This window comes from Antiquaquibacter oligotrophicus, assembly GCF_020535405.1.
GTDB lineage: Bacteria > Actinomycetota > Actinomycetes > Actinomycetales > Microbacteriaceae > Rhodoglobus > Rhodoglobus oligotrophicus.
The window spans coordinates 2,447,619-2,503,899 of the sequence record NZ_CP085036.1; the positions used below are offsets into that span (position 1 = coordinate 2,447,619).

Annotated in this window: 62 protein-coding genes and 1 pseudogene (2 of these 63 only partly in view); 45 read left to right on the forward strand and 18 right to left on the reverse strand. The window is 65.8% G+C overall.

The features are described from left to right. The 7 genes from LH407_RS11900 to smc all read left to right on the forward strand — a co-directional run. Nucleotides 1–730, forward strand: partial view of an ABC transporter substrate-binding protein gene (locus tag LH407_RS11900; RefSeq protein WP_322133772.1) — the 3' portion only. The gene continues 437 nt to the left of window position 1, outside the view; 730 of the gene's 1,167 nt are visible here — the last part of the coding sequence; its start codon lies off the left edge, out of view; the stop codon is at nt 728–730. A gap of 65 nt (nt 731–795) precedes the next feature. Next, on the forward strand, nt 796–2,130 hold the full coding sequence (locus tag LH407_RS11905; protein ID WP_322133771.1) for an aspartate aminotransferase family protein: 1,335 nt from the start codon (nt 796–798) through the stop codon (nt 2,128–2,130). Between the two features lie 57 nt (nt 2,131–2,187). Continuing rightward, nucleotides 2,188–2,739, forward strand: a complete 552-nt coding sequence (locus LH407_RS11910; RefSeq protein WP_322133770.1) for a YceD family protein — start codon at nt 2,188–2,190, stop codon at nt 2,737–2,739. Between the two features lie 21 nt (nt 2,740–2,760). Then, complete coding sequence (rpmF, locus tag LH407_RS11915) at nt 2,761–2,964, forward strand: 50S ribosomal protein L32 (RefSeq protein ID WP_275757281.1); 204 nt, start codon at nt 2,761–2,763, stop codon at nt 2,962–2,964. Nucleotides 2,965–2,968: 4 nt separating this feature from the next. Beyond that, a complete protein-coding gene (rnc, locus tag LH407_RS11920) occupies nt 2,969–3,715 on the forward strand; it encodes a ribonuclease III (protein WP_322133769.1) in 747 nt (248 codons plus the stop codon). A gap of 1 nt (nt 3,716) precedes the next feature. Further along, nucleotides 3,717–4,592, forward strand: a complete 876-nt coding sequence (mutM, locus tag LH407_RS11925) for a bifunctional DNA-formamidopyrimidine glycosylase/DNA-(apurinic or apyrimidinic site) lyase (protein ID WP_322133768.1) — start codon at nt 3,717–3,719, stop codon at nt 4,590–4,592. Nucleotides 4,593–5,048: 456 nt separating this feature from the next. After that, a complete protein-coding gene (gene smc, locus LH407_RS11930; protein ID WP_322133767.1) occupies nt 5,049–8,666 on the forward strand; it encodes a chromosome segregation protein SMC in 3,618 nt (1,205 codons plus the stop codon). Here smc and LH407_RS11935 read toward each other — a convergent pair. Genes LH407_RS11935 through LH407_RS11945 form a run of 3 tightly spaced genes read right to left on the reverse strand, consistent with a single transcriptional unit; the run spans nt 8,663 to nt 12,995 of the window. Next, complete coding sequence (locus tag LH407_RS11935; RefSeq protein ID WP_322133766.1) at nt 8,663–10,339, reverse strand: alpha-amylase family protein; 1,677 nt, start codon at nt 10,337–10,339, stop codon at nt 8,663–8,665. The two genes, smc and LH407_RS11935, sit on opposite strands and share 4 nt — an antisense overlap. A gap of 26 nt (nt 10,340–10,365) precedes the next feature. After that, nucleotides 10,366–12,042 (reverse strand): alpha-amylase family protein, encoded by a 1,677-nt coding sequence (locus LH407_RS11940; protein ID WP_322133765.1) that lies wholly within the window; start codon nt 12,040–12,042, stop codon nt 10,366–10,368. After that, entirely contained in the window at nt 12,039–12,995 is a 957-nt protein-coding gene (locus LH407_RS11945) for a TIGR03885 family FMN-dependent LLM class oxidoreductase (protein WP_322133764.1), read from the reverse strand. Before LH407_RS11945 ends, LH407_RS11940 begins: the two co-directional genes overlap by 4 nt. A 78-nt stretch (nt 12,996–13,073) precedes the next feature. Here LH407_RS11945 and ftsY point away from each other — a divergent pair, with 78 nt between their 5' ends. The 3 genes from ftsY to LH407_RS11960 all read left to right on the forward strand — a co-directional run bounded on the left by ftsY (nt 13,074) and on the right by LH407_RS11960 (nt 15,803). Beyond that, nucleotides 13,074–13,940 carry a signal recognition particle-docking protein FtsY gene (ftsY, locus tag LH407_RS11950; RefSeq protein WP_322133763.1) on the forward strand — a complete coding sequence of 289 codons (867 nt, stop codon included), beginning with the start codon at nt 13,074–13,076 and terminating at the stop codon, nt 13,938–13,940. 4 nt (nt 13,941–13,944) lie between these two features. Then, on the forward strand, nt 13,945–14,931 hold the full coding sequence (locus LH407_RS11955; protein WP_322133762.1) for a hypothetical protein: 987 nt from the start codon (nt 13,945–13,947) through the stop codon (nt 14,929–14,931). 320 nt (nt 14,932–15,251) lie between these two features. Next, nucleotides 15,252–15,803: a hypothetical protein gene (locus LH407_RS11960; protein ID WP_322135022.1), complete on the forward strand. Its 552-nt coding sequence runs from the start codon at nt 15,252–15,254 to the stop codon at nt 15,801–15,803. Between the two features lie 12 nt (nt 15,804–15,815). Here LH407_RS11960 and LH407_RS11965 read toward each other — a convergent pair whose 3' ends face one another. Beyond that, nucleotides 15,816–16,127 carry a hypothetical protein gene (locus tag LH407_RS11965; RefSeq protein ID WP_322133760.1) on the reverse strand — a complete coding sequence of 104 codons (312 nt, stop codon included), beginning with the start codon at nt 16,125–16,127 and terminating at the stop codon, nt 15,816–15,818. Between the two features lie 48 nt (nt 16,128–16,175). Next, a complete protein-coding gene (locus tag LH407_RS11970) occupies nt 16,176–16,688 on the reverse strand; it encodes a gamma carbonic anhydrase family protein (RefSeq protein ID WP_322133759.1) in 513 nt (170 codons plus the stop codon). Nucleotides 16,689–16,725: 37 nt separating this feature from the next. Here LH407_RS11970 and LH407_RS11975 point away from each other — a divergent pair, with 37 nt between their 5' ends. Continuing rightward, entirely contained in the window at nt 16,726–18,114 is a 1,389-nt protein-coding gene (locus tag LH407_RS11975) for a dihydrolipoyl dehydrogenase family protein (protein ID WP_322133758.1), read from the forward strand. Nucleotides 18,115–18,117: 3 nt separating this feature from the next. Here LH407_RS11975 and LH407_RS11980 read toward each other — a convergent pair whose 3' ends face one another. Together LH407_RS11980 and LH407_RS11985 are read right to left on the reverse strand one after the other, a co-directional pair. Further along, complete coding sequence (locus LH407_RS11980; protein ID WP_322133757.1) at nt 18,118–18,777, reverse strand: hypothetical protein; 660 nt, start codon at nt 18,775–18,777, stop codon at nt 18,118–18,120. A gap of 97 nt (nt 18,778–18,874) precedes the next feature. Further along, entirely contained in the window at nt 18,875–20,089 is a 1,215-nt protein-coding gene (locus LH407_RS11985) for a helix-turn-helix transcriptional regulator (protein WP_322133756.1), read from the reverse strand. 46 nt (nt 20,090–20,135) lie between these two features. On the opposite strand from LH407_RS11985, the gene ffh reads away from it, so the two are divergent. The 7 genes from ffh to rimM all read left to right on the forward strand — a co-directional run bounded on the left by ffh (nt 20,136) and on the right by rimM (nt 25,760). Continuing rightward, nucleotides 20,136–21,686 (forward strand): signal recognition particle protein, encoded by a 1,551-nt coding sequence (gene ffh / locus LH407_RS11990; protein ID WP_322133755.1) that lies wholly within the window; start codon nt 20,136–20,138, stop codon nt 21,684–21,686. Next, a complete protein-coding gene (locus LH407_RS11995; protein ID WP_322133754.1) occupies nt 21,683–22,477 on the forward strand; it encodes an LLM class F420-dependent oxidoreductase in 795 nt (264 codons plus the stop codon). Before ffh ends, LH407_RS11995 begins: the two co-directional genes overlap by 4 nt. Before the next feature lie 28 nt (nt 22,478–22,505). Continuing rightward, entirely contained in the window at nt 22,506–23,300 is a 795-nt protein-coding gene (locus tag LH407_RS12000; protein WP_322133753.1) for an LLM class F420-dependent oxidoreductase, read from the forward strand. Between the two features lie 78 nt (nt 23,301–23,378). Then, a complete protein-coding gene (locus tag LH407_RS12005) occupies nt 23,379–24,314 on the forward strand; it encodes a DMT family transporter (RefSeq protein WP_322133752.1) in 936 nt (311 codons plus the stop codon). A gap of 125 nt (nt 24,315–24,439) precedes the next feature. Beyond that, nucleotides 24,440–24,967, forward strand: a complete 528-nt coding sequence (rpsP, locus tag LH407_RS12010; protein ID WP_322133751.1) for a 30S ribosomal protein S16 — start codon at nt 24,440–24,442, stop codon at nt 24,965–24,967. A 2-nt stretch (nt 24,968–24,969) separates the two neighbouring features. Further along, nucleotides 24,970–25,206 carry an RNA-binding protein gene (locus tag LH407_RS12015; RefSeq protein WP_322133750.1) on the forward strand — a complete coding sequence of 79 codons (237 nt, stop codon included), beginning with the start codon at nt 24,970–24,972 and terminating at the stop codon, nt 25,204–25,206. A gap of 2 nt (nt 25,207–25,208) precedes the next feature. After that, nucleotides 25,209–25,760 (forward strand): ribosome maturation factor RimM, encoded by a 552-nt coding sequence (rimM, locus tag LH407_RS12020; protein WP_322133749.1) that lies wholly within the window; start codon nt 25,209–25,211, stop codon nt 25,758–25,760. A gap of 168 nt (nt 25,761–25,928) precedes the next feature. On the opposite strand, the gene LH407_RS12025 is transcribed toward rimM, so the two are convergent. Together LH407_RS12025 and LH407_RS14225 are read right to left on the reverse strand one after the other, a co-directional pair. Further along, the gene (locus LH407_RS12025; protein ID WP_322133748.1) at nt 25,929–26,492 is read right to left on the reverse strand and encodes a DUF559 domain-containing protein; all 564 of its coding nucleotides are present in this window, start codon (nt 26,490–26,492) and stop codon (nt 25,929–25,931) included. Between the two features lie 186 nt (nt 26,493–26,678). Further along, nucleotides 26,679–26,933 (reverse strand): annotated as a pseudogene (locus tag LH407_RS14225) (type IV toxin-antitoxin system AbiEi family antitoxin domain-containing protein); the annotation flags it as partial. Nucleotides 26,934–27,022: 89 nt separating this feature from the next. On the opposite strand from LH407_RS14225, the gene trmD reads away from it, so the two are divergent. Next, entirely contained in the window at nt 27,023–27,706 is a 684-nt protein-coding gene (trmD, locus tag LH407_RS12030; protein WP_322133747.1) for a tRNA (guanosine(37)-N1)-methyltransferase TrmD, read from the forward strand. Beyond that, a complete protein-coding gene (locus tag LH407_RS12035; protein ID WP_322133746.1) occupies nt 27,703–28,179 on the forward strand; it encodes a hypothetical protein in 477 nt (158 codons plus the stop codon). The genes trmD and LH407_RS12035 overlap by 4 nt, the downstream gene beginning before the upstream one ends. Here LH407_RS12035 and map read toward each other — a convergent pair. Both map and LH407_RS12045 read right to left on the reverse strand, forming a co-directional pair. Next, on the reverse strand, nt 28,160–28,924 hold the full coding sequence (gene map, locus LH407_RS12040; protein ID WP_322133745.1) for a type I methionyl aminopeptidase: 765 nt from the start codon (nt 28,922–28,924) through the stop codon (nt 28,160–28,162). The two genes, LH407_RS12035 and map, sit on opposite strands and share 20 nt — an antisense overlap. Further along, complete coding sequence (locus tag LH407_RS12045; protein WP_322133744.1) at nt 28,921–29,556, reverse strand: TetR/AcrR family transcriptional regulator; 636 nt, start codon at nt 29,554–29,556, stop codon at nt 28,921–28,923. The genes map and LH407_RS12045 overlap by 4 nt, the downstream gene beginning before the upstream one ends. Before the next feature lie 218 nt (nt 29,557–29,774). Here LH407_RS12045 and rplS point away from each other — a divergent pair, with 218 nt between their 5' ends. From rplS to LH407_RS12070, 5 genes are all read left to right on the forward strand, one after another. Continuing rightward, nucleotides 29,775–30,122, forward strand: coding sequence for a 50S ribosomal protein L19 (gene rplS / locus LH407_RS12050; RefSeq protein WP_322133743.1), 348 nt, complete (start codon nt 29,775–29,777; stop codon nt 30,120–30,122). 69 nt (nt 30,123–30,191) lie between these two features. Beyond that, on the forward strand, nt 30,192–30,971 hold the full coding sequence (gene lepB, locus LH407_RS12055) for a signal peptidase I (RefSeq protein WP_322133742.1): 780 nt from the start codon (nt 30,192–30,194) through the stop codon (nt 30,969–30,971). Further along, nucleotides 30,971–31,621 (forward strand): ribonuclease HII, encoded by a 651-nt coding sequence (locus tag LH407_RS12060; RefSeq protein WP_322133741.1) that lies wholly within the window; start codon nt 30,971–30,973, stop codon nt 31,619–31,621. The genes lepB and LH407_RS12060 overlap by 1 nt, the downstream gene beginning before the upstream one ends. Before the next feature lie 29 nt (nt 31,622–31,650). Then, the gene (locus tag LH407_RS12065) at nt 31,651–31,974 is read left to right on the forward strand and encodes a DUF2469 family protein (RefSeq protein WP_179497896.1); all 324 of its coding nucleotides are present in this window, start codon (nt 31,651–31,653) and stop codon (nt 31,972–31,974) included. Between the two features lie 151 nt (nt 31,975–32,125). Further along, nucleotides 32,126–32,377 carry a hypothetical protein gene (locus tag LH407_RS12070; RefSeq protein ID WP_322133740.1) on the forward strand — a complete coding sequence of 84 codons (252 nt, stop codon included), beginning with the start codon at nt 32,126–32,128 and terminating at the stop codon, nt 32,375–32,377. Here the strand turns inward: LH407_RS12070 and LH407_RS12075 are convergent. Further along, nucleotides 32,368–33,234, reverse strand: coding sequence for a LysR family transcriptional regulator ArgP (locus LH407_RS12075; protein ID WP_322133739.1), 867 nt, complete (start codon nt 33,232–33,234; stop codon nt 32,368–32,370). The genes LH407_RS12070 and LH407_RS12075 overlap by 10 nt on opposite strands. Before the next feature lie 71 nt (nt 33,235–33,305). Between LH407_RS12075 and LH407_RS12080 the strand changes: the two genes are divergently transcribed. The 3 genes from LH407_RS12080 to LH407_RS12090 are packed head-to-tail and all read left to right on the forward strand — an operon-like array spanning nt 33,306 to nt 35,476. Continuing rightward, the gene (locus tag LH407_RS12080; RefSeq protein ID WP_322133738.1) at nt 33,306–33,920 is read left to right on the forward strand and encodes a LysE/ArgO family amino acid transporter; all 615 of its coding nucleotides are present in this window, start codon (nt 33,306–33,308) and stop codon (nt 33,918–33,920) included. A gap of 42 nt (nt 33,921–33,962) precedes the next feature. After that, the gene (locus tag LH407_RS12085) at nt 33,963–34,601 is read left to right on the forward strand and encodes a TetR/AcrR family transcriptional regulator (RefSeq protein ID WP_322133737.1); all 639 of its coding nucleotides are present in this window, start codon (nt 33,963–33,965) and stop codon (nt 34,599–34,601) included. Next, the gene (locus LH407_RS12090) at nt 34,598–35,476 is read left to right on the forward strand and encodes an alpha/beta fold hydrolase (RefSeq protein WP_322133736.1); all 879 of its coding nucleotides are present in this window, start codon (nt 34,598–34,600) and stop codon (nt 35,474–35,476) included. The genes LH407_RS12085 and LH407_RS12090 overlap by 4 nt, the downstream gene beginning before the upstream one ends. A gap of 66 nt (nt 35,477–35,542) precedes the next feature. On the opposite strand, the gene LH407_RS12095 is transcribed toward LH407_RS12090, so the two are convergent. The 3 genes from LH407_RS12095 to LH407_RS12105 all read right to left on the reverse strand — a co-directional run bounded on the left by LH407_RS12095 (nt 35,543) and on the right by LH407_RS12105 (nt 37,442). Further along, complete coding sequence (locus tag LH407_RS12095; RefSeq protein WP_322133735.1) at nt 35,543–35,869, reverse strand: hypothetical protein; 327 nt, start codon at nt 35,867–35,869, stop codon at nt 35,543–35,545. 64 nt (nt 35,870–35,933) lie between these two features. Continuing rightward, the gene (locus LH407_RS12100; RefSeq protein ID WP_322133734.1) at nt 35,934–36,647 is read right to left on the reverse strand and encodes a hypothetical protein; all 714 of its coding nucleotides are present in this window, start codon (nt 36,645–36,647) and stop codon (nt 35,934–35,936) included. 9 nt (nt 36,648–36,656) lie between these two features. Further along, nucleotides 36,657–37,442: a hypothetical protein gene (locus tag LH407_RS12105; protein ID WP_322133733.1), complete on the reverse strand. Its 786-nt coding sequence runs from the start codon at nt 37,440–37,442 to the stop codon at nt 36,657–36,659. Here LH407_RS12105 and LH407_RS12110 point away from each other — a divergent pair. The 6 genes from LH407_RS12110 (at nt 37,441) to LH407_RS12135 (ending at nt 44,469) form a co-directional block, all read left to right on the forward strand. Continuing rightward, on the forward strand, nt 37,441–38,247 hold the full coding sequence (locus LH407_RS12110; RefSeq protein WP_322135023.1) for a hypothetical protein: 807 nt from the start codon (nt 37,441–37,443) through the stop codon (nt 38,245–38,247). The two genes, LH407_RS12105 and LH407_RS12110, sit on opposite strands and share 2 nt — an antisense overlap. A gap of 294 nt (nt 38,248–38,541) precedes the next feature. Next, nucleotides 38,542–38,898: a YraN family protein gene (locus LH407_RS12115; protein ID WP_322133731.1), complete on the forward strand. Its 357-nt coding sequence runs from the start codon at nt 38,542–38,544 to the stop codon at nt 38,896–38,898. Continuing rightward, complete coding sequence (locus tag LH407_RS12120) at nt 38,898–40,433, forward strand: YifB family Mg chelatase-like AAA ATPase (protein ID WP_322133730.1); 1,536 nt, start codon at nt 38,898–38,900, stop codon at nt 40,431–40,433. The genes LH407_RS12115 and LH407_RS12120 overlap by 1 nt, the downstream gene beginning before the upstream one ends. Beyond that, nucleotides 40,430–41,656, forward strand: a complete 1,227-nt coding sequence (gene dprA, locus LH407_RS12125; protein WP_322133729.1) for a DNA-processing protein DprA — start codon at nt 40,430–40,432, stop codon at nt 41,654–41,656. The genes LH407_RS12120 and dprA overlap by 4 nt, the downstream gene beginning before the upstream one ends. Before the next feature lie 153 nt (nt 41,657–41,809). Then, a complete protein-coding gene (locus LH407_RS12130; RefSeq protein ID WP_322133728.1) occupies nt 41,810–43,519 on the forward strand; it encodes an amidohydrolase in 1,710 nt (569 codons plus the stop codon). Nucleotides 43,520–43,551: 32 nt separating this feature from the next. Beyond that, nucleotides 43,552–44,469: a phosphodiesterase gene (locus tag LH407_RS12135; RefSeq protein WP_322133727.1), complete on the forward strand. Its 918-nt coding sequence runs from the start codon at nt 43,552–43,554 to the stop codon at nt 44,467–44,469. Here the strand turns inward: LH407_RS12135 and LH407_RS12140 are convergent. Continuing rightward, nucleotides 44,450–45,241: an SDR family NAD(P)-dependent oxidoreductase gene (locus LH407_RS12140; RefSeq protein ID WP_322133726.1), complete on the reverse strand. Its 792-nt coding sequence runs from the start codon at nt 45,239–45,241 to the stop codon at nt 44,450–44,452. The two genes, LH407_RS12135 and LH407_RS12140, sit on opposite strands and share 20 nt — an antisense overlap. 67 nt (nt 45,242–45,308) lie before the next feature. Between LH407_RS12140 and LH407_RS12145 the strand changes: the two genes are divergently transcribed. Next, complete coding sequence (locus tag LH407_RS12145) at nt 45,309–46,217, forward strand: tyrosine recombinase XerC (RefSeq protein ID WP_322133725.1); 909 nt, start codon at nt 45,309–45,311, stop codon at nt 46,215–46,217. Here LH407_RS12145 and LH407_RS12150 read toward each other — a convergent pair. Continuing rightward, nucleotides 46,180–46,686, reverse strand: coding sequence for a MarR family winged helix-turn-helix transcriptional regulator (locus tag LH407_RS12150; protein ID WP_322133724.1), 507 nt, complete (start codon nt 46,684–46,686; stop codon nt 46,180–46,182). The genes LH407_RS12145 and LH407_RS12150 overlap by 38 nt on opposite strands. A gap of 69 nt (nt 46,687–46,755) precedes the next feature. On the opposite strand from LH407_RS12150, the gene LH407_RS12155 reads away from it, so the two are divergent. Further along, nucleotides 46,756–48,837 (forward strand): MMPL family transporter, encoded by a 2,082-nt coding sequence (locus tag LH407_RS12155; protein WP_322133723.1) that lies wholly within the window; start codon nt 46,756–46,758, stop codon nt 48,835–48,837. Here LH407_RS12155 and LH407_RS12160 read toward each other — a convergent pair. Beyond that, a complete protein-coding gene (locus tag LH407_RS12160) occupies nt 48,834–49,328 on the reverse strand; it encodes a M23 family metallopeptidase (RefSeq protein ID WP_322133722.1) in 495 nt (164 codons plus the stop codon). The two genes, LH407_RS12155 and LH407_RS12160, sit on opposite strands and share 4 nt — an antisense overlap. Nucleotides 49,329–49,616: 288 nt before the next feature. On the opposite strand from LH407_RS12160, the gene rpsB reads away from it, so the two are divergent. The 9 genes from rpsB to LH407_RS12205 form a co-directional block, all read left to right on the forward strand. Beyond that, nucleotides 49,617–50,726, forward strand: a complete 1,110-nt coding sequence (gene rpsB / locus LH407_RS12165; RefSeq protein ID WP_322133721.1) for a 30S ribosomal protein S2 — start codon at nt 49,617–49,619, stop codon at nt 50,724–50,726. Between the two features lie 45 nt (nt 50,727–50,771). After that, nucleotides 50,772–51,599 (forward strand): translation elongation factor Ts, encoded by an 828-nt coding sequence (gene tsf, locus LH407_RS12170; protein WP_322133720.1) that lies wholly within the window; start codon nt 50,772–50,774, stop codon nt 51,597–51,599. A gap of 239 nt (nt 51,600–51,838) precedes the next feature. Continuing rightward, nucleotides 51,839–52,555, forward strand: coding sequence for a UMP kinase (gene pyrH, locus LH407_RS12175; RefSeq protein WP_322133719.1), 717 nt, complete (start codon nt 51,839–51,841; stop codon nt 52,553–52,555). Between the two features lie 10 nt (nt 52,556–52,565). Then, the gene (locus tag LH407_RS12180; RefSeq protein WP_322133718.1) at nt 52,566–53,420 is read left to right on the forward strand and encodes a DMT family transporter; all 855 of its coding nucleotides are present in this window, start codon (nt 52,566–52,568) and stop codon (nt 53,418–53,420) included. Between the two features lie 64 nt (nt 53,421–53,484). Further along, nucleotides 53,485–54,036, forward strand: a complete 552-nt coding sequence (frr, locus tag LH407_RS12185) for a ribosome recycling factor (protein ID WP_322133717.1) — start codon at nt 53,485–53,487, stop codon at nt 54,034–54,036. Continuing rightward, on the forward strand, nt 54,036–54,911 hold the full coding sequence (locus LH407_RS12190; RefSeq protein WP_322133716.1) for a phosphatidate cytidylyltransferase: 876 nt from the start codon (nt 54,036–54,038) through the stop codon (nt 54,909–54,911). Before frr ends, LH407_RS12190 begins: the two co-directional genes overlap by 1 nt. 14 nt (nt 54,912–54,925) lie before the next feature. Next, nucleotides 54,926–55,477, forward strand: a complete 552-nt coding sequence (locus LH407_RS12195) for a DivIVA domain-containing protein (protein ID WP_322133715.1) — start codon at nt 54,926–54,928, stop codon at nt 55,475–55,477. 47 nt (nt 55,478–55,524) lie between these two features. After that, complete coding sequence (locus LH407_RS12200; RefSeq protein WP_322133714.1) at nt 55,525–56,163, forward strand: aggregation-promoting factor C-terminal-like domain-containing protein; 639 nt, start codon at nt 55,525–55,527, stop codon at nt 56,161–56,163. A 61-nt stretch (nt 56,164–56,224) separates the two neighbouring features. Further along, nucleotides 56,225–56,281 carry the 5' portion of a cation:proton antiporter gene (locus tag LH407_RS12205; protein WP_322133713.1) on the forward strand. The gene runs 1,674 nt beyond the window's last position, so 57 of the gene's 1,731 nt are visible here — the first part of the coding sequence; it begins with the start codon at nt 56,225–56,227; its stop codon lies beyond the right edge, outside the window.

Genomic DNA, 56,281 nt, shown 5'->3' on the forward strand with positions numbered 1-56,281 from the left:
AGGCAAGCGCATCGGCTCGTGGGGCTTCGGTAACGAGTGGGAGATCTTCGCCGCGATGGCGGCGGAGGGCCTCGACTCGACGTCGGTGTCGATCACCACGCAGGACTTCAGCATGAACGCCCTGCTCGACCGGGACGTCGACGCAGCCCAGGCGATGACCTACAACGAGTGGGCGCAGATTCTCGAGGTCGTGAACCCGGCAACGGGCGAGCTGTACCAGCCGGAGGACTTCAACGTCATCTCGTACGCGGACACCGAGGGTGCCATGCTGCAGGACGCGATCTGGGCAGACACGGCTCGACTCGCCGATGACCCCGCCTACGCGGACGCCGCCGTGCGCTTCCTCAAGGCCGTCATCAAGGGCTGGGTGTTCGCTCGCGACAACCCGGAGGAGGCGGCAGACATCACGTACAACGCGGCCATCGAAGCCGAGGCTGCCTTCCCCGTCGGCCCGACCCACCAGCTGTGGCAGATGAACGAGGTGAACAAGCTCATCTGGACCGGTGGCGAGTTCGGCCTCATCGACCCGGCCGCGTGGGACAAGACGGTTGCTGGCGCACTCTCGGCCACCAACCAGGACGGTCTGGAACTCATCACCACCGAGCCGCCGGCATCCGCCTACTCGAACGACTACATCGAGCAGGCCCTTGCGGCACTCGCCGAGGAGGGTGTCGTCGTTGACGGCGAGTACACCCCGATCGACGTCGTCCTCACCGAGGGCGGCCAGTAACACTCCGCTCGGGTGGGGTGGGAACAGCCCCGCCCCACCCGAGCACCGAACAGAAAGCACCACCCATGAACGACCAGCTCGCGAATCTCGACCCCGCCGACGGTGACCTCGCCTACGAACTCGACCGTGCCCACGTCTTCCACTCGTGGTCGGCGCAAGGCGCCCTCAAACCTCTCGTCATCGCCGGGGGTGCCGGATGCGAGGTGTGGGACTACGCCGGTACCCGCTACCTCGACTTCTCGAGCCAGCTCGTCAACACGAACATCGGCCACCAGCATCCGGCCGTCGTCGACGCCATCAAGAAGCAGGCGGACATCCTCACGACTATCGCCCCCGCCACGGCAAACCTCGCTCGTGGCGAGGCAGCCAAGCGAATCCTCGCGCGCGCCGGATCGCACTTCGGCAAGGTCTTCTTCACCAACGGCGGTGCGGATGCCAACGAAAACGCCATCCGCATGGCGCGACTGACCACGGGGCGCGACAAGGTGCTTTCGGCCTACCGGTCGTACCACGGCAACACGGGCGCAGCGATCGTCGCCACGGGTGACTGGCGCCGTGTGCCTAACGAGTACTCGCGGGGCCACGCCCACTTCTTCGGACCGTTCGCGTACCGCAGCGACTTCTGGTCGGAGACGCCGGAGCAGGAGACCGAGCGCGCACTCCACCACCTCGAGCGGGTCGTCGTCTCTGAGGGCGCAGCCTCGATCGCTGCGATCCTCCTCGAGACCGTCCCCGGCACGGCCGGTGTGCTCGTTCCGCCGCCCGGATACCTGCAGGGTGTTCGCGAGCTGTGCGACAAGTACGGCATCGTGCTCATCTTCGATGAGGTCATGTGCGGCTTCGGGCGCACGGGCGAGTGGTTCGCGTGGCAGGGATTCGGCGTGACCCCGGACCTCATCACCTTCGCGAAGGGGGTCAACTCCGGATATGTGCCGATCGGTGGTGTCGTGATCTCCGAGTCCATCGCGAACGCGTTCGAGGATCAGGTGTTCCCCGGTGGGCTCACCTACTCCGGGCATCCGTTGGCCGCCGCATCCGTTGTCGCCGCGCTCGACGCGATGGAGAGCGAGGGCATCGTGGAGAACGCCAAGTCCATTGGGGCCGAGCACCTCGGCCCGGGGCTCGCGGCACTCGCGGAGAAGCATCCGCTCATCGGAGAGGTACGCGGGCTCGGCGTCTTCTGGGCGCTCGATCTCGTCGACGACCCCGAGACGCGGCAGCCCATCTCGGCAGGCCTTATGGGTGCCCTCAAGACGGCGCTGGTCTCCCGCGGTCTCCTGCCGTTTGTCGCCGACAACCGTATCCACGTCGTGCCGCCGTGCATCGTGACCCCTGACGAGGTCGCGAAGGCGCTCGCCATCTACGACGAGGCCTTCACCGAGGTCGAGTCGACGCTCTAGCTCCTGTTGCCGTTCCTGACGGAATGGGCGGGGCTTCGCGCCGTAGAATCTTCTACCGTGTCACACAACAAGAGCCCGTACGCCGTTTCGGTGATAGACCTCATGCACCGCCCCGGCGAGATGCGTGAGAAGTCGCTCGACATCACTGAGGTGGATGGCTTCGGCAACGCCGTCATCGGAGTCCGGCAGGGCTCGGAGGTGCGCATCGATGTGCGACTCGAGTCCCTGCACGACGGAATCCTCGCGTCCGGAACGGTGGATGCCGTGGCCGAGGGCGAGTGCGTACGGTGCTTGACCGACGTCTCACTGCCCCTCGAGGTCGAATTCCAGGAGCTTTTCGCGTACTCTGAGGACGAAGCTTTTGACTACACGGTGCACGAAGACCATGTGGACCTCGAACCGGTAGTCAGGGATGCGGTGGTCTTGGCACTACCGTTCCAGCCGGTCTGTCAAGAAGATTGCCTCGGTCTGTGCCCGCAGTGTGGGGTGCGGCTTCTCGACAATCCCGGTCACCAGCATGAGGCGCCCGTCGATCCACGGTGGGCTGCGCTTGCCGGTCTGGAGGGCCTCACCGAGGGTGATCGACCCGCCGACGACACAGATCTTTAGCACGACAGAAAAGAGAGAACCATGGCAGTTCCCAAGCGCAAGATGTCCCGCGCCTCCACCCGTATGCGCCGCGCGCAGTGGAAGGCCGACGCCCCCACGCTCGTCAAGACCATCGAGAACGGCAAGGTCACCTACAGCCTCCCGCACCGCGCGAAGGTTGTTGAGGACTCGGCCGGCACGCCCCTGTACATGGAGTACAAGGGCCGCAAGGTCGCCGACGTCTAAATTTATGGCTCGCCCTTCGGGCGATGCGATCGGCCCCGACTCGTCCGCCTCTTCGGCGGGTGGGCCGGGGTCGACTTCCGCCATCTCTCTTCTTCAGCAGCTCGGTGTCGATATCGACCCCGAGCTGCTTGAGCTTGCCCTCACGCACCGCTCGTTCGCGTACGAGCATCCGGGTGTCTCCCACAATGAGCGTCTCGAGTTTTTGGGCGACTCGATTCTCGGTCAGGCCGTGACCGTGATGCTGTACAACGACTACCCGAGCTTGGACGAAGGGGAGCTCGCGAAGCGTCGCGCGAGCCTGGTCTCCTCGGTCGCCCTCGCCGAGATCGCCCGGTCGATCGGTCTGGGCCAGTACGTGCGTCTCGGCCGCGGTGAGGAACTCACGGGAGGGCGCGATAAGTCCTCCATCCTCGCCGACACGGTCGAGGCCCTCATCGGTGCGACCTACCTCCACTGCGGTGGGGCCGAGGCCACCCAAATGGTGCTGCGCCTCATCCGTCCTCTGCTTGAGAGCCCTGATCGTTTTGGCGCCGCCATGGACCCGAAGACGAGCCTCCAGGAACTCGCGGCGCGGCTCGGTCACGGCCTACCCGTCTACGAGGTCACCGACTCCGGTCCTGATCATTCGAAGCTCTTCGAGGCGACCGTTGTGCTGAGCGGCAAAAAGATCTCGACCGGTTCCGGGTCGAGCAAAAAGCAGGCAGAGATGGCCGCCGCCCTCGAGGCCTGGACGACTCTGCAAGCGGGCTGACGTGCCGGAGCTTCCCGAGGTCGAGGTCGTTCGTGTCGGCCTCCTACCAGCGGTGACCGGCGCCATCGTGACCTCGGTCGACGTGCTCGACGAGCGCTCGCTCCGCCGCCACGCTGGACCGGCCGAAGATTTCGCCGACCGTCTTGTCGGCGCCCGGATGCTCGAGCCGAAGCGACGCGGAAAGTTCCTCTGGATTCCTCTCGAGGAGCAGGGCTCCGGCACCCCGAGTGCCCTCGTGGTGCACCTCGGAATGAGCGGTCAGGTACTGCTGCGCTCTCCCGACGCGGTCGACCCACTCACGCGCATCCGGATCGGAATCCGTCACCCCGTCGAGGGCGACTTGAGACTCAACTTCGTTGACCAGCGGATCTTCGGGTCGATGGCGATCGACCAGCTCATTGATGTCGGCGGGGGAGAGTTCATCCCGTCGCAGGTCGTCCACATCGGTCGCGACCCTCTCGACCCGAAGTTCGACGATGCGGCGTTCCTGCGTCGGCTGCGTGCCAAGCGCACGACGGTCAAGCGTGCTCTCCTCGACCAGACGCTCGTGAGCGGCATCGGCAACATCTACGCCGACGAGTCGTTGTGGGCGGCGCGGGTTCACTACGACCAGCCAACGGAGACGCTGAGCGCGGTGAAGGCCGGGCGACTGCTCGCGGAGGTGCGTGTGGTGTTGCGTCGCGCGCTGGAGGAGGGCGGCACGAGCTTCGACACCCAGTACGTGAACGTCAACGGTCAGTCCGGGTACTTTTCCCACTCGTTGCGTGCGTACGGCCAGCAGGGCAAACCGTGCGAGCGCTGTGGTCGTCCGATCGTGCGCGAGCAGTTCATGAACCGCGGCTCGCACTACTGCCCGACCTGCCAGCGCATCCGCTGACCGCCCGTACCCCGCCCCCGCTCCCGCCGCCCCGCGTCCTGCCCGCCCCGCCCGATCCGTCCGACCCGGTACGTTGCGGAGGAAGCCACGCCGTGCGGGCACCGCGGGGGTGGGCTGCAGCCGCGCGTCGTCCTCCGCACCGCACCGGGCCTACCTCGTGCCCCCGCCTCGCGACCTCGCGTCGGAACAACCCTGCCCGCACCGGCGCCCCGCACGCACCCTGCCCGATCCGGAACGGTGCGGAGGATGCCACGCCGTGCGAGCACCGCGGGGGTAGGTTGCAGCCGCGCGTCATCCTCCGCACCGTAACAGGCCCATCTCGTGGCCCGCGTCGGGAACCACACCGCCCGTACCCGTACCGGGGCCGCCTCGCGACCCCGCGTCGGAACAACCCGGCCCGCACCCATCTAGTACCGTTGACGCAAGCTTCGCGGCGCGAGAAGAAGGGCAGGCCACGTGTATCTGAAGAGCCTGACCCTCAAGGGGTTCAAGTCCTTCGCGCAGCCGACGACCTTCGCCTTCGAGACGGGCGTGACGTGTGTTGTCGGGCCCAACGGTTCTGGCAAGTCCAACATCGTGGATGCCCTCGCCTGGGTCATGGGCGAGCAGGGGGCCAAGACGCTCCGCGGCGGCAAGATGGAGGACGTCATCTTCGCCGGTACCGCCACGAAGGGCCCGCTCGGCCGCGCCGAGGTGGTGCTCACCATCGACAACTCGGATGGCGCCCTGCCGATCGAGTACTCCGAGGTGACGATCAGCCGCACGTTGTTCCGCAACGGCGGCAGCGAGTACGCGATCAACGGCGAACAGTGCCGTCTCCTCGACGTGCAGGAGCTTCTCTCCGACTCGGGTCTCGGGCGTGAGATGCACGTCATCGTCGGGCAGGGGCAACTGGATGCCGTGCTCCACGCCACCCCGGAGGACCGGAGGGGTTTCATCGAGGAGGCGGCGGGCATCCTCAAGCACCGCAGGCGCAAGGAGAAGACTCTCCGCAAGCTCGACGCGATGCAGGCCAACCTCACCCGCTTGAGTGATCTGGCCGGCGAGATCCGGCGTCAGCTGAAGCCGTTGGGCGCTCAGGCCGAGGTTGCCAAGGAGGCGGCATCCATCGCGGCGATCGTGCGCGACGCGCGCGCGAGGCTTCTCGCCGACGAGGTCGTGGAGCTGCGTTCCGCGATCACGGCCTTCTCGCGCAGCGAGTCCGAGCGCAAGTCCGAGCGAATCGTGTTGCAGGAGCAACTCGATCAGGCAAAACTCCGCGCGAATCGACTCGAGCAGGCGCAGGTGAGTGACGCCGTCGATGCGGCCCGTCGCACGGCGTTCGGCCTCGAGAGTGTGCAGGAGCGCTTGCGCAGCCTCTTCACTCTCGCGAACCAACAGCTCGCCCTCCTCGGCCAGCAGGCTGAGGCGCCGGCGCTCGGCACAACCACGAGCGAGTCTGCCGTGACGGATGCCCGCGCCGAGGCCGATCGCCTCGCCGAAACGGTTGCCGAGGCCGAGGAAGCGGTCGGCGCCGCGGCCGCAGCGACCGCCACCGCGAAGGCTTCCCTCGATTCGCTCGACGAGGAGATCGCGGCCCAGAGCGCGCTCGTCTCCCGCCACTCGCTCGAACTCGCCGGGCTCGCGGCGAGGGTCGACGTCGCGCGCACCTCCCTCGCCTCTGCGCGCGGTGAGCTCTTGCGGCAGCAGAACGCTCTCGAGGCGGCCGAGCAGCGCCGCGACTCGACGCGCACGGAGTTCGTGGCGCTGGAGGCGGAGGCCGCGACGACGACCGAGGGCGATGGTTCGCTCGATTCCGCGTACGAGGAAGCCGAGGCGGTTGTTGCCGCGATCACGGCCGAGATCGAGGCGCTGCGTGACGAGGTTCACGCGCACGAGCGCGAGCGTGATGCCCTCGCGGCGAGAAACTCGGCGCTGTCTCTGGCCGTGGACCAGAAGGACGGCTCGAGCGCTCTCGTGGGGGCTCGGCTCAGTGGCATCCGTGGTCTTGTCGCGGAGCACGTGAAGATCGAATCGGGTTTCGAGGCGGCGATCGCGGCCGCGCTCGGCTCATTGTCGGATGCCGTGCTCGCTGAGTCCCGCGACTCCGCGTTCGACGCCCTCGAGCATTCGGCAACCAACGATTTCGGCCGGGTCGAGGTGGTCGTCTCCGACGCACCCGCCGGTTCCGCGACCGCCTTCGCTGCGGAGGGGGTGCGCCCCGCGGTCGACGTGATCGACGCACCGAGCGGTGTGCTGGGTCTCTTGGCCGGTGTCTCGATCGCCGACGATCTCGCGTCCGCGCGGGCCGCGTGGGCGTCCGCCCCGGAGGGCACAACGTTTGTCACTCGCGACGGTGACGTGCTCACCCAGTACGTGTTGCGCGGTGGCTCCGGGGCGGGACAGTCGCGCGTGGAGCTCGTTGCAGAGCGGGATGCCGCCGCCGCGAGACTCGCGACGGTCACAACCCAGATCGAGCGCACCCGATTCGCGCTCGCCGAACGTCGTGGCGCTCTCGAGACGGCGAAGGCCGAGGCGGCGACAGCGCTTCAGGCTCTTCGCGAGTACGACGCACAACTCGCGGCGCACTCCGAGCAGCTCGGACGCTACCGCATTCAGCTCGAAGCGGCGCAGGCGGAGTGGGAGCGTCTCTCCGAGGCCGTTGGCATCTCCACGGAAGCCGTGCGCGAGGCGGAGGCCGAGGTCGAGCGGGCCAAGGCCAGCCACGACGAGTACGAGGCGAAGCCGCGACCGATCCTCGATGTCTCCGCCCGCGATGGCGTGCTCGCCGAGGTTGAGGCGGCCCGCGCCGCAGAGCTCGAGAAGCGCATGGCGCTCGAGACCATCCGGGAGCGGGTCCGCGCGCAGCGCGCCCACGCGGAACAGCTGGCCCGGCAGGTTGTTGCCGAGCGCGAAGCGGCAGAGGAGCAGGCCCGGCTCGCCGTCATCCGTCGCCACCAGATGGATGCCGCGAACGAGGTCATCGCGGCCCTGCCCGCAGTGCTCGACGTCGCGGACCGCTCCGTGTCGGAGGCGCGCGTCCAGCTCGCGGCGGCGGAAGCGGAGCGCGCGGCCCAGAACCAAGAGCTCGCGGATCTTCGTCGCGAGGAGGCCGCTCTGCGGGAGCGGCTGCACGGTGTGAGCGAGAACGTGCACGGTCTCGAGATGCAGATCTACGAGAAGAAGCTGCACCTCTCGACGCTGTTGGAGCGCGCGGGGGAGGAGCTGGGCCTCGTCGAGGATGTGCTCGTCGCCGAGTATGGCCCGCAGGTTCCGGTGCCGGATGACGCCGACCTCACCACACCCCCCGCGCCATCGACCACTTCTCCGGAGGTTTCGGGTGTGGAAGCGCTCTCCGAGGCCGACACGCCGGGGGAGAGCTCGGATGCTCCGGAGAACAGTGTCATCGAGGCGACGGGTAAGCCGTTCGTCCGCGCCGAACAGGAGGCCCGCCTTGCGCGCGCCGAGCGCAAGCTCGCCCAACTGGGTCGCGTGAACCCGCTCGCACTCGAAGAGTTCGCCGCCCTCGAGCAGCGCCACAAGTTCCTCACCGAGCAGCTCACCGACCTCACCAACACGCGTAAGGACTTGCTCACGATCATCGAGGAGCTCGACGAGAAGATGCAGGACATCTTCGCGAGCGCCTTCGAGGACACCAAGGCGGCGTTCGGGCAGGTGTTCCCCGTCTTGTTCCCGGGCGGGACGGGCAGCATCCATCTGACTGACCCCGAGAACATGCTCACGACGGGAATCGAGGTGAGTGTGAAGCCGGCCGGCAAAAAGATCGAGCGACTCTCTCTGCTGAGCGGCGGTGAGCGGTCGCTCGCGGCGGTCGCGCTCCTCATCGCCATCTTCAAGGCGAGGCCCAGCCCGTTCTACATCATGGACGAGGTTGAGGCGGCGCTCGACGATGCCAACCTCGGCCGCCTGCTCGCGATTTTTGAGGATCTTCGCCAGAGTTCGCAGCTCATCGTCATCACACACCAGAAGCGCACCATGGAGATCGCGGACGCCCTCTACGGGGTCAGCATGCGTGCCGACGGCATCAGCGCCGTTGTGGGACAGCGCGTCGGCGATCGCGCCGCCGCGGGCTAGGCGAGCCGTTTGCCGGATGGCCGGATGAACCGCAACCAGCGGTAGCCGTACCCGTCCATCGAGAGACTGATGCTCCCGTCACTCTCGGCGGTGACGGTTCGGTTCTCCACGAGCAGGTCGACGAGGATCTCGCTCGGGTCGTAGTCGCGGATGCGGAAGCTGACGGTCGAAGGCTCCGACGAGAAGTTGTGTACCGCGAGCATCCGGCCCTCTTCGCCCGTGAGTGTGTGTACGAGCACTCCCTCGGTCGACTGCTCGATGACCTCGCACACCCCCCAGCCCATCTCGGGCGAGGCTCGGTAGCGCTCGGCGAGACGTTTGATGAAGTTCAACAACGAGTCGGGATCGTGGCGCTGGTCGGAGACGTTGACGTGCTCGGGACCGAACGGCCCCGTCACGACCGGTGAGACGAGTCGTCGCGGCGGGGCGTCGGAGAAACCGCCGTTCTTCTCGGCAGTCCACTGCATCGGGGTCCGAACCGCGGTACGGTCGCCCGCCTCCAGGTTTTCTCCCATACCGATCTCTTCGCCGTAAAAAAGAACCGGGGTGCCGGGGAGGGAGAACATCAGGCTGTAGACCATACGAATACGGCGCGGGTCACCACCGAGCATGGGCGGTAGACGACGGATGATGCCGCGACCGTAGACCTGCATATGCTCCTCCGGCCCGAAGGCCGCGAAAACCTCCTCGCGCTCGGCATCCGTGAGCTTGTCCAGGGTGAGCTCGTCGTGGTTGCGCACGAAGTTCGCCCACTGGGACTGGATGGAGACCTCCGGGCGTGACTGAAGCGCCGTGACGAGTGCCGCCGGGTTTTCTCGCGCGAGCGAGAGGAACAGGTTCTGCATCGTGATGAAGTCGAACTGCATGGTCAGTCCGTCGGCGCCGTCGCCCCCGAAGTACTCGACTTGCTCGTCTCGCGGCAGGTTGGCCTCGCCCAGCATGATGGCGTCCCCGGAGCGGCGACCGAGGAACGCCCGCAGCGATCGCAGGAACTTCAGCGGGTCTCCGAGGGCGTCCTGCTCCTCCTCGACGCCGGTGGGGTCGAGAAGGAAGGGCACGGCATCAACTCGGAAGCCGGAAACGCCCAGCTGGAGCCAGAGGTCCATGATCTTGGCGACTTCGTCTCGAACCTTGGGGTTGGTGATGTTGAGGTCGGGCTGGAACGAGTAGAAGTGGTGCAGGTAGTACTGGCCCGCTTTCTCGTCGTAGCTCCAGATTCCGTCCTCGACGTCAGGGAAGACGTTGGGTGTCTTCTTGCGCGGCTTGGTGTCGCGCCAGACGTAGTAGTCCCGATAGGGCGACTCGGGGTCGGAGCGTGCCGCCGTGAACCACGGGTGCTGATCGGAGGTGTGGTTGATGACGAGATCGATGATCACCCGGATGCCGCGGTCTCCGGCCATCCGGATCATCTCCACAAAATCGCCGAGATTGCCGAGTTCTGGCTGCACCCCGTAGTAATCGGAGATGTCGTACCCGTCGTCCTTACCGGGTGTCGGGTAGAACGGCATGAGCCACAGGCACGTGACCCCGAGCTCTTCGAGGTAGTCCATGCGGTGCGCCAAACCTTCGAAGTCGCCGCACCCGTCGTCGTTGAAGTCGAGAAAGGTCTCGACGTCGAGGCAATAGACGACGGCGGTTTTCCACCACAGGTCGCTTGTGTCCGTAATTCGCATCGTTCAACCTCCTGGTGGGTCGGCGCTCAGCCGAGTCGTTTGGTCTCGGCCGGCAGTACCCGCAACCAGCGATAGTCGTAGCCGTCGAGGGGAATCGTGATGGTGCCGTCCCCGTCGTAGGACATGGTGCGGTCGTTCACGAGAAGATCGACGAGTGTGCTGCCGTGTTCCATCCCCTCGAGCGCGAGTGTGACCGTCGCTGGTTCGGGTGCGAAGTTGTGGAGTGCGAGCATCCGCCCCTCCTCGCCGGTGAGGGTGTGTGCGAGCACGGTCGGGGCGTCGTGGTCGTACACCTCGCACTGGCCCCAACCCATCTCCGCGGATGCCCGATACCGCTCGATGATGCGTTTCATGAAGTTCAGCATCGAGTCGTCGTCGTGGCGCTGGTCGGTGGCGTTCACGTGTTCGGGACCGTACGCACCCTCCGTCACGGGCCTCACGAGCTTCCGCCGCGGTGCGTGGGAGAAGCCGCCGCCAGCTTCGTTCGTCCACTGCATGGGGGTTCGTACTCCGGTGCGATCGTCTAGATCCGGGTTCTCGCCCATCCCGATTTCTTCGCCGTAGTACAGCACCGGGGTGCCCGGGAGGCTGAACATGAGGCTGTAGGCCATCCGCACGCGCCGAGGGTCGCCGCCGAGCATGGGCGGCAACCGACGCGTGATGCCGCGTCCGTGGAATCGCATCTCCGGTTCCGGGGCGAAGGCGTCGAAGACTTCGTCACGCTCGGACTCGCTCAGTTTGTCGAGGGTGAGCTCGTCGTGGTTGCGCACGAAGTTGGCCCACTGCGACTCGATGGCGATGTCGGGTCGGGCCTTCAAAGCCTCGACGAGTGGCGTTGGATCTTGGCGGGCGAGGGCGAGATACATCTGCTGGTTGGCGACGAAGTCGAACTGCATGGTGAGGCCGTCGCCGTCGCTCCCGCCGAAGTACGCGACCTGTTCGTCGTGCGGGATGTTGGCCTCTCCGAGCATCATCGCGTCACCGGAACGCCGGCCGAGGAAGGCACGGAGCGACTTGAGGAAGTCGAGGGGGTCGTCGAGGGCACCGGGCGCGTCCTCGGCGCCGGAATGGTCGATGAGGAAGGGGACGGCGTCAACCCTGAACCCCGAGACGCCCAACTGCAACCAGAAGCCCATGATTTTGGCCACGGCATCCCGAACTGCGGGGTTGGTCACGTTGAGGTCTGGCTGGAACGAGTAGAACCGATGTTGGTAGTACTGCTCGGCCTTCTCGTCGTAGCTCCAGATGCCGTCCTCCACGTCGGGGAACTCGTTCTGCTCCTTGGTACGCGGTGTGCGGTCGCGCCACACGTAGAAGTCGCGGTACGGCGACTCGGGGTCGGAGCGGGCGGCTGTGAACCACGGATGCTGGTCCGACGTGTGATTGACGACGAGGTCGACGATGACCCGGATGCCCCGATCCTCCGCCATGCGGATCATCTCCACGAAGTCGCCCAAATCCCCGAGCTCCCGGCGAATTCCGTAGTACTCGGACACGTCGTACCCATCGTCACCGCCCGGGCTCGGGTAGAACGGCATGAGCCACAGGCACGTGACGCCCAGTTCCTGTAGATAGTCGATGCGGTGGGCGAGGCCCGCGAAGTCGCCGACACCGTCATCGTCGTAGTCGAGGAAAGTCGCGACATCGAGGCAGTAGATGACAGCCGACTTCCACCACAGGTCACTCGTGTCGGTGATCCTCATGCGGCGAACTCCGGCAGCACGTTCTGCGCGTAGGTGTCGATGAAGGGTTTCTGGTTCTTGCCCACGTGATGCACGTAGACCGAATCGAACCCGAGGTCCAGATAGCGGCGGAGGGTGTCCCGATGCACCGCGGGATCGGAGGACACCAGCACACCCTGCGCGACGTCCTCGGGTCGGACCCGCTCGGACGCTACCTCGAACGCTTCGACCGTCTCCAGGTCCCACGAGACGGGGGCCGCGAACGTGTTGTTGCGCCACTGATCGAACGCGATCTCCAGGGCCTCGGCATCCGTCGGCGCCCACGAGACGTGCACCTGAACGATAAGCGGGCCGGCGCCCCCGCCATCGCGATAGGCGTCGATGACACGCGTGAGGTCGTCGTCGGGCTGGGCGACGGTGGCGAGGCCGTCGGCCCAACCGCCCGCCCAACGTGCCGTTTCGGCGCTCACGGCCGCGGCAAGGAGTTGCGGCTTCTGCTGAGGGAGGGTCCACAGTTTGGCGCGATCCACGGTGACGAGCCCGTCGTGACTGACGACCTCGCCGTCGAACAGCGCGCGCATCACCTCAACACATTCGAGCAGGCGCTGGTTGCGGAGTTCTTTGCGCGGCCATCCCTCACCGGTGATGTGCTCGTTGAGGGCCTCGCCGGATCCGAGTGCCACCCACACCCTGCCCTCGTACATCTGCCCGAGGGTGGCGAGAGCTTGAGCGATGATGGCCGGGTGGTAGCGCTGGCCGGGTGCGTTGACGGCGCCGAACGAGAGGCTCGTCGCCTGCAGCGCCGAGCCGAGCCAGCTCCAGGCGAACCCCGATTCGCCCTGCCGTTCGCTCCACGGCGCGAAGTGATCCGAACACATTGCCGCCTCAAAGCCAGCGGATTCTGCGAGCTGCACCGCTTCCAGCAGGCTCGCGGGCGACAGTTGCTCGTGGGATGCGTGAAAGCCGATTGCCATCCATCAACCCTTCGCGACGGGTGGTGGCGCGGTCAACGACTTGACACCCGTCCCTCCGTCAGGCCATAGCCTTGGATCATGGCGAGTTGGTCACTGGGTGGAGCCCTCAAAGGCATGTTCTCTCGAGCGACGATCGACGAGACGACGTGGGAAGACCTCGAGGATGCCCTGCTCGGGGCCGACTTCGGGCCCGACATCACCGAGTCCATCGTCGATGAGCTTCGCGCGAGCGTTGCCAAGTACCGCACGACGGACCCTGCCGACCTACGACGGATGCTCCGCGAGAACCTCGAGGAGCGTCTCTCGCGACTCGACCCGACCCTCAAGCTCACCGCCCGCCCCGCCGTTGTGCTCGTTGTTGGCGTCAATGGTGTCGGCAAGACGACAACGATCGGCAAGTTCGCGAAGTTCCTCGTCGGTTACGGGCGGACCGTGGTTGTGGGTGCGGCTGACACGTTCCGCGCGGCGGCGGTGGAGCAGCTCGCGACGTGGGCCGAGCGGGGTGGCGCCGAGATCGTGCGACCTCAACAGCAGGGTCAGGATCCGGCATCCGTCGCCTTCCAAACGGTGGAGCGTGCGCAGCGCGACGGCATCGACATCGCGATCATCGATACCGCCGGTCGGCTCCAAACCAAGAGCGGGCTCATGGATGAGCTCGGCAAGATCCGCCGCGTGATCGAGAAGCAGACCGAGATCGCCGAGGTGCTCCTCGTTCTGGATGCGACGACCGGCCAGAACGGACTCGCTCAAGCCGAGGCGTTCATCCAGCACGCCGGTGTGACCGGGCTCGTGCTCACCAAACTCGACGGCTCCGCGAAGGGGGGCTTTGTGCTCGCGGTCCAGGAGAAGACCGGCATCCCCATCAAGCTGGTCGGCCAGGGGGAGGGAATCGGGGACCTCACGGGCTTCACTCCGCACGTCTTCGTGCAGGGACTCGTCGGGTAAGCGCGTGACCGGACCCGATCAGTGGACACCGCCAGTCCAGGTGAACGTGCCCGATCCGCGACAGCCGCAATCGGGCCCCGGCGCGCCCATTCCGCCGGTGCACTTTCCCACACCAGCCCCACCATCACGCTCGCCGCGCCGACCCTGGATCATCCCCCTCGTAGTGGCGACGGTCGTCGTGCTCGTCGGGGCCACCGCGGGGTCCTACGCGGCAGTCTCCGCCGCTTTTGACGCGCCCCGAGCTACCCCGACACCTCAGGAGACACCGGTTGTTGCACTCGAGGACCAGCCCCTCGTAGTGGGAGAGCCAGGTTCGCCGGTCGCTGTGGAACCCGTGCAGTGCCCTGATTCCTGCTTCGACGCCACCAGCATTCTCACTCTCGAGATGGACGAGTGGGATTTCGACAAACACGGCTTCCCCGTTCCGATCTCGCTGGACGACGCGGACGAGACCGCCGCTGTGAGCGCCGCGATCGAAAGATTCCTTGGCGGTGCGCAGGCTGGCGCAAATCCGGATGCGTGCCTCTTTGCCGAACCCGGGGCTCCGATCTCCACCTTCACGGATGCCGACCGCGCAAGCTCTGACCTCCTCGTCACCCTGGCGAAGTACTCCGACGATGCGCGTCACGATGAGGCAACACAATCCGTTCGGCTCTTCCCGTCCACTGAAGCGGCCGCCTCCTATCTGAGCGAGCTCAGCTGGGGGGTAAAGTCGTGTGCCGCCGCGGCGGCAGAGCGAGCCGTTGTCACCTCGGCTCCCGGGCTCGAAGTCCCCGACTCTCTGGCCGATGTCGGATGGGTCGCGACATCCGAGCCAGGTGTCGGCTGGCGCCGATATGTCTTCAACATCCAGGCTGCTAATGCCGTCGTTCGCTTCGAGTACGTTACCGATGGCTCGGTGACCGAGAAGCGAATTCGTAGCTCGGTGCAGTTCTATCTCACGCAGCTTGCGTACAACCTGCCGCGTGCGGGGGAGGGAGCGGTGGGATGAGCGACCACTCACCGGACACGAAAACCAACCGCTCGGCCTGGCCGTGGGGATTATTCGTCGGAGTTCTGTCGGCCGCTCTCGTCGTCGGAGGCACCGTCGGCGCTGCTGGCGCGCTCGTGAATCAGCTCGTTGGGTCTTTCGTGTCCGAGCAGCCCTCGGCGTCCGACCAGGCTATTCAGCCGGGCGATCCTGGCAGCCCAACTGCCGTGGCGCCGTTGGAATGTGAAGGGCCCTGTTTCGGCTCGGTCGGCGTGCGAGACTTCATGAACGACCGCACGATGTTTACCGACGTGGGCCTGGACAATCGAACCGTTGAGTGGATGACGACTTCGCCTTTCCCTGTTTCCGAGCTCTACGCGAGAGACCTGGCGGTGTGGGACCAATGGGGAGGGCAGATCGACGACTGCTTCGTCGCCTTTACTGTTGGGCCGTACGCGCCCTTTGTGGGGCACAGTGACGCGGCCGACGACGATGAGATCTGGTATCTCATTGCCCACAGTGACTGGGAGGAGAACAGCACGGCCTATCAATCGCTTCGACTGTTCGACGACACCTCAGCGGCTACACGGCACATGGCCGAGGTAGCTCAGAGTGCAGCTACTTGTGCCGAGCAAACGACGTCGCTCACTCGCTTCCCCGGCAACGTCAGCCAACTTGCCGCCCTCGAACTCCCCGAATCGGTCGCTGCGGTCGGTGTCGTTGCGGAGAGCACTCCTGGGCGGGGATGGCGCGTGTACTCCTGGGATGTACAGCGTGGCAATGCCGTTGCGCGACTACAGATTTACACAGACGGCACAACCACGGACCAGCATGTACGCGCTATCGCCGAGAAGTATGCGGCCGAGCTCGCAAGTATCTCTCCGGAACGCTAGCCGCGTACAACCTCAGGGGTTGTAGAACAGAGCCAACGTTGTCACGACGGCGGCGATGAGCAGCACGGTCGCCAGCCGATTCCAGCGCGCGGGCCGGTAGCGCAGCACCGCCGGGATCACGGAAAGCCAGAGCCCAGCCGGTACGAGCCACCATCCCCAGAAGCCGTACTGATCCCACGGCCAGTGAGAAACTTCGCCCCGCGAGACGACCGCAGGGGTGAGGGCAGCTATCGACACGATCGGTATGACCACGGCGCAAAGCACCACGATGATGGTGGTGATGCGGCGGCGATCGACCGGGCGGACAGTTGTCGGGTGATCCACGGGGCGGCCTCCGGGTAGCTCGTCATCGAGTGCACGCCATAGTAACTCTCACGCCCGCGCGTGCGCGGCACTCAGCTCGAGGTAGTGTGCCGCGTTGGTGCGGATGCCCGCCTTCTCGTCATCGGTGAGCTCGCGCCGCACCTTGCCGGGCACACCCGCTACGAGCGAACCGGGTGGCACGATCGTGCCCTCGAGCACAACGGCTCCCGCCGCTACGAGCGAACCGGAACCGATGACGGCACCGTTCAACACGGTCGCACCCATGCCGATGAGGCAGTCGTCCTCGATGGTGCAACCGTGAAGGATCGCGCCGTGGCCGACGCTCACCCCAGCGCCCACAATCGTCGGCACACCGGCGTCGCAGTGCACGGTGACGTTGTCTTGCAGGTTGCTATCCCGACCGACGGAGATGCGGTCGGAGTCGGCGCGCAGCACCGAGCCGTAGAACACGCTCGCGCGCTCGCCGAGGGTCACCGCCCCGACGAGTGTCGCGTTGGGAGCAACCCAAGCGCTGGAGGCGATCGACGGGGCGGAACCATTGAGGGGAACGAGGAGGGCCATTCCACCAGGCTAGTGAGGCGGCCACTACCGTGGAACCGTGGATCACTTCGAGGTAGTTGTCATCGGGGCGGGGCCGGCCGGCACCGCAGCAGCCCTCCGCGCGGCAGAACTGGGGGCATCCGTCGCCGTCGTCGAGGCGTCACGCACTGGCGGGACGTGCGTGAATACGGGCTGCGTTCCCACGCGTGTGCTCGCCAAAACGGCACGGCTCGTGCGTGAGGTTCAGACGGCGAAGGCCTACGGCATCCTCGGTTCCGGCCCCGAGCTCGACTGGTCGGCGACGGTGACGCGGGTGAGGGCGACGGTCGATCGGGTCCGCGGCATGAAGAACGAGGCCGAGCGCTTCGCTGCGGCAGGGATCGAGCTCATTCTCGAAGGCAAGGCACGGTTCGCGGCTGCCTCGACGCTCCAGCTCGACTCCGGGCGGCGCATCACAGCCGACTCGATCATCGTGGCCGTCGGCGGTCACTCACGCCTCCTGCCGATCCCGGGCGCGGAACTCGCCGTCGTACCGGAGCACGTTCTCGACCTTCCCGCGCTGCCGCAACGGGTCGCGATCATCGGTGCGGGCAATACGGGCGCGCAGCTGACGACGATCTTCAGCGCGTTCGGGTCACAGGTGACGCTGCTCGACCTCGCGCCGCGCATCCTCATGCCGTCTGACCCGGACATCTCGCGCGCGGTCGCCGACGCGTTCACAGCGCAGGGGATCGACGTGCGTACGGGCATCGACACCGTCACCTCGCTCGAGCGAGCGGATGACGGCACCGTCACCATCACGTGGGCTGAGGGCGGCGCACCCGTCGCAGCCTCCGTCGACGCCGTGGTCATGGCGACTGGCTGGCCCGCCGACGTCGAGGATCTCGGCCTGTCAAATGCGGGAATCGAGGTCGTGCGTTCCTCGATTCCGGTCGACCAGTACTTCCGGAGCTCGGTACCGCACGTCTTCGCCGTTGGTGACGCCAACGGGCGCGACATGCTCGTGCAGGCCGCGCACTTCGAAGGAGAGGCCGCCGCGGAAAACGCGGTCCTCGACGCGAACCGCCGCACGCCCCACCACTTGCTTCCCGCCGGCGGGTTCACCGATCCCGACTACGCGGGTGTCGGGCTCACGGAGGAGCAGGCGCGCGAGCGCGATCCGCGGTGCCTCGTGGCCACGATCCCCTTCTCGAGCGTCGATCGAGCGGTCATCGACGACCGCGAGACCGGTTTTCTCAAGCTCATCACCGACCGTCGGCGCGAACTCATCCTCGGAGCTCACGCGGTGGGCGAGAACGCGGTCGAGGTCGTGCAGTCGGTGACAACGGCGATGGCGGCTGGCATTGACGTCTCAACACTCGGGGGCGTGAAGTTCGCGTATCCGACCTACAGTGCCGTCATCGGTATGGCGGCTCGAGCGCTGCTCGCAGAACCCTCCGAGCCCTGAGCTTCACGCTGCGTGTGCGCGGCGACGGTCCCGCACGGCGAACCACGCGATAGCGAGGAGCGCGACGGACTCGAGGATGACGCGCGGTGCATCGAGAGCCGGAAGGGGAACGAGGGCGAGCAGGAGAACCAGCACGGTTGCCACGGGCAACCACACGGGAACGGTTTTCGAGACAAACAGTGCGATCAACTGGAGCAGCACACCGATGGGAATGACCAGGCTGCCGGAGGCGACAAGGAGAAGCGTCGTGATCTGGGGACCGGACTCGATCCCACCGAGCAAGGTCGCGCCTGTGGCGGCGTCGACGATGCCGGGGTCGAGCGCGTAGCCCCACACGAGTCCCTCCGCGGCAAGCCCGAAAGCGAATGCCGTTCCGCCGATCGAGGCAACAACGCCACCGATGACGGCGAGTAGGCCGCCGCGCTCCCGCGTCATCGTTGCCGTGATCGCGGCGAACCCGACGAAGAGCGCCACGAAACCGGGCGCACCAACGAAAAAGTGGAACCAAAAATAGCTGTCGGCGAAGGCGCTCACCTGGTCGTAGTCGTAGAAGTCGATACTGAATGGCGGATGCCACAGCAGGAAGGCCGCGCGAAGCGCGGTCCCCACAACAACGAGGGCGATGGCCACGGCGAACGCGGGGCGGGCAACGGTGACGGGCATGGGTAACTCCTTCGACGGTGATGCGGATGTGTCGAGCATCCGTCGACGGCTAGTCCCGGGGCATCCGTGCTGGCACTGAATTGTGCCGACGCACCGCTCAGAATCCGGATTCGTGCCACATGCGGGTCGCGGCAACACGACGATTGGTGTTGTCGTCAGCGGCGAGCCCGAGCTTCGTGTAGAGGTTACGAACGTGGCTCTCCACAGTGCGTTCGCTGAGGTGCAGGCTGGCCGCGATGTCAGCATTGCCGAGGCCCGCGGCAACTTTCGACAGCACCTCGGTCTCTCGCGCGCTGAGAGAGCCGAGCCGATCGGCGACCGGCGGAGGGGCCAGCATCCGCGCGATCGCTCGAGAAGCTGCGAACACGATTGCCATCGACGCGATGGTGACTGCTGCCACGAGAACTGCCGACAGGGTTGTGCCGTGCCGCAGCGAGGAGGCCACGAGAGCGGTTCCCGCCACCACGATCGCAACGATGAGCGCGACGATCACCGTGGCAACTGCGATCCGCCGTGCGTTGTGCGCCCCGACCTCCGCCGCCGTTGCCGTGGCGAAGGCCGAACTCAAAGCCCCGAGGGCGAGCACAACAACAAACGCGACCGACCCGTTCGTCGGATCGACGCCGCCCTGACCGCGGAAAACGGAGAGGCCCAAACAGAAAGCGACCACAATCACCGGGATTATCGACGCGACAGTCAGAACGAGCATCCGGGGACGACCGTCGCGGGGCGCGCGCCCGAGGTGCACGGCGAACCAGATCGGGGCGACGAGCAGAGCCGCGAGAGCAAGCGAGCTCGTGATATCGGCGATGAGCGGAGAATCCAGGTCGGCGGCGGTCGCGACGGTCTCGACGTCGGGTCGAATAACCGCGACGGCCACGATGGCCGCAGCGACACTCGCGATGCCGGGGATGAGAAGCCAGCGTCGTGGCGCCTGTCCGGCGCTGAGCGCCGCGAGCTGTGGGAGAACGATCGGCGCGATCCACAGCACGCTCCAGACCCGTGCGGCCACCGGGGCGGACACCGAACTGGATGGCGCCAAAACGAGCAGCCCCAGCGCGAGGTAGAGGGCGAGACTGAGTGACGTCGCGAGAAGTGAGCGCCGTGCCCCACGAGACGGTGCGCGGCGAGCGATCACGGCGACGGCAATCGCCGCGACAGTAAGGGCCCCGACGGCGAGCGGATGCCCAGGAAAACCCCGCGTCGACGACGGCAGCAGGAGTGACAGTGCCGCGAACCCGACCGCCGCAGCGGCGATCACCGGGGCCGCCCAGCGTGCCGACCCCAGCGTGGCGACTCGGTCGGCGCTCATGCGCTCCACAGTACCCCCGGCATTGCGCGGGTAAACTAGCCCCACCATGGCTCTCTTCGGAAACCTCTCGGATCGCCTCGCCGATACCTTCACCAAGCTCCGCAGCAAGGGCAAGCTCAGCCCCGCTGACGTCGACGGCACTGTCCGCGAGATTCGCCGAGCTCTCCTCGAGGCCGACGTCGCCCTCGAGGTGGTCAAGGATTTCACCGGTCGTATTCGCGAGCGTGCACTCGGCGACGAGGTCAACAAGGCGCTCAACCCCGCCCAGCAGGTCGTGCAGATCGTCAACGAGGAGCTCATCGGCATCCTCGGCGGGCAGACACGTCGCCTCGAGTTCGCGAAGCAGCCCCCAACGGTCATCATGCTCGCAGGCCTCCAGGGTGCGGGTAAAACGACGCTTGCCGGAAAGCTCTCGAAGTGGCTGAAGTCTGAGGGTCACACCCCGATGCTCGTCGCTGCTGACCTTCAGCGCCCGAACGCAGTCACCCAGCTCCAGGTTGTGGGGGAGCAGGCCGGTGTTCCCGTCTTCGCGCCCGAGCCCGGCAATGGCAAGGGCGACCCCATCAGGGTCGCAAAAGACGCCATCAAGGAAGCGAACCGCAAGCAGTACGACACGGTGATCGTCGACACCGCGGGTCGGCTTGGTGTTGATGCAGAGCTCATGAAGCAGGCGGCGGGCATCCGCAAGGCCGTCGATCCCGACGAAGTGCTCTTCGTTATCGACTCCCTCATCGGTCAGGACGCCGTGCAAACGGCTCGCGCCTTCCAGGACGGCGTCGATTTCACGGGTGTGGTGCTCACCAAGCTCGACGGCGATTCGCGCGGTGGTGCAGCACTCTCCGTGGCATCCGTCACCGGTCGTCCAATCATGTTTGCGTCCACCGGTGAAGGATTGGATGACTTCGAGCCCTTCCACCCCGACCGCATGGCGAGCCGTATCCTCGACCTCGGCGACATCCTCACCCTCATCGAGCAGGCGCAGAAGACCTTCGACGAGGAGCAGGCGCTCAAGACCGCGGAGAAGTTCGCGACCGACACCTTCACCCTCGAGGACTTCCTCGAGCAGATGCAGCAGCTCAAGAACATGGGCTCCATCAAGAACATGCTCGGGATGCTTCCCGGTGGCAAGAACATGCGTCAGCAGCTCGACAGCTTCGACGAGAGTGAGATCACGCGCACCGAGGCCATCATCCGTTCGATGACCGTGCAGGAGCGCCGGCAGCCTAAGGTGCTCAACGGGTCACGCCGCCTTCGTATCGCGAAGGGTTCAGGAACGACGGTGACCGAGGTCAACGCACTCGTGAACCGCTTCGAGCAGGCGGCGAAGATGATGAAAACCGTTGCCAAGGGCGGTACCCCGCAGATTCCGGGCATGGGTCCCATTCCCGGACAGAAGTTCGGTGGCGGCAAGTCTCAGCAGAAGAAGAAAGGTTCGCGGTCGGGCAACCCGGCAAAGCGAGCTGCCGAAAACGCGGCATTGGCTGCCGGCAAGTCGGCGACTCCCGCGGGCGGCGGCTCCGGGTTCGGCCTGGGCTCTAAGCCGGGCGGCCCGAGCGAAGAAGAACTGGCGAGCCTGCAGAAGTTCCTGGGGCGTTGACCAGGCGAGTCCGTATCGGCGCCCAGGTCGCACCCCAACATGCGACCTGGCACGAAATCTCGAGCGCGGTGCGACGAGCCGAGGACCTCGGGGTCGACGTCATCTTCAACTGGGACCACTTTTTTCCGCTCACGGGTGACCCGGACGGCGCGCACTTCGAAGCGTGGACGATGCTCGCAGCTATGGCCGAGTCCACCGAACGTGTCGAGTTCGGTCCGCTCGTCAATTGCACGATCTTCCGCAACGCCGACCTCCAGGCCGACATGGCGCGCACCATCGACCACATCAGTGGGGGACGGTTCATCTTCGGCACGGGAGCCGGATGGTTCGAGCGTGAGTTCGACGAATACGGTTACCCCTTCGGTACCCCCGGGCAGCGGCTCGACATCCTGGCGGACGACCTCGACCGCATTCGCGTCCGCTGGTCGAAGCTCAACCCGCCACCGTTGCGCGATATCCCCGTGCTCATCGGCGGCAAGGGGGAGCAGAAAACCCTGCGCATCGTCGCGCAGCACGCCGATATCTGGCACAGCTTCGTCGAGCCGGAGATCTACCGGCAGAAGGCCAAAGTGTTGGCCCGGTGGTGCCACGAGATCGGCAGGAGCATCTCCGACATCGAGTTCGCGTCGGGCACGGGCCCGCGTGGCCAGGGGTCGCTCGACCACGCCTACCTCGACGAGCAGCACGCTGTGGGAATCACACTTTTCTCGGCGCCAATGATGGGGCCGGAGTTCGACGATTCCGCCGTGCGAGCGCTCCTGGAGTGGCGTGCGAGTCGGGGCTTGGAATAGGCCGCAGCGTCTCACGTTCGCTTAAGGCATGACCTCTCGACCCGTTCGCATCGGCGTTCAAGTTCAGCCGCAGCACGCGAGCTACGAGAAGATCCGGGCATCCGTGCTCGAACTCGAACAGCTCGGTGTCGACATCCTCTTCAATTGGGACCACTTCTTCCCGCTTTCCGGTGACCCGGACGGCCTGCACTTCGAGGCATGGACCGAACTCGCGTCGTGGGCCGAACTCACGACCCGCGTCGAGTTCGGCACGCTCGTCAACTGCAACAGCTACCGCAACCCCGACCTCCAGGCCGACATGGCGAGAACCATCGACCACATCAGCGGCAAGGGCACAGGAACGGGTCGCTTCATCTTCGGCACGGGCAGCGGATGGTTCGAGCGCGACTACGACGAATACGGCTACGAGTTCGGTACGGCCGGGCAGCGACTGGATGCCCTCGCCGAGGCACTCCCGCGGATCGAGTCTCGCTGGCAGAAACTCAACCCGGCACCCTCCCGCGACATCCCCATCCTCATTGGAGGCGCGGGGGAGAAGAAGACACTCCGCATCGTCGCCAAGCACGCTGACATCTGGCACAGCTTCGTGAGCGCAGACGATCTGCCGCGCAAGCTGGACATCCTGCGTGAGCATGGCGAGTCAGTGGGTCGCGACGTGAGCGAGATCGAGCTCTCCAACGAGCCCCGCCGCAAAGATCTGCGGATCGCGGACCAGTTGCGCGAGCAGGGTGTGACACTCTTCACGCTCGGCATTTCAGGGCCCGACTACGACACGCGTGTTGTGAAGGAGTGGCTCGCCTGGCGCGACACGCAGAACGCGTAGCTGCCAGCTTTCGGCGGATTCGAGACAGCGTGCTGCCCTGCCGCTGTCGCGGTCGGTGGTGCGCACTAGCGTGAGCCTGTGAGCACCACAACCGAGGCCAAGATCACTCCGCTCGTCTACGTCGCGATCATTGTGACGATCCTCGCGTGGGCCAGCGCCTTCATCGTGATTCGCGGCACGGGGGTGCACTTCTCCGGTGGCGCGCTCGCACTCGGCAGGCTTGCCGTCGGTGCGCTGCTCCTCGGTATCGTCGTGGCGATTGGCCGCCGCTGGGTGTGGCCGAACCGAATCGAATGGTTGCAGCTCATCGGATTCGGTGTGCTGTGGTTCGGTGCCTACAACGTCGCCCTCAACATCGCCGAGCACACGCTCGACGCCGGCACCACGGCCATGATCGTCAACCTCGGGCCCCTCCTCATCGCTATCGGTGCCGCGGTGTTCCTTCGGGAAGGCCTCACGACGTGGCTCGCGGTCGGAGCTGCCGTTGCCTTCATCGGTGTCATTCTCATTGGCGTGAGCTCGGGCAGCACCTCCTGGGGTGACCCCGGCGTCTTCTGGGCGCTCGTCGCTGCATTCACCTACGCCGCGGGTGTGCTCCTGCAGAAACCCACGCTGCGCCGCCTCCCCAATGCTCAAGTGACGTTTATGGGCGCGGCGATCGGTCTCATCGTGTGCCTTCCGTTCACGGGAGAACTCCTACGCGATCTGCAGGATGCACCGGCATCGGCCGTCCTCGGAATGGTCTACCTCGGTGCCGTGCCCACGGCCCTCGCGTTCAGCACGTGGGCGTATGCGTTGTCGCGTGTGCCCGCGGGGCAACTGGGAATCTCCACTTACGTGGTGCCGCCGCTCGCCATCATCATGGGGCTCATCGTCTTCGGCGAGGTGCCGGCTCCGCTCGCGATCCTCGGTGGCGCGGTGTGCCTCATTGGGGTGGCGTTGTCACGTCGGGGTTCGCGTGTCGCGGCGCGACGGGCATCCGTTTCTGATCGCGGCAAAACCGTGGCAGAATAGCCAGTCGAGTCCTTTCGCCCCCGACCCTCTAATCAGGCGCGAATGGGATCCATCAGAGCTTTCGCGTTCGAGTGTGCCCCCACGCCCACGATCGCGAGTCCGCCACCACACACATCAGGAGAATTGTGGCTGTAAAGATTCGTTTGAAGCGCCTCGGCAAGATCCGTGCGCCCTACTACCGCATCGTCGTCGCCGACTCGCGCAACAAGCGCGACGGTCGTTCGATCGAAGAGATCGGTAAGTACCACCCCACCGAGGAGCCCTCGTTCATCGAGGTTGACTCCGAGCGTGCCCAGTACTGGCTGAGCGTTGGCGCACAGCCGAGCCCGCAGGTTGAGGCCATCCTCAAGCTCACGGGCGACTGGGGCAAGTTCAAGGGCGACAAGGACGCCAAGAGCACCGTCAAGACCAAAGAAGCGAAGGCCGAGTTCGTCGCTGACGAGTCGAAGAAGCCGGTTCTCAAGCCCAAGGCCGAGAAGACTGAGGCCAAGGTCGAGACCCCCGCAGAGGAGGCCCCTGCTGAGGAGGCTCCCGTGAGCGAGGGTGCGACCGAGGAGGCTCCCGCCCCCGAGGCCGCCGATGAGGCTCCCGCAGTGGGCGACGAGGCCCCGGCCGACGAGGCTGCTGCAGCCGACGACGCCGACAAGGCCTGATCTTGCTCGCTCCTGCTCTTGAGCACCTCGTCAAGGGGATCGTCGATCACCCGGACGAGGTGCAGGTCTCCTCGAAGTCGTCGCCGCGTGGGGATGTGCTCGAGGTGCGTGTCCACCCGGACGACCTCGGTCGTGTGATCGGGCGCGCAGGCCGCACCGCCAAAGCTCTTCGCACCCTCGTTGGCGCTCTCGCCGACGGTCGACGGGTGCGTGTCGACGTCGTCGACACCGACCAGTAGCGGTGGCTGCCAGAAAGACCGCAGGCACCCAGCTCCGCGTGGGGCGCCTGACTAAGGCGCACGGCCTCAAGGGCGCCATCAAGATTGAGTTGTACACGGACGCCCCGGAACGACGTTTCGTTCCGGGCGCCGTGTTCACTCTCCAAGTGCCGACCACCTCACCGTGGCACGGCAAGAGTCTCGAGCTCCTGGAGCTCAAGTGGTTCAACGCGCAGCCGGTCGCGTTCTTCAAGGACGTGAACGATCGCACCACCGCCGAGACCCTCATCAAGGCCATCCTGTGGATTGAACAGGACCCTGCCGAGGCGCCGGAGGATGACGCGTGGTTCGACCACCAGCTGGTCGGTCTCACAGCGCTTCGTGACGGCGTCAAGGTCGGCACTGTGACGCGCATCGACCACCTCCCGGCGCAGGACCTCCTCACCGTCGAGACGGAGAAGGGCGACGTGCTCGTTCCCTTCGTGAAGGCCATCGTGGCTGCCGTCGACATCGAGGCAGGAACCCTCACTCTCACCCCGCCGCTCGGCCTCTTCGAGGACCTGCCGGAGGAATAGGTCTCCGGCCCGCCCGGTGGAACGTGCCCGCCCGGCGGAACGTTCCCGCGCGGCGGAACGTGCCTCCGCTGCGCCCAGCGGGGCCCCGCGATTCACGTTGCGGAGGATGGCACGCCGTGCAGCCAGCTCGTACCTCCGCCGTTGCGGCGTGGCATCCTCCGTATGCGACTACACGAGTCCTTCCCGACGGTGAGCCGCGGACCAGCGGTGTTCCCCGCGCCGCACAAGAGCTTGCACGGCCTGTTCGACGAGGTTCCATTCGTGGACCACGTGGTGGTACGCCACCCTGATGACGATGTGACCGCGGCTGACGAGGGCGAGGTCCCTCGTGCGGTCGCCCAGGAACGAAGCCTCGTGGAACTCTCGGCCATCCGTCTCAAGGATAATGCGGTCCGCAACAACGAGGTCCACTCGGCCGATCTCCTCGAACCAGACCTGCGAGCGAACCTGGAGCCCCAACTCACGAAGCCGGAACCGGCAGAGGCTCTCGAGGCCCGACTCGCTGCGGGCATCAACGTCCCGGAGTACTCGCGCGAATCGCGGGGGGAGCGTCGCGACGATGTTCCGCAGCGTCGCGAGTGTGAGCGACCTGCGATTGAGTGCCGAGTCGATGATCGCGAGCGCGTCTTCGTACTCCACGTGGGGGCACAGGAGGACCTGACGCACGATCGCGGGCACCGCCTCGACGGCGGAAGGGAGGGACGCCCACGTTCCGGATTGCCAGTGCTCCACGCATCCGGCCGAGTCACCGAACCTACGACCGGCGTGGGCGGGCCGCGCGATATGGAGTTCGTGATGTTCGGGGGCCCACAGGCCCCGCAGCCGCGACCCCGACACGCAGGCGAGACGCGCTCCGAGTGAGACTGCGCGCGCCAAGTCGGGTGGTGCGCTCGGGATGCTCAACCACCCCTTTCGAAGTCGCACAAGTCCGCCGCTCGAGACCGCATCGCGGATGTCGGAGGATGTGGCTCCCGTTGCCCTCAACTGAGCGACGCGGAATACGCCGTGAGTCCGTCTGACCAGTTGTTCGTATCGCATTGGATGAGGGTGCAACGGTGGCGGCCAAGGCCGGTTCGGGTCCCGCGGTTCTGTGGAGTCACGGCTCCGGTGAGTCGTTGCGGAGGAGGGCACGCCGTGCGGTGCACGCCGTACCCGTCGATTGCGGCGTGCCATCCTCCGCAACGTTTGGGTCGGGGGTCGGCCGAAAGGTGTGGAGTCGCCGCGCGGCGGCCGCTGCGTGGCCGCCCGCGTACGCTGGACGGATGCGCATCGACATCGTCACGATTTTTCCCGAGTTCTTCGGTGTGCTCGATGTCTCACTGCTGGGTAAGGCGCGCGAGCGCGGGATCATCGATGTCGCCGTCCACGACCTGCGCGATTACACCCACGACCGACACAGGACTGTGGATGACACCCCTTACGGTGGTGGCGCCGGAATGGTCATGCGGCCGGAGCCGTGGGGCGAAGCACTCGACGAGGTGCTCACACCGGATGCGGTGCTTATTGTCCCTAGCCCGGCGGGAGAGCGGTTCACCCAGGCCTTGGCGAAGCAACTCGCCACCGAGAGTCGCCTCGTGTTCGCGTGCGGCCGGTACGAGGGCATCGACCAGCGAGTCGTGGAGCACGCGGCATCCGTCGCACGGGTACGCGAGGTGAGTCTCGGTGATTACGTGCTCAACGGGGGAGAGGTCGCCGCGATGGCGATGATTGAGGCAGTCGGCAGGCTGGTTCCGGGTGTCATCGGCAACCCGGAGAGTCTCGACGAGGAGAGCCACGAGGACGGCCTACTCGAGTATCCGAGTTACACGAAGCCCGCGGTGTGGCGCGAGCGTGAGGTGCCGCCCATCCTCCTGAGCGGCAACCACGGAGCGATCGCCGCGTGGCGCCGCGAGCAGCAGGTGGAACGCACCCGACGCGTTCGACCCGATCTGCTGGGGGATGCATGAAGTTCTGGTACTGGTTACAGCCGGCTCTCGGGGCTGCCCTAGGGCTGCTGACGATCTACACGATCGTCATGCTCTCCACGCAATTGTTCTTGCTTCCGTCGCTGCAGTTCGTGGCGAATGGGCTCTTTGCGTTTCCGGGGCTGCTCATTTCGCTCGCGGTAAACCAGTTTGCTTTTCGTCGTCGACGGCCGAGGGCGATCACGCGAGCCGAACGCATCATGCTGGTCATCCTCGTGGCGATCGTCATTGCGATGGTCGCGGTGTCTTTCGACCTGGAGCTCGTCGGGTGGGCGCTGGGTTTTTACCCGGTGCTCATCCTCTACGCCCTCTCGTTCACCTTCGTGATCTCGTACACGAGTGCTGGCCTGGTTGCCCAGCCGGCAGCACACGCGGAGGAAGAACCCGAAGAGAGTGGAGACGATTCGCTCGACGAACTTTTCGGGCGTGAGGACCCTACGCCGCCGAAAGAATAACGGGCCCGTCCTCGGTCACCGCGACCGTGTGCTCGAAGTGTGCAGCGCGGGACCCGTCGTCGCTGCGCAGCGTCCAGCCGTCGTCGTCGGTGTAGATCTTCTTCGTGCCGAGCATGAACCACGGCTCGATGGCGAAGACGAGACCCGGCTGCAACGGGAAGCCGCGTCGTGGACGGCCGTCGTTCGGCACGTGGAGGTCTCCGTGCATCTCCCGGCCGACGCTGTGCCCACCGAAGTCGAGGTTGACCTTGAGTCGTGCCCGACGGGCCACCTCACCAATCGCTGCCGAGACGTCGCCCATGCGGTTACCGACAACCGCAGCGGCGATGCCCGCATCGAGGGCTTGCTTCGTGACCTCGATGAGGCGCTGATCTTCTTCGCGCGGTGTGCCGACGATGAGCGAGATCGCCGAGTCGGAGACCCAGCCGTCGACGGATGCTGCGAAATCCAGTGTCAACAGATCCCCGTCGCGCAATGTGTAATCGTGCGGTAGCCCGTGCAGCGCGGCATCGTTCACCGACGTGCAGATCACTTTTCCGAACGGCGAACCGCCGAACGACGGGTGGTAGTCGATGTAACAGCTTTCGGCCCCACGGTCACGGATCATGTCGTGGGCGAGCGCGTCGAGCTCGAGCAGGTTCACACCGACGTCGGCGGCACGGGATGTTGCATCCAGAACACTCGCGACGAACCTGCCGGCCTCGCGCATCTGGTCGAGTTCAGCGGGGGTGCGAAGCTCGATCACGCGGCGTCGTGCGCGTCGATGAACTCTTGGGTGAGTTCACGGAGGCGCGTGATGAAGCGCTCGTCACCCTGCTGGTCGTAACGGAAGGCACGGTGCAGGAGCGCATCGCCCACCTCAACGAGAACCTCGATGTCGAACTCGAGCTCCGGGGTGGAGTTGATGCCGTAGCGGGTAACGAGGATGTCCTTGAACATGGCAGCAAGGCCCGTCGAGCGCGCGGGCTCATCGCTGATGAAGCGGTCGTCGATCACATCGCCGAACCGGAGTGCACGGAAGCCGGCCTCCGAGCGGGCGAGCTCCAGGTACGCGTCGATCGCTGCGTTCATGGCGCCGAAAGAGTCGGAGGTGTCCTCTGGAAGCGTCTCCTGCAGTCGCGTCGTGAACTTGTCGAGGTTGCGTGCGGCCAGCGCCTTCAGGAGTGACTGGATGTTCGGGAAGTAGCGGTAGACGACACCCACCGACGAACCGGAGCGAGTCGCGACGTCACTCGTGGTGAGGCCGTCGATGCCGTGCGAGTCAATGAGCTCGGCTGCGGCATCCAGCAGGCTCGTGATGCGCTCAGCGCTGCGCTGCTGAACGGGCTCCGCGCGAACGGAGAGGGAGCTTGCGGACAGTTCTGCCTTGAGGTTCATTCGTCGTCTTTCTGTGTCTCGGTCCCCTGAAGATTAACGTGTGCGGAACGTCGGAGTACGGAGTGGCACGCCGACCGCATTCTGTGAGAGAATCGCTCTTCGTGTCCTGTTCCGGCTCTGCCACAGGGGTACCGGCATTCTACGAGACACACCTTCACCTTTCCTGAGTTTTATCAACACCGCGGTCGACCTGTGGCGGGCGCAGAGAGCGAAGAATCATGCACATCCTTGACAGCATCGATGCAGCATCCCTCAAGGACAACATCCCCGACTTCCGTGCCGGCGACACCGTCAAGGTGCACGTGAACATCATCGAAGGCACGCGCTCGCGTATTCAGGTCTTCCAGGGCGTCGTCATCGGCCGCTCGGGCGAGGGCGTGCGCGAGACCTTCACGGTCCGCAAGGTCAGCTTCCAGGTGGGCGTCGAGCGTACCTTCCCGGTGCACTCACCGGTGATCGACCACATCGAGGTCGTCACCCGCGGTGACGTGCGTCGCGCCAAGCTCTACTACCTCCGCGCTCTGCGCGGCAAGAAGGCCAAGATCAAGGAGAAGCGCGAGTTCTAATTCGCGTTCTCGCGTTGTCATCTACCTGAGCTCCCTGCCGCTTACACTGGCAGGGAGCTCAGGGGTTTAATGACAGACAACACGATCAATGAGGCGGTCGCCGAAGACCAGCCGGCACCGTCGCGATCCAAGGGATGGAAGCTCTTCATCCGCGACGTCTTCCTCATCATCCTCGCGGCCCTGCTGATCTCGTTCCTCATCAAGACGTTCCTGATCCGCTCGTTCTACATCCCTTCTTCGTCGATGGAGGAGACCCTCCAGATCGACGATCGCATCATCGTCAACCAGCTCTCGCCCGAGCTCATGCCGGTCACCTACGGCGACGTCGTCGTGTTCCGTGACCCGGGTGGCTGGCTGACCCCGCAGCCCGTCCAGCCGCAGAACTGGTTTGTTGGCGCCGTCGATGCCGTGCTGTCGTTTGTTGGCCTCACGGCGCCTGACAGCAACGATCACCTCATCAAACGCATCATCGGGATGCCCGGCGACACGATCGTGTGCTGCAACGACCTCGGCCAGATCTCCGTCAACGGCGTGCCGCTCGACGAGCCGTACATCACGCTCCCGGACGGCGCCGATAAGGCAACTCGCGACGACTTCGAAGTCACCGTGCCCGAGGGCCACCTGTGGGTCATGGGCGACAACCGCTACAACTCGGCGGATTCCTCGTATCACCGCAACGACCCGACTGGCGGGTTTGTGCCGATCGAGAACGTCGTGGGGCGCGCGCTCGTCGTCAGCTGGCCGGTAAATCACTGGACGTGGCTCGACAACTACCCGCTGACCTTCGCCGATGTGGAGGCCGCGCGCGAGGAGTCGAGCGAAGAGGCAACAACCGGGACCGATCAGTAGTGCCCGTTGCAGACCCGACGCTGCGAGTCGAACGTTCGCTGCTGAAGTCCGGCGCGCGGTATGTGATCGGGTGCGACGAGGTTGGTCGCGGGGCCATCGCGGGGCCGGTCGCGGTCGGCGTCTCCGTCGTCGAGGCGGGGGTTCGTGCCATCCCCACAGGCCTCCGGGACTCGAAGCTCCTGAGCGAGAAGCGCCGCGAAGAACTCGCACCGGTGGCCGCTGCATGGGTGCGTTTCTCGGCGGTCGGGATGGCCGACGCCGAGGAAGTCGATCGACTCGGAATCATGGCTGCGCTCGGGCTGGCCGGCAAGCGCGCGCTCATAGCCGTGCACGAGGCCGGGGTGGGTATCCACGAAAGCGTCGTTCTCCTGGACGGCAAACACGATTGGCTGACTGTCGCGCTCACCAAGCCACCGCGAGTCCAGACGGTCGTGAAGGCAGACCGCGACTGTGCCTCCGTCGCAGCGGCATCCGTCATCGCCAAGGTGCAGCGCGATCGTCTGATGATCGATGCGGATGCCTTCCACCCGGGCTACGGTTGGCCCGGCAACAAGGGCTACGGGTCGGCTGACCACTTCGCGGCGATCGAGAGCCTCGGCCCTTCGCCGCTGCACCGTCACACCTGGCTCAAACAACCCGCCCTCATCTAGCGGCTTTCGCGTCTAGACTCGACCTCAGCATGGATGAGGACGAGTTCGAGGACTACGACCGCGAGGTCGAACTGGCGCTGTACCGGGAGTACCGGGATGTCGTGAGCCAGTTCCGCTACGTCGTGGAGACTGAGCGGCGCTTCTATCTCGCCAATGAGGTCACTCTCGTGCGTCAGGACACGGAGCACGATTTTTACTTCGAGCTCACTATGAACGACGTGTGGGTGTGGGACGTCTACCGTTCTGACCGCTTCGTGAAGAGCGTGCGGGTGCTCACCTTCAAGGACGTCAACGTGGAGGAACTCTCCGCAAAGGAGCTTGAGCTCCCGAAGGAACTCGCGCTCGACGAGTAACCCCCTCTCCCGTGAGGTGCCCACTTCGGTGGGTATTTCTTGTCGTGCAGCCACCGAAGTCGGCACCTCACGAGCGTCGAATATATGTTTTGGCGTGTCGCGAGAATGCGACCTAGGATTCGAACACAAGTTCGAGTGCCGAGGAGTTGCCATGTCCCTGATCGATGCCACACGCCTCACGATTTGGTTCGAGGGCAGCGTGCCCTACGGCCTCGTGTGGGAGGGTCGCCACTATCGCGTGACCGATACACCCACCCGTCTCGAAGACGAGGTGCTCGGGTTTACGCATCCGCTCGACATCATCGGCTGGCGGTTTCAGGGGACGGATGACGACGACCGTTCCCGCATGTTCGACGTGCGGCAGCTCGGCGGCGAATGGATCGTGGTGCGCGTTTACGACTGAGCGAGGCCGCGGGCGGCGTCGGCGATGGCGGATGCCACACGCTCAAGTCCCCGCGTGTGCAGTGCCCATTGCTGCCAGTACAACTCCACGTACTCGTGCCGCGCGTCCAGCTCCACGAGCTCGCCGCGCACCTCCTCCTCGAGTGACTGCTGATCGGGCAGCATCGCCCACCCCATGCTCAGTCGCACCGCGGCAGCGAACTCCGTCGAGGCCGGCACGTAGTGCCGCGGGGGAGTGAGGCCGTCGCCGAAGTGGCGTAGGAAGCGATCCTGAATCTCGTCTTTACGGTCGAACACCACGACGGGCGCGACACCGAGGGTGCGTGCGGAGATCCCGTCCGCGAACCACCGCTCCACGAAGGCGGGCGTGGCCATGGGGCGGTACCGCATGACGCCAAGGCGCGTGGACGTGCATCCCTGCACCGGTCGCGCCTCAGTGGTGAGCGCCGCCATCACCGTTCCGTCGCGGAGGAGATCCCACGAGTGGTCCTGGTCTTCGCGGTGGATGTCGAAAACGAGGTCGTGTGCCAGGGAGGCGAGAGCGGGGAGGGCCCAGGTCGCGAGCGAGTCACCGTTGATGGCGAGGGGGATGGTGGGGGTGGTCTCGGCTCCCGTTGCCTCGGCGCGGGCATCCGTGGTGAGCGCGTCGATTTGGCGGGCGAGGCGCAGGAGAGGGGTGCCGGCGGCGGTCGGGGTGACGGGTTTGCCGCGTGTGAGCAGGACCCCGCCAACGGAGTTCTCGAGTGCCCGGATGCGTTGGCTGATGGCAGACGGGGTGACGTGGAGGGCGCGCGCTGCGGCGTCGAAGGTTCCCGTGTCGACCGCTGCAGCTAGAGCCTGAAGTTGCCCGATATCCATGATTAGGCAGTCTAATGGTGCTACAGAAACCTGAACTGGAGTAATGGTCGCCAGGCTTCTACTCTCGGATCGTGCTTACCTCGTTGCTCGCGGGCCTCGGCCTCGGACTGTCGCTCATCATCGCCATCGGCGCCCAGAACGCCTTCGTGCTGCGTCAGGGCCTACGTCGCGAGCACGTGCTGCCGGTTGTCGCCATTTGTGCGGCGGCGGATGCCCTGCTCATCACGCTCGGGATCGCGGGTCTCGGTGCCATCATCCAGCAGGCCGAGTGGTTGCTCGTGGTGGTGCGCATCGGGGGCGCGGCGTTCCTCATCTGGTACGGCGTGAGGGCGGGCATCCGGGCGCTGCGTCCGTCGACGCTCGACACCGACCCCGCTGGCGCGCCCACCACTGTGCGTTCAGCCGTGCTCACTGTGCTCGCGCTGACGTTCCTCAACCCGCACGTCTACCTTGACACGGTGGTGCTGCTCGGCTCGATCGGTGCAACGCACGGCGACGGTCGCTGGTGGTTTGCGGTGGGTGCCGCGCTCGGCAGCGTGCTGTGGTTCAGCGCGCTCGGCTTCGGTGCACGGATGCTCCGGCCCCTGTTCGCCAAGCCCGTGTCGTGGCGCATTCTCGACGGGGTGATCGCCGTCGTGATGATCGGGATCGCGGTGAGCCTTCTATTGGGGCTACTGCCGCGCTAGGCTAAATGACCAGAAACTCAAATCTGGTCATTTAGGAGCCCTGTGCGACCCAGTATCCCCACGAGTGACCTCCTCGATGCTGCTGCGTCCGTGATCGTCGATCGGGGATTCTCTGGCGTGCGCATGGATGCCGTGGCCGCTCGGGCCGGCGTCGCGAAGGGTGTGCCGTACGGACGATTCGCGAGCAAGCAGGAATTGCTGCTCGCCGTCATCGACCGGGAGCTGGTCGAGGCGATCCGGCACGCGGCGCGGCTCGTGGCCGACGACCCGGAGGGTGGCCGTTTCTCGAGGCTGTGGTTGCATTCCAGCGCCGCGCTCGCATCGCGTCCCGTGCTCGTTCGCCTCTACGTGGACCCCGACTCGCCCTTGCCTGCCGCAGCGGAAGCTCGGCGGGATCGACTCGACGCTCGCGCCCTGCTCGGGGCCGAGTTCATCCGGGACTTGCAGCGCGCGGACCTTGTGGACCCGCATTTGAACGCGGCGGCGCTCGCCACAAACCTCACGCTGTGGAACTACGGTCTCGCAGCACGCGAGCCGGGCGAGAACAACCATGACCTCATCGCGGGTATGGCGGGACTACTGGCGCGCGGCGCGGACACCGGTCGCGGGGATCTCGAGGAGGGCAAAGCACTCTTCGCCGCCTTCGCGGAACGGCTCATCGAGGATAGGAGCCTTAGTTGACGAGACTCGTTCCGTCCGGCGCGGACGTACGCTCCGTCGCCGTGTCAGCGGGTGTGCTGCGCGTTTTGCACGCGGGCGCTCCGTCATCGCTGGCGCCGCTTGTGCTCATTCACGGCGGAGGAACCGACAACGCCGCTATCTCCTGGTACCGCCTGATGGAGCCACTTTCGGAGGATCGCGAGGTGTGGGCCATCGACCTGCCCGGGTTCGGCGCGAGCGTGAGTGTGCCGCCGGTGGGTGGTCCGGGCGCGCTCGCGGGTGTAGTTGCCGAGGCCATGGCGGCGCTCGGCATCCCGCGGGCGGTGGTGTTCGGTGTGTCGATGGGCGGTGATGTCGCCATAACGCTTGCGCTCAAGCATCCCGCGCTCGTGTCTGGCCTCGTACTCATCGCGCCCGGCGGCCTGACGCCGATTCTGCGCAATCCCACGGCGCAGTTCTGGGCTTGGGTGGCAGCGCAAGCGCCCGACTGGATGCTCGTGCCGGCGGCCCGCTTTGCCAATCGTTTCGTCCGCTCGGCCCTTCGGGCGCTCGTCACCGACCCCTCGACGCTCCCGCCCGAGGCGGTAGAGGAGTTTGTGCGCGAGGCACGAGACCCGCGTGGTGGTGTGGGATACGCGCGCTACAACCAGGCGACACTCGGCAGACGCGGCATGCTCAACGACCACACCGGGCAGATGAGCAGTATCACGGTCCCCACGCTGTTCTTCAACGGCGCTGATGATCGCCTCGTGGATCCAGACGACTCCCGTCGGGCGGCTGCGCTCATGCAGGATGCCCGCCTCGTGGTTGTTCCGCACTGCGGGCATTGGGCGCAGCTCGAAGCCCACGACAGGTTCCTCGCCGAGGTGCGGGAGTTTCTGGGCGACATGGCCTAGCGCCTGCTTACGCGGCTTAGCCAATCCCGCTAGCTTGATGTGTCGTTGAAGGCTGGGACGCCCGGCTCACGGAAGCCGCATGAGTCGGAGGATGACGGAACCTCCGGCGAGACAGATCCCTATGACGAACCACGGCACGGCCTCGTACGCATCATCTGCTAGCACGCCAGCAACACCAATGCCAGTCGTGACGATGGCGCCTACGAGAAGGACGATCCAGTTGAAGCGGCGGCTCGGGTTCTCCCACGTTGCGGCGCGAAGGCGCGGTGAGGCGAGGGATGCGACGAAAAATCCGATCACGGCGCCGGCGAGGGCGAGCATCGGCGACGCGAAGAACACGGCTGGCGTCTCGCGCTCAGTCGGCTGGTTGTCACCGAAGGCGGCGACGGACACACCCAAAAATCCGCCCAGCGCTGTCGAGACGATCCTGATGCCCCACGAATCGAGCTGAGCCTGATCAGAACGGCGCGTCCTCCGCAGGCATCCACCACTTCTTCGAGCACAAGTCCTGATCCTCGTTGAGCCACTCCAACACGAATTCGAAGCCACGCAAGCGTCCCGCAGCAGTGACCTCGCCCATAAACTGACCGGATTTCTTGCCCGAGAGGTCTTCCCAGAATGCCGCATCCCCGAAGTCGAACCCGGTTCCCCGAGCCGTTTCCATGCGTGCATTCAGGACGACACTATTCGGCATCAAATTGCGGATTTCGTACACGAGGTAGTCACCTCGATCCTCCACCATCTCCAGATGCCAACGGGGAGCGGGTGGTGGCAATCGCCGCTGCTGGATCTGCTTTCCATGAGCGCTCTGGTTGTGTTTGGCCGATTCCAAGGTTTTGCGGAGCTCTTCGTTCGATGCCTGAGCCTTTTCGAGTTCCTCGCGCACTCGCACTAGCTCGGGACCGATCGTGTTCGTAACGCGATCAGCTCCGACTCTTTCTGCCTCCCGCCGCAGTGCTCCCAGTCTTCCCGTAGTTGTGGGGCGCACGGACAACGCCTTGCGAACGAAGCGAGCTAGCCCGCCCCAGATCCGACTTCGCCAGTTCTGTCGAATGAAACTAACTGAAAGAGCGCCAACCGCCACGAGAATTGCAACAAGGATGCCGCCGACGACAGTGGACCCAAGCTGTGATCCTTCAGCCCAATCCCAAAAGTCGATCCACCAGTTCACGGGGAGAGGCTAGCGGCTGTGTGGGCGCATAGAACGGGAGACGCCACGCATTGACGGGCGGCCTATACGGTGAGGAGTGGACTCAAACGTGAAATCCAAGGACGGAACCTTCTGATTCTTGACCTCGTAGGCGATCGCCTGCACGCCCTTGGCGATCCGGTATGTGGGATCTACCGTGACCAGCGCCCGACGCCAGTGGCTGAGTTCGAGCGTTGTCCGCTCCACGAACTTGTGTCCCTCGGCGTCGTAGTAAATCGCATCGACTTGCCACCCCCCGGCATCTACATCGTCACCCATGATGTCCTTTGCCTGATCTATATAGAACGACAGCGGGCGCACGTGCGTCAGAGACTTGATCACCGTCTCTCCGTTCATGATCGTATTTAGCTCGCCGACTGCCTTTCGCCAATTCAGGTTGCGGGGATCATCGGGCAATGGGAATGATGGAGTGACCTTAAGGGTGAGATCCTTCGCGGGGGTCTTCCCCGCATTTTCAACACGAACCGCGATCGACGTGCCTCGCGTTGCGCCAGCTCTGTCGACCTGGGGGCGGAACTCGAAATCGATGACCACATAGGGGCGGGTCAAGGCGATGTTTGAGCGAGTCATTGAATCGTTCGAGTTCGTCAGTAGGCCGTTCGAGCGTGTCAACTCCGCGAGTTGGGATCGAGCGACTATCACCGCGACAAGAGCTGCCGCGGCTGCCAGTACGGTGCCGACCGCTTGAACAGCGGTCCAGAATCCTTGCGACTGATTCCAATCGGCAACCCATCCAAGAAAACTCTCCCACGTCATGGCCGAACCCTACCGACCCTTCACCGGTGGCGCTACTAGGCTTTCGGCCATGTCGAATCCTGCTCAAGAACTACATGAAGTGCTAAGCAAGTCGGTCGCTGTAGCCAAGGGAAGGACAATCTTCAGCGTGCGCGGTGGAGGGACCCGCACGCGAGGCACCGAACTGGGATTCGTGCAGAGTCAGATCCGGGCGTGCTGGCTGCTCGGGGAGACGAACCGGTTACTGGACAAATTCGACGGTGCGGGAGAGGACATGGCGTCTTTCCGGATTTTCCTTCCGCAGTGGTGGGATGCGGTCGTCTTGCCAAAGGAAAACTGGTCGGCCGCGAGTCAAACCGATCGGGCCTTCATCTCTGCGGAAGCCCTCGCCAGCCTCGCGAACTTCGGTGCATACATCGCGAAAAGCACGCCCGCCTATATCCAGGTCTCGAGCGATTCGGTCGCACAGTCGCGGAGAGCGCTCGATGAATTGCTAGGCCTGCTCGATTCCGACGAACTCAGGCTCAATCCCGAGGCGCAGGTCTACGTGTTTGGTCTCATCACCGAGGTCCGCACGCTTCTCGAAGCCGCCAACGGGTCAATCGATCTCGATCTCGTTGCGCGCATTCACGAATTGCAGGGCTTCCTATCGACCCTCGCGAACGACATTGAGTACCGCGAAGCTGATAGCAAAGTGGCGGTAAGGATTAGGCAGGTTGTGCGTCGGATCACCCCCGTCGTGCTCCCGGTAGTCGGCGCGGCGGGCTACATGCTTGGCTTTGCGGCGGACACCATGGCCATCACCGATGCGCTTGGCGGCGAGTGACGGGCGAGGTCGAATTGGGTCTGTCGGGATCGGTTGCTTACAACGCCGCGACATGCAGTACTCGATGGGCCAGGCCGACCCGCGCACGACCCGCCGCTTTGACCACGCGCGCGATCGGCCGGAACGATCTCGCTCATCGGTTAGTTCCGCTGGGAAGTAGTCCTCTCTAGTCTCCTAGGTACGCTCCTATGTCGGGAGCTGGTTCCACTCCGCAGGGTGTCCGCGCTTCGAGAGTTACTCCCAGAACCGGGGCGGGCACGCGGGCGCAGAGGTCGGCGAGTCCACCCTTGAGCCATGGCGGCGAAAGACGAACTGGGCAGGCGGGGTGAACTCCTCGCAGCGGAGCGACTAGCGGCTGAAGGGTTCACGGTCGTCGACCGCAACTGGCGTTGCAGCCAGGGTGAGCTCGACATCGTGGCCCGCAAGGGGGACGACCTCGTGTTTGTGGAAGTGAAAACGCGGTCGAGTGTTGCGTATGGGCATCCGTTTGAGGCGATCACGCAGGTCAAACTCGCGAGACTGCGCAGACTCGCGGGGGCGTGGTGCGAGGCGCATCCGGGGGAGCCCGGTCGCGTGCGCATCGACGCCATCGCCGTTCTCGCGCCGCGCATCGGTGCGGTCACGATCGAGCACCTCGAGCGGGTGGGGTGATGCGGGTCGGACGCACCCACTCGATCGCGCTGCTCGGCCTCACCGGTGTAGCCGTCGAGATCGAGGCCGACATTTCCAGCGCCCTGCCGAGCTTCACCCTCATCGGTTTACCGGATGCCGCACTCTCGCAGTCCAAGGAGCGAGTTCGCGCCGCCATCGGCAACTCCGGGTGCGACTTCCCGTCGCAGAAGATCACCGTCAACCTCTCACCCGCGGCTCTCCCCAAGCAGGGCTCGGCCTTCGACCTGGCCATCGCGATCGCGATCCTCACCGCGACAGGTGAGGTACCCGCTGAATCCCTTGTCGGGGTTGTGCATGTTGGTGAGCTGAGCCTCGACGGTCGCCTCAGGCCGGTCAACGGCATTCTGCCGTCCGTGGTCGCCGCTCAGCGGGCCGGTTTCACGGTGGCAGTCGTCCCCACGGCCAACGTCGACGAGGCGAGCCTCGTGCCGGGCATCCGGGTCGTCGGTGTGGCATCGCTCCGTGAGGCCGCGATCTGGCACGGTGCTGACGTCGAGTCGACTCCCGTCGAGGCGATCCCCAGAATCACGATGGAGAGCGCGCCAGAACCGTCGGGCGACCTCGCCGACGTCATCGGCAATGTCGACGCCGTGGAGGCCATGCTCGTCGCGGCGGCGGGCGGCCACCACGTCTTTCTCCTGGGCCCACCGGGAGCTGGCAAAACGATGCTCGCGGCCCGACTCCCGGGGCTTCTCCCCGACCTCGAGGCCGAGGCGGCACTCGACGTCGGCTCCGTTCGTTCGCTCGCCGGGTTACCCGTCGGCGAGCAGTTGAGCTTGCGTCCACCCTTCGAAGCTCCGCACCACACGGCGTCGGCAGCGGCGCTCGTGGGTGGCGGCAGTGCGGTGATCCGTCCGGGTGCTGCGGCGCGGGCATCCGGGGGCGTCCTGTTTCTTGATGAGGCTCCCGAGTTCAAGCCGAGTGTGCTGGATGCCCTGCGTCAGCCACTCGAGTCGGGGGTTATCACGATCCACCGCGCCAGCGCAGTGGCCAGTTACCCTGGCCGATTCCAACTCGTGCTCGCTGCCAACCCATGCCCGTGTGGGCAATACGGTGCGCCAGACTCCGAGTGCACGTGCCCGCCGCAAGCACGCCGTCGCTATGTCGGACGGCTTTCGGGGCCCCTGCTCGATCGGATCGACATCCAGTTCAGAGTCGCGCGGATCACCGCAGCCCACCTCGCTGCCGCGGCCGACCAGCCGCGCATGACGACAGCGGACGCGCGAGCACGTGTAGCCGTCGCGCGATCGCGTGCCGCAGATCGACTCCAGGGCACCCCATGGCGTCTCAACGGCCAGGTTCCCGGCACCTGGTTGCGGTCGACAGGCATGCGCCTGCCGCAATCCGTGACCGCGAGTCTCGATCGCGCGCTGGAGCGCGGCGGCCTCACGATGCGGGGTTACGACCGCGTACTGCGTCTCGCGTGGAGCGTCGCCGACCTCGACGGCGCGGAACGACCGGACGCCAGCCATGTCGGGCAGGCGCTGTATTTGAGGAGGGCAATCGCCACATGACCATGTTCGGGCTCAAAGAAGCCGAAGTGTCAGAGCTGATCCGGGCCGTGACCGATGAGCGCATGCACGGCGCCCTCGATCGAGACGCCATCGAGGAGCGCTTCGCGCGATCCGTGTGGTCCGGAATCACCGAACCGGGTGATCGAGTTGCCGGAACTCTCATCGGTGCAATCGGTGCGACGGCCGCCCTCACCGAGTTGCTCGGCGGCTTGACCGGCGACGCGGTGACGCGGTCGCTGGAAGGGTCGGTTACACGCAAGGACCTCGCGCTCGCCCGGGACCGTTGGGCACCGCGACTGGCATCCGCGACCGCGCTGACCTCCCTGCGGCAGGCCGTTCGACTCGGCGTTCGATTGACGGTGCCCGGCGACCCTGAGTGGATTCCCGGCGTCGATGACCTCGCAAGCCACGCCCCAACCGTGCTCTGGATGCGCGGTCGATGCGAACTTCTCGCAGGTCTCAGTAAGTCCGTTGCCATGGTGGGAGCACGCGCTGCGACCGGATACGGCGAGCACGTGACCATGGAATCCAGCGCGGGGCTCGTCGATCGGGGTTTCGCGATCGTCTCCGGTGCGGCCTATGGAATCGACGGCATGGCGCATCGAGCAGCACTCGCGAGCAACGGAGTTACCGTCGCGTTCCTCGCAGGTGGCGTCGATCGCTTTTACCCCTCCGGGCACGATGCCCTTCTCACACGTATCGTCGAATCGGGCTGCGTCATCTCCGAGCTGCCCTGCGGTGCCCAACCCTCCAAGTGGCGTTTCCTTCAGCGCAACAGGCTTATCGCGGCAGCCAGTCGCGCAACCGTTGTGCTCGAGGCCGGGTGGAGGTCTGGATCACTCAACACCGCCCATCACGCGGCAGCCCTCGGCAGGCCGCTGGGCGCAGTGCCCGGTCCGGTCACGAGCGCGGCATCCGCTGGCTGTCATCGACTCATCCGCGAAGATTTGGCCACCCTGGTCACGACTGCGCATGAGATGGCGGAGCTCGCCGGGGACTGGGAGACGGATGACGCAGTCGACGGCGCGGCGCCCGAAGACCCCCGGCGCGTCCGAGTCCTCGACGCCATCAGCACACGCGCTGCACGCCAGCCCACAGACATCGCGGCCCGCTCCGGCCTGTCTTTACTCGACGTGATGTCGGCGCTCGGCGCCCTCGACCTCGAAGGAATCGCGCGAGAGACCCCGCGCGGCTGGGTGCGACGGGTCCTCCGTGACACCTGAATCGGCGAACGCACTCGCACCCCCAAAACGAGGCCGAATCAGAATGAACCCTGGGCACCGCTCAGCAACCGCTGGAGGATGGAGAAGCCGTTGCAGGAATCCGGGGGAAGGCGAAGCCGGTTTCTGCACACTCCGACCAAAGGGGGCAGGACCGTGACCGAGAAGATTCTCACAGCCGGAGCCATCATCACCATGGTCGAGACGTCACCGCGCGTGACGGCGATCGCCATCAAGGATGACCGGATCGTCGCCGTTGGATCGCTCGCCGAGTGCCGAGCAGCGCTGCCCGGGGCGGAGCACATCGACACCGGTGCTGCGGTACTCATGCCCGGGTTCATCGAACCGCACGGGCATCCGCTCTTGGGGGGCGTCGTCACGCAGAGTCCGGCCCACTCGATAGCACCGTGGGATGCCCCGACCTGGGACGACGTGCTGGCCGTGTTCCAGAGCGCCGCCGACACCACCACGCCGGGCATCCCGCTCGTCTTCAACGGCTTCGACGCCCTACTCCACGGCAGACCGGCCCCCTTCGCCGACGAACTCGACGACATCTTCGGCGACCGGGTTGTCGTCATCTTCAACAACTCGGGCCACGCCGCCTACTTCACCACCGCCCTCATGAAGCTCAGGGGCTGGGATGCGACGCCACCCGAGAACCCCGTCGGGGGCACGTTCGGGCGGCGGGCCAACGGTGCTCTCGACGGCACGGCCTACGAGGTGCCGGCCACCACCGAGGTGATCGCGCCCGTCCTCCAGCAACTCGGCGGAAACGTGCTCGCGAGCGCTGCCGAGTACTACGCGCTCATGGCCCGCGCGGGCATCACCTCGACCTCGGATATGACGTTTTCCCTCGACCTTCAGAGTGGATACGAGGCGCTTGCCGCACTGCCCTCCTGCCCGCTGCGCCTGAGTATGTGGCAAGTCTCCTCGATCGAGGGATTCGCCGAACCGGTGAGCTTCGTCGCGGATGACGCGCTCATCCACAAGGCGGGAGTGAAACTCTGGACCGACGGCTCACCCTGGATCGGCAACATCGCCGTCTCCTTCCCGTACCTCGATACGGACGCGACGAAGCGCGCGGGAATCGACCCGGCCACCGCCGGCAGGTCGATGAACTACGGCCGGCCCGAAGTCGACGCCGTGCTCGATGCCTGCGCGTCTCGAGGGTGGCAGATGGCCTTCCACGCCAACGGTGACGATGCGATCGATTTCGCGCTCGACGCCTACGAGCGCGCGCTCGCCGAACACGGTCTGCTCGGCACCGACCACCGGTGGCGGCTCGAACACGTGGGGGCTGGGCGGCGAGACCAGTTCGAGCGAGCGGCGAGCCTCGGCGTGCACGTCTCCATGGCGCCGTTCCAGTTCTACTACTGGGGTGACCTTCTCGACGGCGAGATGTTCGACAGTGAGCACGGCGCGCGCTGGCAGGCGTTCCAGGATGCCGTCAGCTCGGGCACGTGCGTAAGCCTCCACAACGACGGGTCCGTGTCGCCCCCCACGCCGATCCTCAACGTGCAGACCGCGGTGACTCGAGCAACGAGCAGCGGGAAGATTCACGCGCCCGAGCAGGCGATAACCCTGGATCAGGCGCTCCGGGCCCACACGATCGACGCCGCGCGCAGCCTCCACCGTGACAGCCTGGTGGGCTCGATCGCGCCAGGTAAACTCGCCGATCTCGTCGAACTCACCGCCGACCCGTACGAGGTCGAGCCGACACAGCTCAACGACAAGATCAAAGTTCTCGGCACCTGGCTCGGCGGTGCACGTATTACTCTCGACGACTTCGTGGGTGCCGCCACAGGTCACGATCCGGCCCAGCATGCGCACCTCGCCGGTCACGCTCGACGCCAGCACTGTTGCTGACGCCAGACAGTGCCCCGGCCTAGGCTGGCCGTGTGATCCAACTCGGGCAGTACCCAGCACCAACACACGTCATCGCCCACATCAGCGACACCCACCTGCTCGCGGGCGCCCGACCGCTCTACGGTGCCGTCGACGTCATCGAGCACCTCGAACGAGCGCTCGCGCAGCTCGAACGCTCCATCGCCCAGCCGCAGGCGCTCGTCTTCACCGGGGACCTCGCCGATCTCGGTGAGCCAGACGCCTACGAACGACTCAAAGCCATCGTCGAACCCGCCGCCGAGCGGATGAACGCCCAGCTCATCTGGGTGATGGGCAACCACGACGAGCGACCCGAGTACTCCCGCATCCTCTTCGGACAAGAATCCGACGCCCCACAGGATCGTGTCTACGACCTGAACGGGCTCAGGGTCATCTCATTCGACACCACCGTGCCCGGCTACCACCACGGAGAAGTCACCGACGACCAGCTCGACTGGCTCGCCGACGTGCTCTCCTCACCGGCCCCGCACGGCACCATCATCGCCGTTCACCACCCGCCGATTCCAACCCCCATGCTGGAGGCGATGGGGATGCTCGAACTGCAGCGACAGGACCGCCTCGCCGACATCATCCGCGGCACAGACGTGCGCGCCATCCTCGGGGGGCACCTGCACTACTCCACCCACTCCACGTTCGCGGGCGTTCCCGTGTCGGTGGCCTCCGCCACGTGCTACACGCTCGACCTCAGCGCCGAGGACCGCATCCTCTCCGGCGTCGACTTCGGCCAGTCGATCAACCTCGTTCACGTCTACGAGCAACAGATCGTGCACTCCATCGTCCCCGTCGGCGACACGAGTGAAGTCAGCGGTGTACCCGCGGCCGGCTGGGAGCAGATTGCCGCCATGACACCCGAGCAGCGGATGGAGACCTTCTCGCGCAGGGACTCCGCGTTCAACCGCGGCGACGGCTGAACCCCCATCGCTCGCGTCGCGCGACCCACGAGATCACACCCAGCGGCAGCGCCGAGGCGATACGCGCGATCACCGCGTAGCGCGCGGAAGGGATCGACATCGCGCGGCCACGGTCGGAGTCGCGCAACGCCTGCCGCACAACAGGCTCCACATTCAGCCACAGCCACTCGGGTGCCATACTCGAACGCTCGAGCCCGACTCGTGCGTGGAACTCGGTGCGCACGTACCCCGGTGCGAGGGCGGTAACGGTAACTCCGGCGGGCCTGTAGAACGCGTTCGCCCAGCGCGAGAACGTGTGCAGCCAGGCCTTCGCCGCCGAGTAGGAGCCCAGTGGTGCGAACGCTGCGACGGATGTCACGTTCACGATGCGTCCGCGCCCGCGCGCGACCATCGAGCGCAGTGCAGCGTGGTTGATGCGCAGGGGTGCCGTCGCCAGCACCTCCAGCAATCGCACCTCGTCCTCGACGGGTGACAGGTCGAAGTCGGTGTGCAAGCCGAAGCCGGCGTTATTGACAACGACCTCGATCGGGCGCGTCTCGTCGTCGACCCTGCCCACGACCCGCGCGACACCAGCAGGCTCGGAGAGATCGGCCGCGAGTACCTCGACGCCGACGCCGCGGCCACGGAGGGCATCCGCCATCCTCTCCAGTCGCTGCTCATCCCGGGCGACAAGTACAAGGTCGTGACCTCGGGCTGCGAGCTGGACGGCGAACTCTGCACCGATTCCTGCGGTGGCGCCGGTGATGAGAGCGGTTCCGAGCGAAACAACCATGTATCGACGCTAGCAACACGCCCTCGCGACCAGACCCTCACCTGCGCCGGTGCCGCACCATAGACACGTGGAGCTCACCGACGCCGTCGAACGTTATGCCGTGTACCTCACGGCCGAGCGCGGCTTCAGCGCGAACACGGTGCGCTCGTACCGTTCCGATCTCGACCTCCTCGTTGCCTTCGCCGACGAGCGGGCCGCGACAACTGTCGACGACCTCGATCTCGAGCTCCTCCGCGAGTGGCTGTGGGTGTGCTCGCAGTCGGGGCTCTCGAAGGCCACCCTCGCCCGGCGCTCGGCCTCCGTGCGCGGACTCACCGCGTGGCTCGCGCGAACTCAGCAGGCGCCGACGGATGCCGCGACCAGACTCAAGGCACCCAAGGGTGACCACCGCCTCCCTCGTGTGCTCTCGCGCGAGCAGATGGCGGACATCCTGCACCGCGTCGCCGTGCGCGCCGAGAGCGGCGATCCCATTGACGTGCGCAACGCCGCGATCATCGAGCTGCTCTATGCCTCCGCACTCCGCGTCAGCGAGCTCACGGGGCTCGACCTCGGAGACGTCGACCTGTCCCGACTGAACGTCCGAGTTCTGGGTAAGGGGTCCAAGGAGCGGGTGGTGCCGTTCGGTGTGCCAGCGCGCGATGCCCTCCGGCGTTATCTCGACGAGGCGCGGCCCGTGCTGACCACAACGGCGGTTGGGTCATCCGCGGTATTTGTTGGCGCTCGCGGTTCACGTGTGGCCAGTCGCACCGTCTACGACCTCGTCTCCGGTCTGCTGTCGACGGTGCCGGGGGAGGGGCCGTCCGGTCCGCACACCCTGCGGCACACGGCGGCGACCCATCTCCTCGACGGCGGCGCTGATTTGCGCTCGGTGCAGGAGATGCTCGGGCACGCGAGCCTCGGTACGACCCAGCTCTACACCCACGTGAGCACGGCGCGACTCAAAGAGGCGTACGCTCTGGCCCACCCGCGGTCGTAGGGCTTTCGGGCAGGTGCTCGCGGTAGACCTCGAGCACGCGTGTCAGGTAGGCGGAGATCACGTTCTGCTCTGTCGCATCGAACTCGTCGAGCACCCCGTCGATGCCCATGATCATGGGCATGAGTGTGCCCATGGCTTTGCGGACGGATCCCGGCTCGGGAACGATGACAACCGCGCGCCGGTCGGTGGGGTGCTGTGTCCGCGAGGCGTGCCCGACGGCAACGAGCCGGTCGACGACCGTGGTGGTGGCTGCGGTCGAGATTCCGAGCCGCTTCGAGAGCTCGGTCGGGCTGAGCGGGCCATCCATGATGAGGTGCTGCATGGCCTGGAGGTCCGTCGGATTAACGGTGAGTTCTCGTCCGACGTGCGCTTCGAACTCGTCGCTGAGGGTCAGCAGATCCCGAAGCATCGCGGTGGGTGGCCGGGCCGGAATGCGCTCGCGCGACCCGGACTCCGGCTGAGTTGTCATACCGCGATCCTATCGCTATGTTGTTCGAGCGACTAGTAATTAGATGATCGAAATAAACCGGAGAACAGCATGAAGCGCCTCACCACGTTCATCACGGCTCGAGCAACCTCGTGGATCGTGCTCGTTGTCGCACTCCTGGTCTCCGGGGCGATCTTCGCGCTCGGCACCGGATCCGAATCGGAGACCGCCCCCGGCGCGGGACTTCCCGAGACGGCCGAGTCAGCACGCGTGACCGCCGCGCAGCAAGATCTCCCGAGCGCCGACACAACGAGCGCCCTGCTCGTGTATTCACGCGACGGTGAGCAACTCGACCCCACCGACGTCGAGGCGATTACGGCGTCCACGGCTGACCTTGCCGAGCTCTCGAGCGCAGACTTTGTGCCGCCGCCCTCCGTATCCGAGGACGGCACCACGGCCCTCGTTGCCGTCCCGCTCGAGGTCATCGACGACGTCGGCGCCCAGGCCGAGCGCGCGGACGAGATTCGCAGCATCGCCAACGCCGACCTCCCCGACGGTCTCACGGCGCTGCTCACCGGCCCCGAAGGTTTTGCGGTCGACGTCGCTGCCGTCTTCGAAGGCGCGGACTTTACTCTCCTTCTCACCACCGCCGCCGTTGTGATCGTCCTCCTGCTCGTCACCTATCGCAGCCCGTGGCTCTGGCTCGTTCCCGTTGTCGTGGTGGGCACGGCGGACGGCCTTGCGCGCATCGTGGCGACGCGTGTGGCCGAGTCGATCGGCATCACGCTGGATGCATCGGTCACCGGCATCCTGTCCGTGCTCGTTTTCGGTGCCGGCACGAACTATGCCCTCCTCCTCATCGCGCGATATCGCGACGAGCTTCGGCTCGTCGAAGACAGACGGCATGCCATGGCCCGAGCCCTCCGTGGTGCGGGGCCCGCGATCATCGCGAGCGGCAGCACCGTAGTACTCGCGCTGCTGACCCTCCTCTTCGCCCAGCTCACCGGCAACCGGGCGCTCGGCATCGCGTGCGCGACCGGAGTCGTCATCGCCATGCTCTTCGCACTGTTCGTATTGCCTGCGGCTCTTCTGCTCTTCGGGCGCGGACTCTTCTGGCCCTACGTTCCGCACTACGGCAGCGAAGGCAGCACCACCCGCGGGGTGTGGTTCCGACTCGGCACGCTCGTCTCGCGTAAGCCTGCGGTTGTCGCAACGGCCGGTGTCCTCATACTGGGCGCACTCGCGCTCGGGGTCACTCAGGTGCAGATCGGGCTCTCGCAGAACGAGCGCTTCACGTCGGTACCTGAGGCCGTTGTTGGCCAAGAGATCCTGGCGGACGCGTTCTCGGCCGGTGCCAGCTCGCCGACGGCAGTCATCACGAATGCGGACTACGCCGACGAGGTGGCGGATGCTGCGGCATCCGTCGACGGGGTCGACTCCGCTCGCGTCGGCGAGACCAATGGCGAGATCACCCAGGTCGACGTTGTGTTGGATGCCGCTGCCGAAACCGATGAGGCATTCGCAGCCATTGACGCACTCCGTGCGGAATTGCACTCCATCGATGGCGCCGACGCGATCGTCGGCGGACTCGACGCTCAAAGCCTCGACGTTGCTCGCGCGCAGGAGGCCGACCAGGATCTCGTGATCCCACTCATCCTCGGGCTCGTCTTCCTCGTTCTTGTCATCCTGCTGCGCGCGCTCGTGGCCCCGCTGTTGCTGCTGGCCACCGTCGTCGGCTCGTTCTTCGCGAGCCTTGGCGCAAGCTGGCTGCTCTTCCAGTCGGTGCTCGGGTTCCCGGCTATCGACACCAACGTTGTGCTGTTCAGCTTCCTCTTCCTGGTGGCCCTCGGTGTCGACTACAACATCTTCCTCGTGACACGCGCCCGAGAGGAGGCTGCCCAGCATGGAACACGCACGGGCATGATTCGTGCGCTCGCCGCGACCGGCGGGGTGATCACGAGCGCGGGTATCCTCCTCGCCGCGGTATTCGCTGTGCTGGGGGTGCTTCCACTCATCACGCTCACCCAAATCGGAATCATCGTGTGTATCGGCGTGCTCCTCGACACACTCCTCGTGCGCACGGTAATCGTGCCGGCCCTCGCCTTCCTCACGGGCGAAAAGTTCTGGTGGCCGAGCCGCGTCATGTCCGTCGATGCGGAGGTACGCACGACCGGCTCGGCCGCGCGCAGCTAGGCACCTCGCGTCGGAAGCAGCACGGCGCGAGGGATCTCCCCAAAAAACGACAGGGGAGACACGTACTCGCTGTCCACGCGCACCCCCATGTGCACGCACGGCGATCGGCAGTGGCCCGCCTGCACGGTTCCTATGGTCTGACCGGCCGCAATTGTGTCGCCTTTGGCGACGGATGCCACCACCGGCTCGTAGCTCGAGATGACACCGCCCCCGTGGTCGATCGAGATCACGGGCCGGTCGACAACGACCCCGGCGAAATGCACCACTCCGGGCGCCGGAGCTCGCAGCACGTCACCGGAACGCAGGTCTACACCACGGTGCCCCGTCGAGTACTTCGTCGCGGGCGCGATGAACGGCCGCTCCACAACACGAGGCGGATCGACGGGCCAGCGCCACGGGCCATCGGCAGCGGGGGAGGCAGCGGGAGAGGCAGCGGGGGAGGCGGCGAGGAGGAGCATTCCGAGTGTGGCGAGAGCGGGCATCCTGGGCATGGCACGAGTCTCGGCCTGTCGGGTGCGGCCCGACCGAGAAATGCAAGGGGTGGGGACCAGCACGAGACCGGTGCACCGGGGGAGGAGCGGTGCTACCATGAGTTCAGCACCTCAGAAATGGGGTGACTTCGCGTGTCCGAAAGCGCCCAGGCTCTGCCATAGGCGCGGCACAACTCCACCAGTCACCGGGAACGGTGCGGAGCTGCGTCCGGACACCAGGTTTCGCACCATCCGGTCGCGAATAACAACTGAGTAGGCGCACGCGTGCGCCAGTTAAGGAGAACGGCCATGGCCGTCGTTACCATTCGCCAGCTGCTCGACAGCGGCGTTCACTTCGGACACCAGACCCGCCGGTGGAACCCGAAAGTCAAGCGCTTCATCCTCACCGAGCGCAGCGGCATCCACATCATCGACCTGCAGCAGTCGCTCGCCTACATCGACAAGGCGTATGACTTCGTCAAGGAGACGGTCGCCCACGGCGGCACCATCCTCTTCGTCGGCACCAAGAAGCAGGCCCAGGAGGCCATCGCCGAGCAGGCGACGCGCGTCGGCCAGCCCTACGTCAACCAGCGTTGGCTCGGTGGTCTTCTCACCAACTTCCAGACCGTCTCGAAGCGCCTCGCACGCATGAAGGAACTTGAGGAGCTGGACTTCGAGGACACCTCGAAGAGCGGCTTCACCAAGAAGGAGCTCCTCATCAAGAAGCGTGAGCTCGACAAGCTGCACAAGACGCTCGGCGGTATCCGCAACCTCACCAAGACCCCGTCCGCGATCTGGGTCGTCGACTCCAAGCGCGAGCACCTCGCCGTCGACGAGGCCCACAAGCTGGGCATCCCGGTCATCGGAATCCTCGACACGAACGCCGACCCCGACGAGGTCGCCTACCCGATTCCGGGTAACGACGACGCCATTCGTTCGGTTGGCCTGCTGACGCGCATCATCGCGGATGCTGCTGCCGAGGGTCTCATCCAGCGTCACCAGAAGCCCGAAGAGGGTGCAGACGTCGAGCCGCTCGCCGCCTGGGAGGCCGAGCTCCTCGCCGCGTCGGAGACCCCGTCATCCACCGCCGAGAAGATCGAGGCCGTCGACCAGGGCGCGAACGCTGCTGAGGCCGTCGCCGAGGTCATCGCCGCCGAGACGCCGACCGAGGAGAACGACGCGGACGCCGTTGTCGCCGAGCACGAGGCAGCCGCGGACGAGACCGTTGTCCCCGAGCACCACGTCGAGTCGGACGCCGAGACCGAGGCCAAGATCGAGGCCGAGGCCACCGAGGCCGAGAAGAAGCCCGCCGCGAAGAAGGCTCCGGCGAAGAAGGCCCCCGCGAAGGCCGAGAGCGCCGACGCTGCGGAGGAGAAGCCCGCCGCCAAGGCGAAGGCTGCCCCCAAGGCATCCAAGTAACCGTCACCACACACGACAACACGCAACCAAGTAAGGATCCACACCGTGGCAGACATCAGCCTCGCTGACATCAAGGCCCTGCGCGACCGCCTGGGCACTGGAATGGTCGACACCAAGAACGCTCTCGTCGAAGCCGAGGGCGACATCGAGAAGGCCGTCGAGATCCTCCGCCTCAAGGGTGCGAAGGGCAACGCGAAGCGTGCCGACCGCTCCACGAGCGAGGGCCTCATCGCCGCGGTGGAGTCCGCGACGGCCACCACGATGATCGAGCTCGCGTGCGAGACCGACTTCGTGGCGAAGAACGAGAAGTTCGTCGCCCTGGGTGAGAAGGTGCTCGCGGCTCTCGCCGACTCGGGCGCCGAGACCCTCGACGCCGCTCTCGCGGTTCCGCTGGATGGCGGCACCGTCGGCAGTGTCATCGACGACCAGGCCGCCACCATCGGCGAAAAGGTCGAATTGCGTCGCGTTGTGCGTATCCCGGGCGAGAAGTTCGCCGTGTACCTGCACCGCACGTCGAAGGACCTGCCGCCGCAGATCGGTGTCGTCGTTTCCTACACGGGGGATGACGCGGAGACGGCTCGCTCGATCGCGCAGCACATCTCGTTCGCTGACCCGCAGTACCTGTCGCGCGACGACGTCCCGCCCGCAGAGGTTGAGAACGAGCGTCGTATCGTCGAGGAGATCAGCCGCGGCGAGGGCAAGCCGGAGGCCGCCCTCCCGAAGATCGTCGAGGGACGCATCGGTGCCTTCTTCAAGCAGGTCTCGCTCCTCGAGCAGGACTACGCGAAGGACAACAAGCTGTCGGTGAAGAAGGTCCTCGAGGACTCTGGCCTGACGGTGACGGGTTTCGCACGCTTCAAGGTCGGCGCGTAACAACACGCACGACGAGGGGCCCCGGATGTTACATCCGGGGCCCCTCGTCGTTTTCGGGTCACCCCGGCCCGACGTTGCGGAGGATGGCACGCCGTAGGCTGCGGCACGCCGTGGCCCAACCCGGCGTGCCATCCTCCGCAACGTGAGGCACGTGCACCGATGTCGCGAGAGTCGCGCCGTCGTGAACCTCATGTGCGAGGCAATACTCTGTACAGAGCACTAGAACGATCGGGGATCACATGACGGATGAACGCAAGCGCCGGGTACTTCTCAAGCTCTCGGGTGAAGCGTTCGGAGGCGGGCAGCTCGGCGTCAACCCCGATGTTGTCAGCGCCTTGGCCAAGGAGATCGCCGCGGCATCCGCCGAGGGGGTCGAAATCGCGATCGTCGTTGGCGGTGGCAACTTCTTCCGCGGTGCGGAGCTCAGCCAGCGCGGCATGGACCGCGGCCGCGCCGACTACATGGGCATGCTCGGCACCGTTATGAACGCACTGGCCCTGCAGGACTTCCTCGAGCAGGCTGGGGCTGCAACGCGTGTGCAGTCCGCGATCTCGATGACGCAGGTCGCCGAGCCGTACATTCCCCGCCGCGCCGAGCGTCACCTCGAGAAGGGCCGTGTTGTCATCTTCGGTGCCGGCGCGGGCTTGCCGTATTTCTCGACGGACACGGTAGCCGCGCAGCGTGCACTCGAGATCAGCGCCGATGTTGTGCTCGTGGCCAAAAACGGTGTCGACGGCGTCTACACGGGTGATCCGCGCAAGGATGACTCGGCGTCCAAGCTCGACCAGGTGACCTACCAGGAGGCGCTCGTGCGCGGCCTCAAGGTTGTCGACTCGACGGCGTTCTCGCTGTGCATGGACAACTCGATGCCCATGGTCGTCTTCGGCATGGAGCCTGCGGGCAACGTGACCAAGGCGATCCGCGGCGACCGCATCGGCACACTCGTCTCCAACTGACACCGAACCCGTGGTCGTTGCGCTGCTGATCGCCGGCGCAGCGCTCGCACACGCCACGTGGAACGTCACCGTCAAAAAGACGGGTGCCAGCGGGCCCGGCTACATTTGGGCCGGGATCGTCGTCAGTGCGATCGTCTACGCACCGTTCGGTGTCACCTCGCTGCTCGACGCGGGGGCCTCTGCGTCGGTGTGGCTGCCGCTCGCTCTCGTCAGCGGTGCCCTCCAGATCGTGTACTTCTTTGTGCTGCAACGGGCATATCGGGTGGGGGATGTCTCGATCGTCTACCCGCTCGCTCGTGGAACAGGCCCCGCGATCGCCGTGCTGCTCGCGATCATCGTGCTCGGGGAGCGGCCCGGCCCGGTGGGGCTCCTCGGGGCCGCCGTTGTTGTTGCGGGTGTGATGGTCGTGGGGTTCGCCGGCGGGGTCAGCCAGGCGCGCGGCAACCGGGCGGGCATCCTGTACGGCCTCGCTGTCGGGGTGATCATCGCCGTATACACGCTGTGGGATGCCGCGGCCGTCACGGTGCACGAGTTGCCTCCGGTGGGCTACTACTGGGCGAGTGTGGTCGTTCAACTGGTGCTCCTGGCCGTGCCGGCGCTGCGCTCGGGGAGAGCCACGGTGAGGGTTGTGCGCGAGCATCCGATCGCCGTCGTCATCTTCGGTGTTCTGGGGCCTCTCGCGTACATCCTCGTGCTCTTCGCCGTGCAAGTGGCGCCGGTCTCGATCGTGGCACCAGCGCGTGAGATCAGCGTTGTGCTCGTGGGGCTAGCGGGGTGGTTGCTCTTCCGCGAACCACATCCCGTGCAGAGGCTCATTGGAGCCGTCATCGTTGTCGCCGGGGTGGCTTTGCTGGCTCTCGCGTAGAGAAGGTCGCGCTCGGCGCACCGCTGTCCCCACTAAACTTCACTCAGACACGAAGGAGTTGCCCGTGATCAGCGATGTGCTGGCTGAAGCCAAAGAGAAGATGCAGAAGGCCGTCGAGGTCGCCAAGGATGATTTCGCCACGGTGCGGACGGGCCGGGCCAACCCCGCCCTCTTCCAGAAGATCCTTGTCGAGTACTACGGCACGCCGACCCCGCTCGGGCAGATGGCCTCCCTCGTTAACCAGGAGGCCCGCACCCTCCTCATCACGCCGTTCGACAAGTCTGCCCTCAAGGACATCGAGAAGGCCCTCGCCGGTGCGGCACACCTCGGCGCGAGTGTCGGCAACGACGGTAACGTGATCCGCGCAACCCTCCCCGAACTCACCGAGGACCGCCGCAAGGAGTACGTCAAGATCGTGCGCGACAAGGCCGAGCAGGCGCGAGTGGCGATCCGCAACATCCGACGCAAGGCGAAGGATGACCTCGACGGTCTGAAGGAGGTCGGCGAGGACGAGGTGGCACGCGCCGAGAAGGAACTCGACGGCACCACCAAGCAGCACGTCGATGCGATCGACGAGGCTCTCAAGCGCAAGGAAGCCGAGCTGCTCGAGGTCTGATGGTTTCCGACTTCGAAGCCCAGGTCCGCGCGACGAACGACAAGATCAACGCGCGAACGGGGCGACCCCTCCTGCGCGCGATCGCCGTCGGGCTCGTGCTGGGTGGCGCTCTGCTGGTGAGTCTTATTCTCATCAAAGAGCTCTACATGGTCTTCGCTGCCGCCCTCATCGGCTTCACGACGTTCGAGTTGGCGAGCGCGCTGCGGTTCGCGGGGCGGGATGTTCCGAGGATTCCGGTGCTCGTCGCCTCCCTCGCCATTGTGCCTGCGGCGTTTTACTGGCTGTCCGCTGGGCACTGGTACGTCACCCTCGCGGGCATCCTCCTCGTGAGCCTGTGGAGGATCGTCGAACTCGCGCGACCGAGTCACCGCGTTTCGGGTATCGAGCTTCTCAAAGACCTCGGCGCCGGTGCTTTCGTGATGGCCTACGTAGGGTTCATGGCGGGCTTCACCGTGCTGCTGACCGCCCAGGAGGGCGGCCAATGGTGGACGCTGGCGTTCCTCATCGTTGTTGTCGCCGTCGATACGGGCGCCTACGCGACGGGCCTAACGTTCGGCAAACACAAGATGGCACCCGTTATCAGCCCGGGTAAGACGTGGGAGGGTTTCGCAGGATCCGCCGCGGCCGCCGTCATCGCCGGCGTGCTCGTCGCGATCTTCATGCTCCAGCAGCCGTGGTGGGTGGGCATCATCTTCGGCCTCGTGCTGCTCGGAACGGCGACTCTGGGTGACCTCTCGGAATCGCTCATCAAACGCGATCTCGGTATCAAGGACATCAGCACATGGCTGCCGGGGCATGGCGGATTCCTGGACCGGGTCGACTCGTCCCTGCTGTCGGGGGCAGCGGCCTATGCGCTGTTCCTCATCTTCGCGTGAGGCAGAATAGTCCGGTGAGCACAACCTTCCCGCGAGTACGCACGTCCGAGCAGGGCTACAACGTCGAGCAGGTGGAGGAGTTCCTCCAGGATGCCCGCACGGCCTATACCGCGGCACCGGGTACACCGGGCGTCATCACGGCAGCGAGCATCCGCACGACAGCGTTCGCCATGCAGAAGGGTGGCTACGCCACCAAACACGTGGATGCCGCGCTCGAGCGTCTCGAGGACGCCTTCGCCGCGCGCGAGCGCGAGCGGGCTCTCGCCGAGGCTGGCGACGGAGCGTGGTTCGCGTCGGCCCGTTCGACGGCGCAGGAGATCCTCAACCGCCTGTCGCGCCCGGCCGGTCAGCGTTTTGATCGCACCGGCATTTTCACGAACGGGTACGACACCAAGTCCGTTGACGCCTTCGCCGACAAGCTCATCGATTATTTCCAGAACGGTAAGCCGCTGAGCGTAGACCAGGTGCGCTCCGTTGCGTTCAAGGCGCGCAAACGCGGCTACAGCGAGGCTCAGGTCGACCTGGTACTCGACAGCGTGATCGACGTCATGCTGGCCGTTCGCTGAGCACTCTCAGGCCATTTCCGGCCCACGTGGGCTAAAATCGTGGAACTGTGACTATCGAAACCCGAGCTACAGCTCTGCGCGCGCATCGCAAGAGTGTTGGTGGAGACCTTTCGGGTCGCCACATCCGCTCCTCGTGGTCGCTTCCGTTGTTCGCCGCCGCGGCCGTCACGTCGCTTGTTGTGATCAACGCCGTCTCGCCCGACGCCGATGCCGTCGCTGCGGAGGTGCGCGCTCCGGCAGCTCCCGTTCCGGTGCAGGAACTCGTGGTTGCCGGCACCTACTCGCACACGGCCGAGCGTGACACCTTCACCGCCACCGAGGTTCCGCCGCCTCCGCCTCCCGCTCCGGCAGCCCCCGTCGCGCCCGCGGCAGGAGTCCCGGATCCCGGTACCGCACAGGCCATCGCGTTCTCGATGCTCCAAGGCATGGGATGGGGCCAGGATCAGTTCGATTGCCTGGTCGCACTCTGGAACAAGGAATCCGGCTGGAACGTCTACGCGCACAACGCGTCAAGTGGTGCCTACGGCATCCCGCAGGCGCTTCCCGGTGACAAGATGGCCTCTGCCGGAGCCGATTGGGCCGATAACCCCGCAACGCAGATCTCCTGGGGTCTGTCGTACATTTCGGGCCGCTACTCGACCCCGTGCGGCGCGTGGGAGCACTCGCAGTCCGTCGGCTGGTACTAGTCACCCCTTTTCCTCGCTGAGTCTTCCGGGGGCCGTTCGCGTGCGTCGCTAGGCTTTCGCCATGGATCTGCTCGACGTCGCCCTGTACTTCGTCATCGGCATAGCGGTCATCGTCGGC

Coding starts and splice junctions, on each gene's coding strand:
- LH407_RS11905 (WP_322133771.1), top strand. CDS start 796: ATGAACGACCAGCTCGCGAATCTCGACCCCGCCGACGGTGACCTCGCC.
- rpmF (WP_275757281.1), top strand. CDS start 2,761: ATGGCAGTTCCCAAGCGCAAGATGTCCCGCGCCTCCACCCGTATGCGC.
- rnc (WP_322133769.1), top strand. CDS start 2,969: ATGGCTCGCCCTTCGGGCGATGCGATCGGCCCCGACTCGTCCGCCTCT.
- LH407_RS11935 (WP_322133766.1), bottom strand. CDS start 10,339: ATGCGAATTACGGACACAAGCGACCTGTGGTGGAAAACCGCCGTCGTC.
- LH407_RS11940 (WP_322133765.1), bottom strand. CDS start 12,042: ATGAGGATCACCGACACGAGTGACCTGTGGTGGAAGTCGGCTGTCATC.
- LH407_RS11945 (WP_322133764.1), bottom strand. CDS start 12,995: ATGGCAATCGGCTTTCACGCATCCCACGAGCAACTGTCGCCCGCGAGC.
- ftsY (WP_322133763.1), top strand. CDS start 13,074: ATGGCGAGTTGGTCACTGGGTGGAGCCCTCAAAGGCATGTTCTCTCGA.
- LH407_RS11960 (WP_322135022.1), top strand. CDS start 15,252: ATGACGACTTCGCCTTTCCCTGTTTCCGAGCTCTACGCGAGAGACCTG.
- LH407_RS11970 (WP_322133759.1), bottom strand. CDS start 16,688: ATGGCCCTCCTCGTTCCCCTCAATGGTTCCGCCCCGTCGATCGCCTCC.
- LH407_RS11980 (WP_322133757.1), bottom strand. CDS start 18,777: ATGCCCGTCACCGTTGCCCGCCCCGCGTTCGCCGTGGCCATCGCCCTC.
- LH407_RS11985 (WP_322133756.1), bottom strand. CDS start 20,089: ATGAGCGCCGACCGAGTCGCCACGCTGGGGTCGGCACGCTGGGCGGCC.
- ffh (WP_322133755.1), top strand. CDS start 20,136: ATGGCTCTCTTCGGAAACCTCTCGGATCGCCTCGCCGATACCTTCACC.
- LH407_RS12000 (WP_322133753.1), top strand. CDS start 22,506: ATGACCTCTCGACCCGTTCGCATCGGCGTTCAAGTTCAGCCGCAGCAC.
- trmD (WP_322133747.1), top strand. CDS start 27,023: ATGCGCATCGACATCGTCACGATTTTTCCCGAGTTCTTCGGTGTGCTC.
- LH407_RS12035 (WP_322133746.1), top strand. CDS start 27,703: ATGAAGTTCTGGTACTGGTTACAGCCGGCTCTCGGGGCTGCCCTAGGG.
- LH407_RS12045 (WP_322133744.1), bottom strand. CDS start 29,556: ATGAACCTCAAGGCAGAACTGTCCGCAAGCTCCCTCTCCGTTCGCGCG.
- rplS (WP_322133743.1), top strand. CDS start 29,775: ATGCACATCCTTGACAGCATCGATGCAGCATCCCTCAAGGACAACATC.
- lepB (WP_322133742.1), top strand. CDS start 30,192: ATGACAGACAACACGATCAATGAGGCGGTCGCCGAAGACCAGCCGGCA.
- LH407_RS12065 (WP_179497896.1), top strand. CDS start 31,651: ATGGATGAGGACGAGTTCGAGGACTACGACCGCGAGGTCGAACTGGCG.
- LH407_RS12070 (WP_322133740.1), top strand. CDS start 32,126: ATGTCCCTGATCGATGCCACACGCCTCACGATTTGGTTCGAGGGCAGC.
- LH407_RS12075 (WP_322133739.1), bottom strand. CDS start 33,234: ATGGATATCGGGCAACTTCAGGCTCTAGCTGCAGCGGTCGACACGGGA.
- LH407_RS12110 (WP_322135023.1), top strand. CDS start 37,441: ATGGCCGAACCCTACCGACCCTTCACCGGTGGCGCTACTAGGCTTTCG.
- LH407_RS12105 (WP_322133733.1), bottom strand. CDS start 37,442: ATGACGTGGGAGAGTTTTCTTGGATGGGTTGCCGATTGGAATCAGTCG.
- LH407_RS12115 (WP_322133731.1), top strand. CDS start 38,542: ATGGCGGCGAAAGACGAACTGGGCAGGCGGGGTGAACTCCTCGCAGCG.
- LH407_RS12120 (WP_322133730.1), top strand. CDS start 38,898: ATGCGGGTCGGACGCACCCACTCGATCGCGCTGCTCGGCCTCACCGGT.
- dprA (WP_322133729.1), top strand. CDS start 40,430: ATGACCATGTTCGGGCTCAAAGAAGCCGAAGTGTCAGAGCTGATCCGG.
- LH407_RS12140 (WP_322133726.1), bottom strand. CDS start 45,241: ATGGTTGTTTCGCTCGGAACCGCTCTCATCACCGGCGCCACCGCAGGA.
- LH407_RS12150 (WP_322133724.1), bottom strand. CDS start 46,686: ATGACAACTCAGCCGGAGTCCGGGTCGCGCGAGCGCATTCCGGCCCGG.
- LH407_RS12155 (WP_322133723.1), top strand. CDS start 46,756: ATGAAGCGCCTCACCACGTTCATCACGGCTCGAGCAACCTCGTGGATC.
- LH407_RS12160 (WP_322133722.1), bottom strand. CDS start 49,328: ATGCCCAGGATGCCCGCTCTCGCCACACTCGGAATGCTCCTCCTCGCC.
- rpsB (WP_322133721.1), top strand. CDS start 49,617: ATGGCCGTCGTTACCATTCGCCAGCTGCTCGACAGCGGCGTTCACTTC.
- pyrH (WP_322133719.1), top strand. CDS start 51,839: ATGACGGATGAACGCAAGCGCCGGGTACTTCTCAAGCTCTCGGGTGAA.
- LH407_RS12190 (WP_322133716.1), top strand. CDS start 54,036: ATGGTTTCCGACTTCGAAGCCCAGGTCCGCGCGACGAACGACAAGATC.